This is a genomic window from Pseudomonas sp. NPDC089752, assembly GCF_044748725.1.
Taxonomy (GTDB): domain Bacteria; phylum Pseudomonadota; class Gammaproteobacteria; order Pseudomonadales; family Pseudomonadaceae; genus Aquipseudomonas.
In genome coordinates, this window is sequence record NZ_JBIVGP010000004.1 from 1 (window position 1) to 57671 (window position 57671).

48 protein-coding genes (1 of these 48 running past the window's edge) are annotated in these 57671 nt (G+C 63.2%); 29 read left to right on the forward strand and 19 right to left on the reverse strand.

The window, feature by feature from the left end; genetic code table 11:
• Window positions 1-236 precede the first annotated feature (236 nt).
• The 3 genes from xseA (at window position 237) to leuA (ending at window position 4542) form a co-directional block, all read left to right on the forward strand.
• The gene (gene xseA / locus ACIPZF_RS07455) at window positions 237-1616 is read left to right on the forward strand and encodes an exodeoxyribonuclease VII large subunit (protein ID WP_400797156.1); all 1380 of its coding nucleotides are present in this window, start codon (window positions 237-239) and stop codon (window positions 1614-1616) included.
• A gap of 3 nt (window positions 1617-1619) precedes the next feature.
• A complete protein-coding gene (locus tag ACIPZF_RS07460; protein WP_400797159.1) occupies window positions 1620-2447 on the forward strand; it encodes a peptidoglycan DD-metalloendopeptidase family protein in 828 nt (275 codons plus the stop codon).
• 421 nt (window positions 2448-2868) lie between these two features.
• Window positions 2869-4542, forward strand: coding sequence for a 2-isopropylmalate synthase (gene leuA / locus ACIPZF_RS07465; RefSeq protein WP_400797162.1), 1674 nt, complete (start codon window positions 2869-2871; stop codon window positions 4540-4542).
• Between the two features lie 232 nt (window positions 4543-4774).
• Here the strand turns inward: leuA and ACIPZF_RS07470 are convergent, their stop codons facing one another.
• The 3 genes from ACIPZF_RS07470 to zwf are packed head-to-tail and all read right to left on the reverse strand — an operon-like array spanning window position 4775 to window position 7636.
• The gene (locus ACIPZF_RS07470; RefSeq protein ID WP_400797165.1) at window positions 4775-5449 is read right to left on the reverse strand and encodes a bifunctional 4-hydroxy-2-oxoglutarate aldolase/2-dehydro-3-deoxy-phosphogluconate aldolase; all 675 of its coding nucleotides are present in this window, start codon (window positions 5447-5449) and stop codon (window positions 4775-4777) included.
• A gap of 17 nt (window positions 5450-5466) precedes the next feature.
• A complete protein-coding gene (pgl, locus tag ACIPZF_RS07475) occupies window positions 5467-6180 on the reverse strand; it encodes a 6-phosphogluconolactonase (RefSeq protein WP_400797167.1) in 714 nt (237 codons plus the stop codon).
• Window positions 6167-7636 (reverse strand): glucose-6-phosphate dehydrogenase, encoded by a 1470-nt coding sequence (gene zwf, locus ACIPZF_RS07480; protein ID WP_400797170.1) that lies wholly within the window; start codon window positions 7634-7636, stop codon window positions 6167-6169. Before zwf ends, pgl begins: the two co-directional genes overlap by 14 nt.
• Window positions 7637-7847: 211 nt before the next feature.
• Between zwf and hexR the strand changes: the two genes are divergently transcribed.
• Window positions 7848-8711: a DNA-binding transcriptional regulator HexR gene (gene hexR, locus ACIPZF_RS07485; RefSeq protein WP_400798063.1), complete on the forward strand. Its 864-nt coding sequence runs from the start codon at window positions 7848-7850 to the stop codon at window positions 8709-8711.
• Here hexR and ACIPZF_RS07490 read toward each other — a convergent pair.
• The 11 genes from ACIPZF_RS07490 to edd form a co-directional block, all read right to left on the reverse strand.
• Window positions 8704-9558 carry a D-hexose-6-phosphate mutarotase gene (locus ACIPZF_RS07490; protein ID WP_400797172.1) on the reverse strand — a complete coding sequence of 285 codons (855 nt, stop codon included), beginning with the start codon at window positions 9556-9558 and terminating at the stop codon, window positions 8704-8706. The two genes, hexR and ACIPZF_RS07490, sit on opposite strands and share 8 nt — an antisense overlap.
• A 117-nt stretch (window positions 9559-9675) precedes the next feature.
• Window positions 9676-11019 carry a carbohydrate porin gene (locus ACIPZF_RS07495; protein ID WP_400797175.1) on the reverse strand — a complete coding sequence of 448 codons (1344 nt, stop codon included), beginning with the start codon at window positions 11017-11019 and terminating at the stop codon, window positions 9676-9678.
• A 41-nt stretch (window positions 11020-11060) separates the two neighbouring features.
• Window positions 11061-12215: an ABC transporter ATP-binding protein gene (locus ACIPZF_RS07500; protein WP_400797178.1), complete on the reverse strand. Its 1155-nt coding sequence runs from the start codon at window positions 12213-12215 to the stop codon at window positions 11061-11063.
• Window positions 12216-12218: 3 nt separating this feature from the next.
• Window positions 12219-13064 carry a carbohydrate ABC transporter permease gene (locus tag ACIPZF_RS07505; protein ID WP_400797181.1) on the reverse strand — a complete coding sequence of 282 codons (846 nt, stop codon included), beginning with the start codon at window positions 13062-13064 and terminating at the stop codon, window positions 12219-12221.
• Window positions 13057-13965, reverse strand: coding sequence for a carbohydrate ABC transporter permease (locus ACIPZF_RS07510; protein WP_400797183.1), 909 nt, complete (start codon window positions 13963-13965; stop codon window positions 13057-13059). Before ACIPZF_RS07510 ends, ACIPZF_RS07505 begins: the two co-directional genes overlap by 8 nt.
• A 133-nt stretch (window positions 13966-14098) precedes the next feature.
• Window positions 14099-15385, reverse strand: coding sequence for an ABC transporter substrate-binding protein (locus tag ACIPZF_RS07515; protein WP_400797186.1), 1287 nt, complete (start codon window positions 15383-15385; stop codon window positions 14099-14101).
• A 104-nt stretch (window positions 15386-15489) separates the two neighbouring features.
• A complete protein-coding gene (locus ACIPZF_RS07520; RefSeq protein ID WP_400797188.1) occupies window positions 15490-16698 on the reverse strand; it encodes an AGE family epimerase/isomerase in 1209 nt (402 codons plus the stop codon).
• A 213-nt stretch (window positions 16699-16911) separates the two neighbouring features.
• On the reverse strand, window positions 16912-18366 hold the full coding sequence (locus ACIPZF_RS07525; protein WP_400797191.1) for an ATP-binding protein: 1455 nt from the start codon (window positions 18364-18366) through the stop codon (window positions 16912-16914).
• Complete coding sequence (gene gltR / locus ACIPZF_RS07530) at window positions 18347-19072, reverse strand: two-component system response regulator GltR (protein ID WP_400797193.1); 726 nt, start codon at window positions 19070-19072, stop codon at window positions 18347-18349. Before gltR ends, ACIPZF_RS07525 begins: the two co-directional genes overlap by 20 nt.
• 78 nt (window positions 19073-19150) lie before the next feature.
• Window positions 19151-20110, reverse strand: a complete 960-nt coding sequence (locus ACIPZF_RS07535) for a glucokinase (protein ID WP_400797196.1) — start codon at window positions 20108-20110, stop codon at window positions 19151-19153.
• Window positions 20107-21933 carry a phosphogluconate dehydratase gene (edd, locus tag ACIPZF_RS07540; RefSeq protein WP_400797198.1) on the reverse strand — a complete coding sequence of 609 codons (1827 nt, stop codon included), beginning with the start codon at window positions 21931-21933 and terminating at the stop codon, window positions 20107-20109. The genes ACIPZF_RS07535 and edd overlap by 4 nt, the downstream gene beginning before the upstream one ends.
• A 265-nt stretch (window positions 21934-22198) precedes the next feature.
• On the opposite strand from edd, the gene gap reads away from it, so the two are divergent.
• From gap to ACIPZF_RS07570, 6 genes are all read left to right on the forward strand, one after another.
• Window positions 22199-23200 carry a type I glyceraldehyde-3-phosphate dehydrogenase gene (gene gap, locus ACIPZF_RS07545; RefSeq protein ID WP_400797201.1) on the forward strand — a complete coding sequence of 334 codons (1002 nt, stop codon included), beginning with the start codon at window positions 22199-22201 and terminating at the stop codon, window positions 23198-23200.
• A gap of 383 nt (window positions 23201-23583) precedes the next feature.
• The gene (locus ACIPZF_RS07550; RefSeq protein ID WP_400797204.1) at window positions 23584-24096 is read left to right on the forward strand and encodes an RNA polymerase sigma factor; all 513 of its coding nucleotides are present in this window, start codon (window positions 23584-23586) and stop codon (window positions 24094-24096) included.
• A 90-nt stretch (window positions 24097-24186) separates the two neighbouring features.
• A complete protein-coding gene (locus tag ACIPZF_RS07555; RefSeq protein ID WP_400797207.1) occupies window positions 24187-25149 on the forward strand; it encodes a FecR family protein in 963 nt (320 codons plus the stop codon).
• A gap of 129 nt (window positions 25150-25278) precedes the next feature.
• Window positions 25279-27864, forward strand: coding sequence for a TonB-dependent receptor (locus ACIPZF_RS07560; RefSeq protein WP_400797210.1), 2586 nt, complete (start codon window positions 25279-25281; stop codon window positions 27862-27864).
• 362 nt (window positions 27865-28226) lie between these two features.
• The gene (locus ACIPZF_RS07565; RefSeq protein ID WP_400797213.1) at window positions 28227-28820 is read left to right on the forward strand and encodes a biliverdin-producing heme oxygenase; all 594 of its coding nucleotides are present in this window, start codon (window positions 28227-28229) and stop codon (window positions 28818-28820) included.
• Window positions 28821-28874: 54 nt separating this feature from the next.
• Window positions 28875-29288 carry a YbaN family protein gene (locus tag ACIPZF_RS07570; protein WP_400797215.1) on the forward strand — a complete coding sequence of 138 codons (414 nt, stop codon included), beginning with the start codon at window positions 28875-28877 and terminating at the stop codon, window positions 29286-29288.
• Here the strand turns inward: ACIPZF_RS07570 and arcD (ACIPZF_RS07575) are convergent.
• Window positions 29268-30695 carry an arginine-ornithine antiporter gene (gene arcD / locus ACIPZF_RS07575; protein ID WP_400797217.1) on the reverse strand — a complete coding sequence of 476 codons (1428 nt, stop codon included), beginning with the start codon at window positions 30693-30695 and terminating at the stop codon, window positions 29268-29270. The two genes, ACIPZF_RS07570 and arcD (ACIPZF_RS07575), sit on opposite strands and share 21 nt — an antisense overlap.
• Window positions 30696-31131: 436 nt before the next feature.
• On the opposite strand from arcD (ACIPZF_RS07575), the gene arcD (ACIPZF_RS07580) reads away from it, so the two are divergent.
• From arcD (ACIPZF_RS07580) to ACIPZF_RS07640, 13 genes are all read left to right on the forward strand, one after another.
• The gene (gene arcD / locus ACIPZF_RS07580) at window positions 31132-32559 is read left to right on the forward strand and encodes an arginine-ornithine antiporter (RefSeq protein WP_400797219.1); all 1428 of its coding nucleotides are present in this window, start codon (window positions 31132-31134) and stop codon (window positions 32557-32559) included.
• A 33-nt stretch (window positions 32560-32592) separates the two neighbouring features.
• The gene (gene arcA / locus ACIPZF_RS07585; RefSeq protein ID WP_400797222.1) at window positions 32593-33846 is read left to right on the forward strand and encodes an arginine deiminase; all 1254 of its coding nucleotides are present in this window, start codon (window positions 32593-32595) and stop codon (window positions 33844-33846) included.
• 68 nt (window positions 33847-33914) lie between these two features.
• Window positions 33915-34925, forward strand: a complete 1011-nt coding sequence (locus ACIPZF_RS07590) for an ornithine carbamoyltransferase (protein WP_400797224.1) — start codon at window positions 33915-33917, stop codon at window positions 34923-34925.
• A gap of 148 nt (window positions 34926-35073) precedes the next feature.
• Entirely contained in the window at window positions 35074-36003 is a 930-nt protein-coding gene (gene arcC, locus ACIPZF_RS07595) for a carbamate kinase (RefSeq protein ID WP_400797227.1), read from the forward strand.
• 56 nt (window positions 36004-36059) lie between these two features.
• Window positions 36060-36428 (forward strand): DUF5064 family protein, encoded by a 369-nt coding sequence (locus ACIPZF_RS07600; protein WP_400797230.1) that lies wholly within the window; start codon window positions 36060-36062, stop codon window positions 36426-36428.
• Window positions 36429-36594: 166 nt separating this feature from the next.
• A complete protein-coding gene (locus ACIPZF_RS07605; protein ID WP_400797232.1) occupies window positions 36595-38103 on the forward strand; it encodes a sigma-54-dependent transcriptional regulator in 1509 nt (502 codons plus the stop codon).
• 132 nt (window positions 38104-38235) lie between these two features.
• On the forward strand, window positions 38236-39441 hold the full coding sequence (gltS, locus tag ACIPZF_RS07610; RefSeq protein ID WP_400797235.1) for a sodium/glutamate symporter: 1206 nt from the start codon (window positions 38236-38238) through the stop codon (window positions 39439-39441).
• Between the two features lie 278 nt (window positions 39442-39719).
• Entirely contained in the window at window positions 39720-40103 is a 384-nt protein-coding gene (gcvH, locus tag ACIPZF_RS07615) for a glycine cleavage system protein GcvH (RefSeq protein ID WP_400797237.1), read from the forward strand.
• Window positions 40104-40114: 11 nt separating this feature from the next.
• Window positions 40115-42970, forward strand: a complete 2856-nt coding sequence (gcvP, locus tag ACIPZF_RS07620; protein ID WP_400797240.1) for an aminomethyl-transferring glycine dehydrogenase — start codon at window positions 40115-40117, stop codon at window positions 42968-42970.
• Window positions 42971-43120: 150 nt separating this feature from the next.
• The gene (locus ACIPZF_RS07625; RefSeq protein WP_400797243.1) at window positions 43121-44497 is read left to right on the forward strand and encodes an L-serine ammonia-lyase; all 1377 of its coding nucleotides are present in this window, start codon (window positions 43121-43123) and stop codon (window positions 44495-44497) included.
• Between the two features lie 27 nt (window positions 44498-44524).
• Complete coding sequence (gene gcvT / locus ACIPZF_RS07630) at window positions 44525-45646, forward strand: glycine cleavage system aminomethyltransferase GcvT (protein WP_400797245.1); 1122 nt, start codon at window positions 44525-44527, stop codon at window positions 45644-45646.
• Between the two features lie 356 nt (window positions 45647-46002).
• Window positions 46003-46215, forward strand: a complete 213-nt coding sequence (locus ACIPZF_RS07635) for a cold-shock protein (protein ID WP_400797248.1) — start codon at window positions 46003-46005, stop codon at window positions 46213-46215.
• Window positions 46216-46309: 94 nt separating this feature from the next.
• The gene (locus tag ACIPZF_RS07640) at window positions 46310-46798 is read left to right on the forward strand and encodes an RDD family protein (protein ID WP_400797251.1); all 489 of its coding nucleotides are present in this window, start codon (window positions 46310-46312) and stop codon (window positions 46796-46798) included.
• 52 nt (window positions 46799-46850) lie between these two features.
• On the opposite strand, the gene lptG is transcribed toward ACIPZF_RS07640, so the two are convergent.
• Both lptG and lptF read right to left on the reverse strand, forming a co-directional pair.
• Entirely contained in the window at window positions 46851-47912 is a 1062-nt protein-coding gene (gene lptG, locus ACIPZF_RS07645) for an LPS export ABC transporter permease LptG (protein WP_400797253.1), read from the reverse strand.
• The gene (lptF, locus tag ACIPZF_RS07650; protein ID WP_400797256.1) at window positions 47905-49020 is read right to left on the reverse strand and encodes an LPS export ABC transporter permease LptF; all 1116 of its coding nucleotides are present in this window, start codon (window positions 49018-49020) and stop codon (window positions 47905-47907) included. The genes lptG and lptF overlap by 8 nt, the downstream gene beginning before the upstream one ends.
• Before the next feature lie 289 nt (window positions 49021-49309).
• Between lptF and ACIPZF_RS07655 the strand changes: the two genes are divergently transcribed.
• From ACIPZF_RS07655 to rlmF, 5 genes are all read left to right on the forward strand, one after another.
• Window positions 49310-50803 (forward strand): leucyl aminopeptidase, encoded by a 1494-nt coding sequence (locus ACIPZF_RS07655; protein ID WP_400797258.1) that lies wholly within the window; start codon window positions 49310-49312, stop codon window positions 50801-50803.
• Window positions 50804-50853: 50 nt separating this feature from the next.
• On the forward strand, window positions 50854-51282 hold the full coding sequence (locus ACIPZF_RS07660) for a DNA polymerase III subunit chi (RefSeq protein ID WP_400797261.1): 429 nt from the start codon (window positions 50854-50856) through the stop codon (window positions 51280-51282).
• Between the two features lie 5 nt (window positions 51283-51287).
• Entirely contained in the window at window positions 51288-51647 is a 360-nt protein-coding gene (locus ACIPZF_RS07665; protein ID WP_400797264.1) for a DNA polymerase III subunit chi, read from the forward strand.
• 196 nt (window positions 51648-51843) lie between these two features.
• Window positions 51844-54690 (forward strand): valine--tRNA ligase, encoded by a 2847-nt coding sequence (locus ACIPZF_RS07670; protein ID WP_400797267.1) that lies wholly within the window; start codon window positions 51844-51846, stop codon window positions 54688-54690.
• A gap of 170 nt (window positions 54691-54860) precedes the next feature.
• Window positions 54861-55811 carry a 23S rRNA (adenine(1618)-N(6))-methyltransferase RlmF gene (gene rlmF / locus ACIPZF_RS07675; RefSeq protein WP_400797269.1) on the forward strand — a complete coding sequence of 317 codons (951 nt, stop codon included), beginning with the start codon at window positions 54861-54863 and terminating at the stop codon, window positions 55809-55811.
• Window positions 55812-55862: 51 nt separating this feature from the next.
• On the opposite strand, the gene ACIPZF_RS07680 is transcribed toward rlmF, so the two are convergent.
• The gene (locus ACIPZF_RS07680; protein WP_012316055.1) at window positions 55863-56144 is read right to left on the reverse strand and encodes an HU family DNA-binding protein; all 282 of its coding nucleotides are present in this window, start codon (window positions 56142-56144) and stop codon (window positions 55863-55865) included.
• Between the two features lie 393 nt (window positions 56145-56537).
• Here ACIPZF_RS07680 and yejK point away from each other — a divergent pair, with 393 nt between their 5' ends.
• On the forward strand, window positions 56538-57545 hold the full coding sequence (gene yejK, locus ACIPZF_RS07685) for a nucleoid-associated protein YejK (RefSeq protein WP_400797272.1): 1008 nt from the start codon (window positions 56538-56540) through the stop codon (window positions 57543-57545).
• Here the strand turns inward: yejK and ACIPZF_RS07690 are convergent, their stop codons facing one another.
• Window positions 57546-57671, reverse strand: the 3' portion of a protein-coding gene (locus ACIPZF_RS07690) for a GIY-YIG nuclease family protein (RefSeq protein ID WP_400797275.1). Its footprint extends 159 nt past the window's final position; the window shows 126 of its 285 coding nt (coding positions 160-285); its start codon lies off the right edge, out of view; the stop codon is at window positions 57546-57548.

Genomic DNA, 57671 nt, shown 5'->3' on the forward strand with positions numbered 1-57671 from the left:
TTGTGCTCCCACTCGTGCTCGTGGCACCTGCGGCACTCAGCTTGTCATTCACCGCTCTCACTCCAGATTCTAATCCCCCTTCAAGACACAAGCGGGCTTGCCCCGCGAAGCGCCGCGCGGGCGGCGCTTGATCTCACAGGCACTGAAGTTGTCATGGCATGCACTTGGCAGCCCTGCTGCAATCCCTTTAATACACAACCCTGGCACACCCCGCGTTGCCCCCTTATCATGCCCCCATGATCAAAGACCCCTTCGAACGACTCGGCCTGGACCGCGAGGTCCTCACCGTCAGCCAGCTCAACGGCCGCGCACGGGTGCTGCTGGAAGACGTATTCCGCAGCGTCTGGGTGGAAGGCGAAATCTCCAACCTCGCCCGCCCGGCCTCCGGCCACATGTACTTCACCCTCAAAGACAGCGGCGCCCAGGTACGCTGTGCGCTGTTCCGGCAGAACGCCACGCGGGTGCGCCAGGCCCTGCGTGACGGCCTGGCGGTGCGGGTGCGCGGCAAGGTATCGTTGTTCGAAGGACGCGGCGACTATCAGCTGATCCTCGACACCGTCGAACCGGCCGGTGACGGCGCCCTTCGCCTGGCTTTCGAGGCGCTGAAGGAAAAGCTCGGCGCCGAGGGCCTGTTCAGTGCCGAGCGCAAGCGGCCGCTGCCGGCCCACCCGCAACGCATCGGCATCATCACCTCGCCCACCGGCGCGGTGATCCGCGACATCATCAGCGTGTTCCGCCGCCGCGCGCCGCAGGTCGAGCTGAACCTGATACCCACCGCCGTGCAGGGCCGCGAGGCCATCAAGCAGATCGTCCGCGCCCTGCAACTGGCCGACAGCCGCGGCTTCGATGCGCTGATCCTGGCCCGCGGCGGCGGCTCGCTGGAAGATTTGTGGTGTTTCAACGAAGAAGCCGTGGCGCGCGCCGTGGCGGCCTGCGTCACGCCCATCGTCAGCGCCGTGGGCCATGAGACCGATGTGTCGATCAGCGACTTCGTCGCCGACGTGCGCGCCCCTACGCCATCGGCCGCCGCCGAACTGCTGGCCCCCGACAACAGCGGCCTGCAGCAGCGCCTCGACGGCCTGCAGCGGCGCCTGCTGTTGCGCATGCAAAACCGCCTGGCCCACGACCGCTTGCGCCTGGATTCGCTGACACGGCGCCTGCGACACCCCGGCGAACGGCTGCGCCAACAGGCCCAGCGCCTGGACGACCTGGACATGCGGCTGCGCCGAGCGTTCATGCTCAATCTCAACCAGCGCCGCGAACGCCTGGCTCGCCTGGACACGCGCCTGGCCGCGCAGCACCCGGGGCGCACCCTGAAACTGCTCGGCCATCGCCTGGACAGCCTCGCCGAACGCCTGCCAAAGGCCATGCGCGATGTGCTCAAGGACCGCCGCCAACGCTTCCAGGCCCAGCTGCAGACCTTGCAGGTAGTCAGCCCGCTGGCGACCCTGGCGCGCGGCTACAGCATCCTCCTCGACGAGCATGGCCAGGCCATCCGCAGCGCCGAGCAGACTCGCAACGGCCAGCGCCTGACCGCGCGCCTCAACGAAGGCGAGCTGCAGGTGCGGGTCGAGGACAACCACCTGACCCCGGTCACCCTTTCCCTACTGGACTGACACATGCCCCGCCTGTTCGCGCCCCTGCTTGCCCTTTCCCTGATGCTGCTGGCCGGCGCTGCCCAGGCCAGCTACATCACCCGCACCCTGAACAAACCGGTGCCCGGCGGCGTCGCTGTGGTCGACCTTGGCCCTGCGGCCACGGCGCCGAGCGCACGCTTCGATGGCAAGCCGGTGCTGGTAGTGAAAGAGCAGGACAACTGGTTGGCCATCGTCGGCATCCCGCTGACCCAGAAACCCGGCACTGCCACACTGACCCAAGGCAGTCGCAACCTGCCGTTCAGCGTGGGCAGCAAGAAATACCCCGAGCAGCACATCACCCTGAAGAACAAGCGCCAGGTCAACCCCGACCCGGCCGACCTCAAGCGCATCGACCGTGAGCTGGCCGAGCAGATCAAGGCCTACCGCAGCTTCAGCCCGAACCTGCCGAGCAACCTGGTGCTCGACAAGCCAGTCAGCGGCCCGCTGTCGAGCAAGTTCGGTGTGCGCCGTTTCTTCAACGGCGAGGAACGCAACCCGCATGCAGGTCTGGACTTCGCGGTGCCTGCCGGCACCCCGATCAAGACTCCGGCCAATGGCAAGGTGATCCTGGTCGGCGATTACTTCTTCAATGGCCGCACGGTGTTCGTCGACCACGGCCAGGGCTTTATCAGCATGTTCTGCCACATGTCGAAGATCGACGTGAATGTGGGGCAACAGCTGCGTCGTGGCGATGTGGTCGGGCGAGTGGGATCGACCGGGCGCGCGACGGGGCCGCACATGCACTGGAACGTCAGCCTCAATGACGCGCGGGTGGATCCAGCAATCTTTATCGGCGCGTTCCAGCCTTAGAATTGGTGCGGCCTCTTCGCGGGCAAGCCCGCTCCCACAGGGATCTGCAGCGCTGCCGAGCTTGTGGGAGCGGGCTTGCCCGCGAAGAGGCCGGCACATTCATCATCACTTCCCTTGTCTTGCGCCATCAAAAAAGTCAGCGCAAAAACCTCTAAGCCTTAAAAGATTAAGCGCTACAAAATCTCGCAATCTGGATTTTTTTAAGCATTTATCTCAATTTCTTTCGAACGCTTGCCATCCCTCACCTCTCTGGTTAGGGTTGAAGGCATGAAAACCTTCAGCACCCTCATCCTGCTCCGACAACATCGCAGCCTCTGCCTGGTCAGCGCCCGACTACCAGGTTGAATCGCGTCGCCTCGCCCTTTCATCTTGTTACAGCTCGGCAGGCCCGATCTCGGCCGCACACAAAAGGATTGCTTCCATGACCATGCTCAAAGACCCATCGAAGAAGTACCGCGCTTTCCCGACCATCGACCTGCCTGACCGTACCTGGCCGTCGAAGACCATCACCGAAGCGCCGATCTGGTGCAGCTCGGACCTGCGTGATGGCAACCAGTCGCTGATCGAGCCGATGGACTCGGAGAAGAAGCTGCGCTTCTGGAAGACCCTGGTGCAGGTTGGCGTGAAGGAAATCGAAGCCTCGTTCCCGTCCGCCTCGCAGACCGATTTCGACTTCGTGCGCAGCCTGATCGAAGACGGCCACATCCCGGACGACACCACCATCCAGGTGCTCACCCAGGCCCGTGAAGACCTGATCGCGCGCACCTTCGAATCGCTGCGCGGGGCCAAGAAGGCCATCGTCCACCTGTACAACGCCACCTGCCCGTCGTTCCGCCGCATCGTCTTCAATCAGGACAAGCAAGGCGTGAAGGACATCGCGGTGAACGCGGCCAAGCTGTTCGTCAAATATGCCGCACAGCAGCCGGAAACCCAGTGGACCTTCCAGTACTCGCCAGAAACCTTCAGCGCCACCGAACTGGAGTTCGCCAAGGAAGTCTGCGACGCGGTGATCGAGGTGTGGAACCCGACACCTGAGCACAAGGTCATCCTCAACCTGCCGGCCACCGTGGAAGTCGCCACGCCAAACATCTACGCCGACCAAATCGAGTGGTTCTGCCGCAACGTCAGCCGCCGGGACAGCGTGATCATCAGCCTGCACTGCCACAACGACCGCGGCACCGGCATCGCCGCCACCGAGCTGGGCCTGATGGCCGGCGCCGACCGCGCCGAAGGCTGCCTGTTCGGCAACGGCGAACGTACCGGCAACGTCGACCTGGTGACCCTGGCGCTGAACCTCTACACCCAGGGCATCGACCCAGGGCTGGACTTCTCCGACATCGACGGTGTGCGCAAGGTCGTCGAAGAGTGCAACCAGCTGCCCGTGCACCCGCGTCACCCGTATGTCGGTGACCTGGTTCACACTGCATTCTCCGGCTCGCACCAGGACGCCATCCGCAAGGGCTTCGCCAAGCAGCAGGACGGCGAACTGTGGGAAGTGCCGTACCTGCCGATCGACCCGGCCGACATCGGCCGCAGCTACGAGGCGGTGATCCGCGTCAACAGCCAGTCGGGCAAAGGCGGCATCACTTACCTGCTCGAACAGGAATACGGCATCAGCCTGCCGCGCCGCATGCAGATCGAATTCAGCCAGGTAGTGCAGGGCGAAACCGATCGCCTCGGCCTGGAAATGACCGCCCAGCAGATCTACAGCCTGCTGCACAAGGAATACCTCCAGGCCAACAGCCCGTACGCGCTGGTCAGCCACCGCCTGCAGGAAGAAAACGGCCACAGCGCGGTGGAAGTGGAAGTCGCTGGCGAAGGCGAAACCACCCTGCACTGGCGCGGCAAAGGCAACGGCGCGCTGGAAGCCTTGGTGGCCGGTTTGCCGATCGCCGTGGAGATCATGGACTACAACGAGCACGCCATCGGTGCCGGCACCAACGCCAAGGCGGCGGCCTATATCGAACTGCGCGTGGCCGGTGGTCGTCCAGTGCATGGTGTGGGTATCGATGAGAACATCACAACGGCCAGCTTCAAGGCACTGTTCAGTGCGCTGAATCGCTCGCTGAGCCAGCAGGAAGCCAAGGCGGCGTAAGCTTTGAAATGATGGTCAGAAGCCCGCATCCATGATGCGGGCTTTTTTATTGCCTGTGCGGGCCTCTTCGCGGGGCAAGCCCGCTCCCACAGGGGTGGATTGCAGTAAGCTCACTGTGGGAGCGGGCTTGCCCCGCGAAGAGGCCGGCACTGGCAACACAAAAATTACAGGCAAAAAAAATGGGCGCCGACCAAGCGCCCCATAAGCCGTAAAGCACACAACAAATTCAGTTTCAGTCCAGCAGCGCCATCGCCTCGGCGCTACACGCCTCGATCCGCGCCCAGTCGCCGTTCCTGATCCAGCTGCTGTCGAGCATCCAGGTCCCACCTACACACATCACATTGGGCAAGGCCATGTAGTTGCGCACGTTGGCCGGGTTGACCCCGCCAGTCGGGCAGAAGCGGATATCGCCAAACGGGCCGCCAAAGGCCTTTATCGCCGCAACGCCGCCGCTGATTTCTGCCGGAAACAGCTTGAACCGCCGATAACCCAGCGCATAACCCATCATGATTTCCGACGGCGTGCTGATCCCCGGCAGCAGCGGGATATCGCTGTCCACACCCGCTTCGAGAATGTCCTGGGTGATGCCCGGGGTTACCACGAACTGCGCGCCTGCGGCTTCGACCGCTGCATACATGCCACGATCGAGCACGGTACCGGCACCCACGCACAGCTCCGGGCGCTGCTCACGCAGCACCTGGATGGCCTTGAGGCCATGCTGCGAGCGCAAGGTCACTTCCAGGGTGCGGATGCCGCCAGCGGCCAGGGCGTCGGCCAGGGGCAGGATGTCTTCCTCACGGGCGATGGTGATCACCGGCAGGATGCGCGCCGCACCGCAGATGGCATCGATGCGGTCGGCTTTCTCGGCCATCGACAGCAGAGGCTGTGGGCGTTCAAGGGTGGTCATGACAGTGGATCCTTTGCTCATGGGCACCAGTAGATGCTCAAGGGGTCGTGAAGAAAGGCGCGAATCGGCATTTCGTTAAGGTCGTTGCCCGCCAAAGCAGCGCGCAGAGTAGCGAGTTTGCCTGGGCCCTGTACCGACAGTGCGATGAAGGCGGCGCTGGCCAGCAGCGAGCGGGACAGCGACAGGCGCTGGTGCGGCACGCTCGGCGCCAGCATCGGCAGGCAGCGGCGTTTGCTGTTCAGGTCGAGGCCTTCGGCCAGGTTCGGGCTGTTGGGGAACAGCGACGCGGTATGGCCATCGTCGCCCATGCCCAGCACCAGCACATCGATGGCCGGCAGCTCGGCCAAGGCCTGGTCCGCTTTCGCTGCGGCAGCGTCGAGGTTTTCCGCCTGCTGATACAGGCTGACAAAGCGCGCCTTGGCTGCTGCCCCCTGGAACAGGTGGCGGGCCAGCAGGCCGGCGTTACTGTCGGCGTGTTCCACCGGCACCCAGCGCTCGTCGGCCAGGCTGACGGTCACCTTCGACCAGTCCAGCACCTCAGTTGCCAGTTTTTCGAGGAACGGCACCGGGCTGCGGCCACCGGACAGCACCAGGCAGGCCTGGCCTTTCGCGGCAATGGCTGCACGCAAGCGCTCGGCCACATCAGCGGCCAGCTTTACCGAAAGCGCCTTGGCATCCACCAATGAATGCGCTGTAACGCTCTGCGGCAATTGAAGTTCAGATATCCCCATACCACGCCCTCCCATCACGTGTAATCAATGCAATCGAGCTCATTGGCCCCCAGGACCCGGCCGCATAAGGCTTGGGTGCATCACCCGCGCTCTGCCAGCCGGCGATCAGCTGGTCGCACCACTTCCAGGCATATTCGATTTCGTCCTTGCGCACGAACAGGTTCTGGTTGCCGCGCATCACTTCCAGCAGCAAGCGTTCGTAGGCATCCGGAATGCGCGCGGTGCGCCAGGTGTCGGAAAAATTCAGCTGCAACGGGCCGCTGCGCAGTTGCATGCCTTTATCCAGGCCCTGCTCCTTGGTCATCACCCGCAACGAAATACCCTCGCTCGGTTGCAGGCGAATGATCAGCTTGTTGCCGACCTGCAGGCGCTGCTCCGGGGCGAAGATGTAGTGCGGTGTTTCCTTGAAGTGGATGACGATCTGCGACAGTTTCTGCGGCATGCGCTTGCCGGTGCGCAGGTAGAACGGCACGCCCGACCAGCGCCAGTTGCGGATGTCGGCGCGCAGAGCGACGAAGGTTTCAGTGTCGCTCTGGGCGTTGGCGTTGTCTTCTTCCAGGTAGCCCGGCACCGGCTTGCCATCGCTGTAGCCGGCGATGTACTGGCCGCGCACTACGCGGGTGCTCAGCCCCTCGCCGGTGATCGGCGCAAGCGCCTTGAGCACCTTGACCTTCTCGTCCCGAATACTGTCGGCAGACAGCTCGCTTGGCGGGTCCATGGCGATCAGGCACAGCAGCTGCAGCAGGTGGTTCTGGATCATGTCGCGCAGCTGGCCGGCCTTGTCGAAATAGCCCCAGCGGCCTTCGATGCCGACCTTCTCGGCGACGGTGATCTCCACGTGGGAGATCGAGTTCTGGTTCCACTGGGTTTCGAACAGGCTGTTGGCGAAGCGCAGTGCGATCAGGTTCTGCACCGTCTCCTTACCCAGGTAATGGTCGATGCGATAAACCCGGCTTTCCGGGAAGAAGCGCGCCACGGCATCGTTGACCCGGCGCGACGACTCCAGGTCGTGGCCGATGGGTTTTTCCAGCACGACCCGAGTGCGTGAGGCCAGGCCAGCCTGGTCGAGGTTCTCGCAGATCGCGCCGTACACGGCCGCCGCTGTGGCGAAATAGGCAATCAACGGCAGTTCCGCAGGCGCCTGCTCGGCCAACGCCCGGTAGCCCTCCGGTTGCAGGAAATCCAGATGCTGATAACTCAGGCGTCCAAGAAATCGCCCCAGCGCCGCAGGCTCGATGTCGTCTTCAGCCACGTGCTTGCGCAGATGGGCCTCGATACTCTGCAAATGCTCCTGGGCGCTGCCCGGCTCGCGAGCCAGCGCCAACAGCCGGGTGTCCGCGTGCAACAAATTGGCGCGGTCGAGCTGGTAAAGCGCAGGAAACAGCTTGCGCAACGCCAGGTCGCCGAGGGCGCCAAACAGGGCAAAGGTGCAGGGTTCGACACTGATCGCTGCCATGATGTTGGTTCTTTCCTAAAGTTGGTCTAGGAATACCGCTTTCACTTACGGTTTTCAAGGAATAATGTAGTAAAAACCACAACATTACACACATGTGTTACAGACAAGTGGTGCGCCACCCGTACCGCCAGTACGATAGACGACCGTGCAAAAAGCCTGCTGCTGCGGCAGCCGGCTGTCTTCCCGACCCAAGGAAACACCCATGGACCGCGTGCGAAACCTCCTGGAACAGATCCAGGGACGCCTCGACGAGCTGAACAAGGCCGAACGCAAAGTCGCCGAAGTCATCCTGCTCAACCCGCAACAAGCCACCCGCTTCAGCATTGCCGCGCTGGCCCAGGCGGCCAAGGTCAGCGAGCCGACCGTCAACCGCTTCTGCCGCTCGTTCGGCGTCAGCGGCTACCCTGAGCTCAAGCTGCAACTGGCGCAGAGCCTGGCCAGCGGCGCCGCCTACGTCAGCCGCGCGGTGGAAGCCGACGACGACCCGGCGGCCTACACCCAGAAAATCTTCGCCAGTGCCATCGCCTCGCTCGACAGTGCCTGCCAGCAGCTCGACCCGCAACAGGTCAGCCGCGCCGTGGACATGATGATCCAGGCCCGGCAGATCCATTTCTTCGGCCTCGGCGCCTCGGCCCCGGTGGCCCTGGACGCGCAGCACAAGTTCTTCCGCTTCAACCTGGCGGTGTCGGCCCATGCCGATGTGCTGATGCAGCGCATGCTGGCCTCGGTGGCGCACACCGGCGACCTGTTCGTCATCATCTCCTACACCGGCCGCACCCGCGAACTGGTCGAGGTGGCGCGTCTGGCCCGCGAGAACGGCGCCTCGGTGCTCGGCCTGACCGCTGCCGGTTCGCCGCTGGCCCAGGCCTGCAGCCTGAGCCTGCACATTCCGCTGCCCGAAGACACCGACATCTACATGCCGATGACTTCGCGGATCATCCAGCTGACCGTGCTCGACGTCTTGGCCACCGGCATGACCCTGCGCCGGGGCGTGGACTTCCAGCCGCACCTGCGCAAGATCAAGGAGAGCCTGAACGCCAGCCGCTACCCGGTCGAGGACGACGAACTCAGCTGAGCCGATGCGCCTGCAGCCGCAAGTGGGCGCGCTGCCCCGGCGCCAGGCTCAGGCCCTCGCCACTGCCGCTGGCCGCCTCGACGCAGACGAAGCCCTGACTTTCACGCCCGCTCACGCCCATCAGCGGCCGGTTACCGGGGTGCCAGACCACGGTGTCGTCGCTGTCACCGGTGTCGATGCACAGCTCGCGCTGCCAAGCAGGATCCTGCAGCTGCACCCTTGGCGTGCCGGGGTAGACCTTCTGGCAGCCGCCCTTGACTGTCAAGGCACCATCCTGGCGGCAGGCCTGCCGGTTCAAGCGATCGTAACCCTCGATATCTTCAAGCCCAGACAGCGCTATCTCGGACACGTCACTGATTCGCCAATAGGCCAGCAGCGCATGACTCAACTGGCAGGGTTCGCTGTCCTGATGCTCGGTGCTCAGGCTCAGCTCCATGCGGCTGCCCAGCCGAGCGTGCAAGTCGACCTGCCAGTCGCACAGGTCCAGGCGCCACTTCAGGCTCACGCCCTCCTCGTCCTCGCGGCTGTCGACAAGCTTCCAGTCCAGCAAACGTGCCCAGCCGTGCGCCGGCCACAAGTCTTCGCTGGGATGACGGCCGTACCACGGCCAGCACACCGGCACGCCACCCCGGATCGCCCCCACCTGCGGCCACTGCTCGGCACACCACAGCCAGGGCCGCTCGCCGGTCGGCTGGAAGTGCAGCAACTGCGCGCCCTGGCGGCTGAACACCGCCTGGCATTGGGGGTGATCGATGATCAGTACATCGCGCTGCTGGTAACGCTCCCACTCGAATGTCGGCCTTGGCCTCTGTGCGGAAAAGAAGCGATGGAGCGGATGTTCAGGCATGGTTCAGAGCTCTTGTTGTTTGAGATAGCGCTGTCTCGACCTATCCCCGACAACCACTGCAAGCCAGTGGGTGCCGGGAGCCGATAGTGGATTGGCGTAAATTTACAACAATTGGCCTCAGAATGACGACTGAATCTTCAAGCCAGCGACCAGCGCGTTGTCCACCTCATCCACCCCGCCGGGGCTCTTGATGTATTGCAGGTTAGGGCGAACGGTCAGCCAGTTGGTGACGTGGAAGCCGTAGTACAGCTCGGCGTTGTACTCGGTGCGCTGCAGCGGCACGAAGCCTGGGTTGTCGTAATCGTTGATGCCACTCTGCGCATTGAGCTGTTCGGCGCGCTTCTTCACGTCGTCGTTCACGTGGATGCGGGCCACGCCGAAGCCGATGTCGTCCTTGGGCCGAGCATCGAATGCGCCCTTGTAGACCAGGCCGACCTGCTGGTAGTTGTCGACCACGTTGGTGGCCTTGTCATGCACGGTGAAGTTGGCGAACAGGCTGAGGCCGCGGCTGGCATCGCCACCATGAGCCGTCACCTGCTGCTGCGCGACCACCCACCAGCCGTGCTTGCTGGAGTGTGATTTGAAGCCGGCGCCGCTGATCCCTTGCGGGTTGCCATTGATGTCTTCGTAGACGTCTTCAGCGTCGGCAGTGCTGTAGTAATAACCCAGGCGGTACTCGCCCGGCAGGCCATTGACCTGCGGCGACCACACCGCCTCCACCGGCAGGATCGCGCCTTTGGTGCCGCTGCCGCTGAGCTTGAAGCCGTTGCCGGTTTCCAGGTTCGACGGGTTCTGCTCGAAAGCGCCGACCTGGACGAAGAATTCCGGCGTGATGTTGTACTTGACCCGCAGTGCCCATTGGCTGACGGGCCAGTTGTACCAGATGCCGCCGACCCAGTTGCCCACCTGCGAGCCGCAGAAGGCCAGGTTCTGGAAATCGCAGGGGAAGCTGTTGAAGTCCTCGCCCTCGCCGAAGCGGCCGAATTTCACATCCAGGGCACCGTCGAAGTACTTCTGCTTGATCCACATCTGGGTCAGCCGCCAGGTCTGGCCGCGCCCCCACACTTCCTGCACCGAACTGAACTGGCCGGCACGCGGGTCGCTGATGCGGTCGTTGGACAGGTTGCGGCCGCTGCGCTCGGTGATCGCCAATTTGAACTCGGCATCGTGCCAGCCGAAGATCTTCTGCAGGTCCAGGTGCGCGCCCAGGGCGAACTGGTCGCTGTAGCGCGCGGTCTTGTCGTCGTTGTAGCCGCCATTGAGGTTGCCGGCCACCTCGCCCACATAGTCGAGGGTGAAGTCATAGCCTTTTTCCAGCAGCTCGGTGCGGGCGCCGCCCCAGTCGCCGGTCATCCATTTCGACTCGCTGGAGAAGGCCTCGGCGGCCTGAGCCCCGCTGCTGCCGACCACGGCAAGCAAGGCCAGTGAGCCCAAGGTCTTGATGCGATTGCGCTGTTCCATCCCTTTGCGTCCTCTTTTTTCTTATTGATGGTGTAGACGATTCAACGGCCCTTGAGGCGGGTGACGTTGTCCTTCACTGAAGCGTTGGCAGTGTTGAGGTCCAGGCGCTCGCCGCTGGCGGCGTCGAACAGCAGCACCCGCGCCGGGTCGAATTGCAGGTTCAGGCTGTCGCCGACCCGACACGCCACGTCTGGCGCCAGGCGGCAGCACACCTTGGTCTGGTTGAGGGTGACGAATACCAGAAGGTCCGGCCCGGTCGGCTCGGTCACCTGTACCTCGGCGCGAATGCCCGGCAGGCCATTGCCCTCCCCCGTGCCCAGGGTGATTTGCTCGGGGCGGATGCCGAGGATGATCTCGCGCCCGTCCAGTTCGTCGCCGGCCACCCCCAACGGCAGCTCGCAACGCGCCTGGCCGCTGTCGAGCAGGGCCAGCAGGCAACCGTCCTGCTTGGCCAGGCGCACGGGAATGAAGTTCATTGGCGGCGAGCCGATGAAGCTGGCGACGAACTGGTTGGCCGGGTCGTTGTAGATCTGCTGCGGGGTGCCGAACTGCTGAATGATGCCGTCCTTCATCACCGCAACCTTGTCGCCCAGGGTCATGGCTTCGATCTGGTCGTGGGTGACGTACACCGTGGTGGTCTTCAGGCGCTGGTGCATCAGTTTCATTTCGGTGCGCATCTCGACCCGCAGCTTGGCGTCGAGGTTGGACAGCGGCTCGTCGAACAGGTAGATCTTCGGCCGCCGCGCCAACGCCCGGCCCATGGCCACGCGCTGCTGCTGGCCACCGGACAACTGCGCCGGCTTGCGCGCCAGCAGGTGCTCGATCTGCAGCAGTTTGGCCACCCTTGCGACTTCCTCCTCGATGGCCGCCTGCGGCATCTTGCGGATTTTCAGGCCAAACTCGATGTTCTCGCGCACCGTCATGGTCGGGTACAGCGCGTAGGACTGGAACACCATGGCGATGTCACGGTCCTTGGGGCTCATGCCGCTGACGTCCTGGTCATCGATCAGGATCGCGCCGCCGGTGATGTTCTCAAGGCCAGCGATACAGTTCATCAAGGTCGATTTGCCACAGCCCGAAGGGCCGACCAGGATCAGGAACTCGCCGTCCCTGATCGACAACTGGATGTCCTTGAGGGTGTCCGGCAGGCCGCTGCCATAGGTCTTGTTCACATTGCGAATTTCAAGCGTTGCCATGACTTACCCCTTGACGGCGCCGGCACTGAGGCCGCGGACGAAATACTTGCCTGCCACCACATAGACCAGCAGGGTTGGCAGGCCGGCGATCATCGCCGCCGCCATGTCGACGTTGTATTCCTTGGCCCCGGTGCTGGTGTTGACCAGGTTGTTCAGGGCCACGGTGATCGGTTGCGAATCGCCGCTGGAGAACACCACGCCAAACAGGAAGTCGTTCCAGATCTGGGTGAACTGCCAGATCAGGCAGACCATGATGATCGGCGTCGACATCGGCAGGATGATGCGGCGGAAGATGGTGAAGAACCCGGCACCGTCCAGGCGTGCGGCCTTGACCAGCGCATCGGGGATGCTCACGTAGAAGTTGCGGAAGAAAAGCGTGGTGAAGGCCAGGCCGTAGACCACATGCACCAGCACCAGGCCGGTGGTGGTGCTGGCCAGGCCCAGTTTGCCGAGGGTGAACGAGGCCGGCAGCAGGACGGTCTGGAACGGCAGGAAGCAGCCGAACAGCAGCAGCCCAAAAAACAGCTGCGAACCTCGGAACCGCCACATCGACAATACATAGCCGTTCAGCGCGCCAATGGCGGTGGAGATCAGCACCGCTGGCACGGTGATCATGATCGAGTTCCAGAAGTAGCCGCTCACCGTGCCCCAGGCTTTTACCCAGCCGATGCCGCTGACCACGGTCGGCCAGCTGAGCAGGTTGCCGGTGCTGATGTCCTCGGGGGTTTTGAAGCTGGTCAGCAGCATCACCACCAGCGGCACCAGGTACAGCAGCACGGCCAGCAGCAACACGGCATGGATGGCGATGCGGCTGAGGCTCAACGCCGGTTTGTCGGCAGGGCTATGCATGGCGTTTGCTCCTCAATTCCGAATACAGGTAAGGCACGAGGATCGCCAGAATCGCCCCGAGCATGAGGATGGCGCTGGCCGAGCCCATGCCCATCTGGCCGCGGCTGAAGGTGAATGAGTACATGAACATCGCCGGCAAGTCCGACGAATACCCTGGGCCACCGGCGGTCATCGCCGCCACCAGGTCGAAGCTTTTGATGGCGATGTGCGAGAGAATCATCAGCGAGCTGAAGAACACCGGGCGCAGGCTCGGCAGCACCACGGTCCAGTAGATGCGCGGCAGGCTGGCGCCATCCATTTGCGCAGCGCGGATGATCGACTGATCGACGCCGCGCAGGCCGGCGAGGAACATCGCCATGATGAAGCCCGAGGCCTGCCACACGGCGGCGATCACCAGGCAATACACCACCCGATCAGGGTCGATCAGCCAGTCCAGGCGAAAGCCTTCCCAGCCCCAGTCACGCAGCAGCTTGTCCAGGCCCATGCCGGGGTTGAGCAGCCACTTCCAGGCGGTGCCGGTGACGATCATCGACAATGCCATCGGGTAAAGGTAAATCGTGCGAATGAAGCCTTCGCGGCGGATGCGTTGATCGAGCAATACCGCCAGGAACACGCCGATGACCAGGCTGATGGCGATGAACAGGCCGCCGAATACCAGCAGGTTCTTGCTGGCGACCCACCAGCGGTCGTTGTCGAACAGCCGGGCGTACTGCGCCAGGCCGGCCCACTTGTAGGTCGGCAGGAAGGTCGAGGTGGTGAAGGAGAGGACGAAGGTCCACAGGATGTAGCCGTAGAAGCCCACCAGGACGATGAACATGCTCGGCGCCAGGACCAGCTTGGGTAGCCAGCGCTGCAGAGCGTCCAGGGGTGAGGCCCGCAGTTGGGCGGTGGTTGTGGTCATGGCGTAATCCAGAGAATGGGCGGTGCTGCGCACCGCTTCGCGGGTCAAGCCCGCTCCCACAGAATTCCCTACTCACCACAGGTTTCGGGCTAGACGCCGAACCTGTGGGAGCGGGCTTGCCCCGCGAAGAGGCCTACTTGGCCGACTTGATCGCCGCCGCCAGCTTCTTCGCCGCATCGGCAGGATCGGCCTTGGGGTCGTTGATGTAGTTGGTCACCACATCGAAGAATGCCCCCTGCACGGCCAGCGTAGTGGCCATGTTGTGCGCCATGCTCGGCTGCAGGCCACCGGTCTTGGCGTCGGCCATGAAGTCCTTGGCGGAAGCCTGGGCGCAGGCGTCGAAGCCATGGCTGTTCATGTCGGCGAGCATGTCGTTGCGCACCGGGATCGAACCCTTGTTGGTGCTGAAGACTTTCTGGAAGTCCTGGCCGAGCACCTTTCTGGCGATGTCCTGCTGGCCAGCGGCAGTGCCCTTGTCGTTCTGCTTGAACACCACCAGCGAGTCGATGTTGTACAGGAAGGCCTTTTCGGTACCGGGGAACGCGACACACTGGTAATCCTTGCCAGCGGTCTTCTTGGCCAGGGTCCATTCGCTCTTGGCCCAGTCGCCCATGATCTGCATGCCGGCCTTGCCGTTGATGACCTTGGCCGCTTCGAGGTTCCAGTCCTGGCCCTTGCCATCCGGGTCCATGTAGGTGGCGACCTTCTTCAGCTCGGTCAGCGACTTGACCATCTGCGGCCCGGTCAGGGCCGCCTCATCGAGGTCGACCAGCGCTTTCTTGTACCCATCCGCGCCCATCACCGACAGCACCACGCTTTCGAATACAGTGCTGTCCTGCCACGGCTGGCCGCCATGGGCGAGCGGTATGAAACCTGCGGCCTTGAGTTTGTCGGCAGCGGCGTAGAATTCGTCGAGGGTGGTCGGTGCCTTGTCGATGCCGGCCTTCTTGAAGACTTCGGGGTTGATCCACAGCCAGTTGATACGGTGGATGTTGACCGGCACGGCCACGTAGTCGCCTTCGTACTTCACGGTGTCGGCGACTTTCTTGTCGAGCAGCGTGTCCCACTTCTCTTCTTTGGCAACGTCCTTGAGCACCTCGGTATCGAGCAAGCCTGTAGACGCCCAATCCTGGATGTCCGGCCCTTTGATCTGAGCGACGCCTGGTGGGTTACCGGCCACAGCGCGGCTCTTGAGCACCGTCATGGCAGTGGCGCCACCGCCACCGGCAACGGCGCCGTCCTTCCAGGTGAAGCCGTCTTTCTCGACCTGGGCCTTGAGCACGTCGACAGCCGCTTTTTCGCCACCGGACGTCCACCAGTGCACCACCTCGACGCTGCCTTTGGAGTCGGCGGCGAAGGCACTGAGCGGGAACAGGGAAGCGAGAGATATCGCGGCAGCGAGGCGGAGAGTCGAATTCATCGGAATACCTTTCTTGTTGTTATGCCGGGCAAGTCGGTCGCTTGCATTGCATGGAGTCTAATCAGAGTGATCGCTGCGCCAGGTAACGAAGCGATGCGTGAATGTCATCGTTTGGTTACATTGCGCGCGAGCGCGGTGGCCAGGCTTGGCGCCAAGGGCAGCGTGGGCAGCAAAACGGCCTGGTAAGCGTGATAAAGGTCGGGCTTGCCAGCCCAGATCGTCGCGGCAGGTCGGTTGGCAGGGTCGAGTTCGTGGTGCCAACTGCCGGCTGCGCGGTCGATGAAGTGGGTGTCGATGAAATCCCAGAAGCAGCGGTACCAGCGCGCATACTCTGGCTCGCCGGTACGCCGCAACAGGGCAGCTGCGCTGGCGCAGGCTTCGGCGTGCACCCAGTGCAGGCGCTCGCGCACCTTCGGGTGGTTGTCCCAATCCAGGGTGTAGACGATGCCCTCGCCGCCGTCGACGTGCCAAGCCTGCTGACAGGCGCTGGCAAACAGACCACGGGCGCAGCCCAGCAGCCACTCCGGAGTATCCAGCCCGGCCAGGCGCCGCGCCGCCTCCAGGTGCAATACCAGCCGCGCCCATTCGAATGCATGCCCGGGTGTGGCGCCATAGGGCCGGAAGTGATCGGCGGGGTTATCCCGGTTGTAATCGAGCAAGGGTCGCCAGTGCACATCGAAATGCTCGACGACCCGGTAGTCATTGGCAGCGGCGTGGTCATGGATGATGCGCTCGACGATGCGCAGGGCGCGCTCCAGCCAGCACATATCGCCGGTGACATCCGCCAGGGCGAGGAACGCCTCGGTGGCGTGCATGTTGCTGTTGGCGCCACGGTACGCTTCAGGTCGCAACCAGTCGCTGGAGAAGGATTCGCGCAGCGCGCCCTCCTCCTCACTCCAGAAACGTTCCTCGATCACCCGGATCGCGTCCACCAGCAACCCTTGCGCACCCGATGCCCCCGCCACCACCGCGGAGCTGGCGGCCAGCGCGATGAAGGCGTGCAGGTAGGCTGCCTTGCCATCAATGCTGATCCAGCCACCGTGAATGGCGTCGTGCAAAGGCCCGCGCAGCGCCTGCACGCCATGCTCGACAAGCGTCAGGCAACCGGCTTCACCCTGAATATGCGCCAGGGCGAAGCTATGGGTCATGCGCGCGGTGATCAGGGTGTCGGCGACGGGCGACGGCGGCAACGCGCCCTGGACATCCAGGCCGGCGAAGCCGTCAGGGACTTGCGCGGCCTTGGCGAATGACAGCAGTCGTCTGCCTTCGGCGCTGAGCCAGGCGATATGTTCCGGGGAGTCGATGTAGTTCATGCACCCGCTACTTCCATGCCAGAGGTTTGCAGATTCTAGCCAGCCGTCCTGGCTGGGATGTCACGAAGGCCCGCGGGTATGTCACTGGTCAGTGACAAGTCAGGCCCTTTCGCGGGGCAGGCCCGCTCCCACAAATTCCCCACACACTTCAGGTTCAATGGCGATCCTGTGGGAGCGGGCTTGCCCCGCGAAAGGGCCTGCACTGACACACTGTCAATCCATGCCTCGCGGCAGATAGAGCGTTACCCGCAATCCACCCTCACGCAAGTTCAGCAAGCTCACCTCGCCACCGTGACTGTGGGCGATGTTTCGCGCAATCCCAAGCCCCAACCCGTACCCCTGCTGCTGCCCGGCTAACCTGAAATGGGGTTCGAACACCTGCTCCTGTTGCTGCTGCGGCACCCCCGGCCCCTGGTCATCGACCTGCAGAACGAACGCTTCGGGATTATCGATGACCCGCAAACGCGCCCGCTCGCCATACTTGATGGCATTGTCGATCAGGTTGCCGATGCAGCGCCGCAACGCCAGCGGCTTGCCCGGATACGGCGCCAGGACCTGGCCTTCGACAGTAATACGGCCGTCGCGCACGTAAGGTTCGGCGAGGATGTCCAGCACCTGGTTGAGGTCGACCGGCTCGATGTTCTCGTGAATGTCGGTGTCCTTCACACACTGCAAGGCGCCTTTGACCAATAGCTCCAGCTCATCCAGGTCCTGGCTGAACTTGGCCTGCATGCGCTCGTCTTCCAGCAGTTCCACACGCAGTCGCAAGCGCGTGATCGGCGTGCGCAGGTCGTGGGAAATGGCACTGAAGAGCTGGCTGCGCTCGGTGAGGTATCGGCTGATGCGCTCGCGCATGCTGTTGAATGCGCGCCCGACCTCGACCACTTCGCTGCCGCCGCCCTCGGCCACCGGCGCTACATCGGCGCCCAACGACAGTTCGCGCGCAGCCCGCGCCAGGCGCTTGAGCGGCCGGCTCTGCCAGTGCACCAGCAGGCCGATGAACAGCAGCAGCAAGGCGGTGGTCAGGAAGATGAAACCGATCTGCTGGCGCGGCAGGCGCTCGGCTTCGAGGCTGGTGTAGGGCTCTGGCAGCAGCGAGGCGATGTACAGCCATTCGCCCTCGCCCAGGCGAATCTGCGTGACCAGCACGGGCGGATTGAGGGGTTCCAGGGTCAGCGAGTAATGGGCCCAGGAGCGCGGCAGCTCATCGAGTTTCAATCCGCTGTTGAAGATGCGCAGGTCATCAGGTCCGACGAACTCCACGGATATTTCCATCTGCGCGCCGAGGCGCTCGTGCAGCACCTGCTGGAACACGTCTATGACCGCCTGCTTGCGGGGCGTGATGGGTAACACCGGCATGTCCAGCGGCTTGTCGTTGAGGGAAACGAAGAAACGCGTGCCGCCCATGCTGCGTAGCTGGTCGAGCACCATCGGCCGGTAGGCAACCGGCAATGAGCGAAAGTAACTGACACTGGCACTCATCGAATGCGCCAGGCTGCCGGCACTGGCGCGCAGGCCCTGGAGCTGGCTGGCGCGCAGCTGGGCGACCCAGATGATGCTCGACAGCCCCTGGGCCAGCAGCACCACCAACAGGGTCAGCAGCAGCATGCGCCCCAGCAGCGAACGTGGCAGCAGGCGCCAGCGCCGCTCAGGAAGCGCAGCAGACATTCGCAGCCAGCAGGTAACCACTGCCGCGCACGGTGCGGATCAGCCGTGGCGGCTTGTCGGTATCGCGCAGGCGCTGGCGCAGGCGGCTGACCGCCATGTCGACGATACGGTCCAGCGGCATCGGCTCACGGCCACGGGTGGCGTTGCCGATGGTGTCGCGGTCGAGGATCTGTTGAGGGTTATCGAGAAACAGCTTGAGCAAGGCGAAATCGGCACCGGACAGGATCACTTCTTCGCCGTCACGGTGGAACAGCCTGTGGCTCACCGTGTCCAGGCGCCAGTCGTCGAAGGCCAGTACCGAGCTGGCCGGTGCGGCCTGGCCGAACTCGGCGCGGCGCAGCAGGGCCTTGATCCGCGCCTGCAGCTCACGCGGGCTGAATGGCTTGCCCAGGTAGTCGTCTGCGCCCAGCTCCAGGCCGATGACCCGATCGGCCTCGTCGGAGCTGGCGGTCAGCATGATGATCGGCACCCGCGACTGGCGCGGGTGCTGACGCACCCAGCGGCACAGGCTGAAGCCATCCTCGTCGGGCAGCATCACATCGAGAATGACCAGGTCGCAGGCGGTGTTTTCCAGGGCATGGCGAAAGCCCTGGCCGTCGGCGGCGGCATGCACCTGGAAGCCGGCGCGGCTCAGGTAGGTCTGCAGCAGTTCGCGGATTTCCTGATCGTCGTCGACCATCAGGATCGATTTTCCGGCAGTGCTCAAGGTGTCCCGCCCTCTTGTTTTTGGTCGCAGGTCTTCGGTGCCTGCTGTGGAGGCCGCACATGCGGCCCCAGTCACACATCAATGATCCAGCGTCTGCTGTAATGCCACCCCCGCGCCCAGCAGTCCAGAGAATTCCGCTGTCACCAGCCATACCGGCACACCGGCGAAATATCCGCTCATGCAGCCTTTGTCGGCAAAGCTCGCAGCAAATCCGCTGGCGAGGAAAAGTTCGGCGAACCGTGGGATCACACCGCCGACAATATAAACCCCACCGCGCGCGCCCAGGGTCAGCACATTGTTACCAGCCACGCGCCCAAGGAAGCGGCAGAACTGCTCGACCACCGCCAACGCCCGTGGTTCGCCGCCCAGGGCGGCATCGGTGATCTGCGCTGGCGTTTTGTGTCGCGGTGTATCACCGTCCAGCGCGCAGATGGCCTGGTACAGGCGCACAAGGCCGCCGCCGCTGAGCACGGTCTCGGCACTGACATGGCCGATCTGGCTGTGAATCTGCTGATGGATCGCCGCCTCGCGGGCATTGCCCACCGGCAGGTCGACGTGGCCACCCTCGCCCGGCAATGCTTGCCAATGGCGCTCGCCAAGGCGCAGCAGGCTGCCGACGCCGAGGCCGGTGCCTGGCCCGATCACCAGCGCCGGGCGCAGCGGGTCGGCCTGGCCGGCGCAGACTTCGCGGTACTCGCCTTGTTGCAGGCGGGTCATGCCCAGGGCCATGGCCGAGAAGTCGTTGATCAGCAGCAGCCGCTCGACCTGCAAGGTCTTGCAGAACGCGCTGCGGCTGAGCCGCCAATGGTTGTTGGTGAAGCGAAACTCATCGCCGTCGACCGGCCCGGCGACGGCCAGGCACACCGCCGACAAACCGCCACGCGCGATGCCCTGATCGTGCAGGTAGGCCTCGATGGCCTGTTCAGGGCTGGTGTAATCGGCAGTGGCGAACACTTTCACCTGGTACAGCTGGTTGTCACGCCACAACGCAAAACGGGCATTGGTGCCACCGATGTCGCCAACCAGCAGGTCCTTCATTTGAGGTTCTCCAGAGCCGAAGTGAAGGCGCTCGCGCCCTGTTCGGCCGGGCTGAACGCCATGCGCATGAAGCCGAACAGCTCGCGCCCGCAGCCCAGGTCGTTGCCCTGGGGGGCGGGTGGCAGGTCACGGCTGGCCAGCTCCTCGGCCGACACCATCACCCGCAGCGTGCCTTCGACACCATCGACGCGCACGATATCACCATCGCGCACCCGCGCCAGCGGGCCACCGTCGAAAGCTTCGGGGCAGACGTGAATGGCGGCAGGGATCTTGCCCGAAGCACCGGACATACGCCCGTCGGTGACCAGTGCGACCTTGTAGCCACGGTCCTGCAGCACCCCGAGGAACGGCGTCAGCTTGTGCAGCTCGGGCATGCCATTGCAACGCGGGCCCTGGAAGCGCACCACAGCGACGAAGTCGCACTCCAGCTCGCCGGCCTTGAAGGCTTCGGCCAGCGAGTGCTGGTCCTGGAAAACCCGTGCCGGCGCTTCCACCACCTGATGCTCGGGGGCGACTGCGGACACCTTCATAACGCCGCGGCCGAGGTTGCCTTCCATCACCCGCAGGCCGCCTTCGGCCGAGAAGGGGCGCGCCACTGGGCGCAGGATATCTTCGTCCAGGCTGTGCTGCGGGCCATCGCGCCACACCAGCTTGCCATTGTCGAGGAAGGGTTCCTGGGTGTAGCGGCGCAGGCCGTGGCCGGCCACGGTGTTGACGTCTTCGTGCAGCAGGCCGGCGTCAAGCAGCTCGCGGATCAGGAACGCCATGCCACCGGCGGCCTGGAAGTGGTTGATGTCGGCTTTGCCGTTGGGGTAGACGTGGGACAGGGTCGGCACCACCTCGGACAGGTCGGCCATGTCCTGCCAGGTCAGCTGGATACCGGCGGCCTGGGCGATGGCCGGGATGTGCAAGGTGTGGTTGGTCGAGCCCCCGGTGGCATGCAGGGCGACGATCGAGTTGACCAAGGCCTTTTCATCGACGATCTCGCCCAGCGGCATGAAGCTGCCACTGGCCTTGGTCATGCGCGTCACTTGCTGCGCGGCCTCGGCGGTGAGCGCATCGCGCAGCGGCGTGTAGGGGTTGACGAACGAAGCACCGGGCAGGTGCAGGCCCATCACTTCCATCACCAGCTGGTTGGTGTTGGCAGTGCCATAGAAGGTGCAGGTGCCGGGGCTGTGGTAGGACTTCATCTCCGAGTCCAGCAGCTCTTCGCGGCTGGCCTTGCCTTCGGCGTAGCGTTGGCGCACGTCGGCCTTCTGCTTGTTGGAGATGCCAGAGACCATCGGGCCGCCTGGCACGAAAATGGTCGGCAGGTGACCGAAGCGCAGCGCGCCCATCATCAAACCAGGAACGATCTTGTCGCAGATGCCGAGCATCAGCGCGGCGTCGAACATGTTGTGCGACAGCGCCACCGCCGTGGACATGGCGATCACTTCGCGGCTGGCGATGGCCAGCTCCATGCCCGGCTCGCCTTGGGTCACGCCATCGCACATGGCTGGCACGCCACCAGCGAACTGGCCGACCGAGCCGACCTCGCGCAGGGCCTGCTTGATCTGTTCGGGGAAGTGTACGTACGGCTGGTGCGCCGAGAGCATGTCGTTGTAAGCCGAGACGATGGCTACGTTGGCGGCGTTCATCAACCGCAGGTTCTGCTTGTCGTCGGCGCCACACCCGGCCACGCCGTGGGCGAAGTTGGCGCACTGCAGGCTGGCCCGCATGGGTCCGTCACTGGCCGCGCCGCGAATCAGCTGCAGGTAGCGTTCACGGGTGGCACGGCTGCGTTCAACCAGCCGTTGGGTGACCTCAAGGATGCGCGGGTGCATGTACAGGACTCCAGGCTAACGGTAAGGGCGGTTTTCCGGGCATTTCCCCCTCCAAACGATTGCGGCCTAGGCTCCAGTGTATGGGACCAAGCGCATCGAGGAGGCGGCTCACCCGACCACTCGTTGTATATTTAAACAAAATACTGCCAGTAAAAAGGCTTGTTTTCTATCGCTCAGTGAATAATCTTGTAATTCCAACAACAAAACCGTTTCAGTGAAGCTTCTTTGTGCCACAGGTTTCACTCGGACTGCCAGAGGTACTGCCATGACCCTACGCATCGCCATCAACGGATTCGGCCGCATCGGGCGCAACGTCCTGCGCGCACTTTATACCCAAGGCTACCGCCAGGACCTGCAGGTCGTCGCCATCAACGACCTGGGCGACAGCGCGATGAACGCCCACCTGCTCAAGTACGACAGCGTGCACGGTATTTTCGATGCATCGGTCGAGGCCGATCACGAGAGCCTGACGGTCAATGGTGACCGCATTGCGGTCAGCGCCATCCGCAACCCGGTCGAGTTGCCCTGGAAGGCCGAAGCGATCGACGTGGTGTTCGAGTGCACCGGGCTGTTCACCGACCGCGCCAAGGCCGCCGCGCACCTGGCGGCAGGGGCTGGCAAGGTGATCGTCTCGGCGCCGGGCAAGGGGGTGGATGCAACGGTGGTGTATGGGGTCAACCATGACGTCCTGCGGTCTTCGCACCAGGTCATTTCCAGTGCCTCCTGCACCACCAACTGCCTGGCGCCGATCGCCCAGGTGCTGCACCGCGAGTTCGGCATCGAACAAGGGTTGATGACCACCATCCACGCGTATACAAATGACCAGGTGCTGACCGACGTCTATCACAGCGACCCATACCGCGCGCGTTCGGCCACCCAGTCGATGATCCCGAGCAAGACCGGTGCCGCCGAAGCCGTTGGCCTGGTTTTGCCGGAGCTGGCCGGCAAACTGACCGGCATGGCGGTGCGCGTGCCGGTGATCAACGTGTCGCTGGTCGACCTTACCGTCAACCTCAAGCGCGAAGCCACGGCCGAGCAGGTCAACCAGCTGTTCCTCGAAGCCAGCCGGCATTCCAAGGTGCTCGGCTACAACGCGCTGCCGCTGGTGTCGTGCGACTTCAACCACAATCCGCTGTCGTCGATCTTCGACGCCAATCACACCCGCGCCAACGGCAAGATGCTCAAGGTGCTGGCTTGGTATGACAACGAGTGGGGGTTCTCCAACCGCATGCTGGATAATTGCCTGGCGTTGTGTAGTGCCCGGTGAGCATGACGGGAGATTTGCGGTGTTTTTGAGATCGAGCGCCGCCCGCGCGGCGCATCGCGAGCAACGCTCGCTCCTACGTTTGTTTCCGGCCAATTATGCCTGCGGGTCAGGCGCGCGAACGCCTTGGTGCATGTCTCGATATCGAGGCGTACAAACAAGGCGGTCGCGCGCGGCTGGTACTGACGTTACTGGCCGGAAACAAACGTAGGAGCGAGCGTTGCTCGCGATGCGCCGCGCGGGCGGCGCTCGATCTCAATGGCGCAAAAACTCCAAAGACATACTCCTTCCCCACACAATCTTTACCTTTTCCTAACACTTCCGGGCTTGACCAATAGGCAAGATGATAAGCATTATCATTAACCTTTCGTCGGCCAGGTTCCCCCGTGAGTCAGTCCCGGTTCAACTCCATCTTCCTCATCCAGCGCCTTTCCTTGCTGCGCACTTTGCAGCGCATGGTCGGCAACCCCAGCACCGCTGAGGATCTGCTGCAGGAAACCTACCTGAGGGTATCGCGCGCGCTGGGCGAACGGCCTATCGAGCATCTCGAACCTTTCGTATTCCAGACTGCCCGCAACCTGGCCCTGGACCATCTGCGCACGCGCCGGGTGCAATCGCGCATGCTGGTCGACGACGTCCCTGACGAAATCCTCCACAACGTCGCTGCGCCACTGAGCAGCAGCGAAGATGCCGCCCACGCCGAACAGTTGCTCAAGCACCTGAGCGTCAGCCTCAACCAGCTGACCGAACGCCAGCAGCGTATTTTCATCCTCAGCCGCCTGCATGGTGCGAGTTACCTGGAAATCGCCGAGCAACTAGCTGTCTCGGCCAGCACGGTGCAGAAGGAACTGAAACTGATCATGGCCATCTGCATGGGTGTCGCCAATCGCCTCAAGTGAGACGACCGCTGGCCAGCCGAATGCGGCGAAGCGCTTGCCACGCTGCGCCATAGCCGTGATCATTCGGGAAAACCATTTCAAGGATTCACCGTGACCGACAGCCCCGCCCCTCGCCCGCCGACTGCCGGGCCTCACGCCCGCGCCCGTGCGATGGACGAGGCGCTGGATTGGCTGGTCCGCCTGCAGTGCGCGACCGAAGCCGATACCCTGGCCTTCGAGCAGTGGCTCAGCGCCGCGCCGGAAAACGCCGAGGCCTACGTCGAAGCCGAAGCGCTGTGGAACGGCACGCCGCTGCGCCAGGCCGCTACGCACATGCATCAAGGCCGGCGCCGCTCCGTGCGCGGGCGCTTGCGTAGCCACTGGAAACCCCTGGCAACCGCCGCCGTGCTGCTGGTTGGGTTGTTCACCGTGGGCAACCTGCCGATGCGCCTGCAAGCCGATCATCTGACGGTGGTGGGCGAGCGCCAGCGCCTCCAGCTCGATGACGGCGCCAAGGTGTTGCTCAACACCAACTCGGCCTTCGCCAGCGACCTGCGCGAAGGTCGCCAGGTGGCGCGTCTGCTGCAAGGCGAGGCCTACTTCCAGGTGCCAGGCGGTGCCCAGCCGCCCCTGGAAGTACAAGCCGGGCCGCTGCGAGCACAGGTACGCGACACCGACTTTGCCGTGCGCTACCTCGATGGCGAAGCACAGGTGCGCGTGCAGCGCGGCGATGTCGACCTGCAGGCCGCCAGCGACCAGCGTATTCGTCTGAGCGCCGGTGACAGCATCAGCGTCGGCCCGCAGGGCTTCGGCCAGCGCCAGCGCCCGGACATGCACAAGGACCTGGCCTGGATCGACGGCCGTCTGGTGTTCGAGAACTGCCCGCTGAGCCAGGTGCTGGCCGAAGTGCGCCGCTATTACCCGGGTTGGATCATCAACCGCAACGCCCAACTCGACGACATGGCGGTGACCGGCAACTACCGCCTCGACCAGCCGCTGGAGACCTTGCGCGCCCTGGCCCACATCACTTCGGCGCAACTGCACGAATACCCCGCTGTGGTCATCATCAACTGACCTGACAATTATTTTTACGCGATCGCGCTGCCCCGCCCGTCTCGTTATAGCCAATGCAACTGATTCTTGTTTGAAAACGAGAACAGTCATCACCTATAACAGTTCGCGCGACAGGGAGCGCTTTCGTCGATGTCCACAGGTCCAACTCGCCCGTCCACCCTTCCCCGCCGTACCGGCCAACTGTCTCTGCTGACCCTGGCCCTTCTCGCCAGCGGTGCCTGCAGCCTGCCGGCGCTGGCCGTGGAGCCGGCCCAGGCGAGCAGCCCGCGCATGGGCGACTACCGCTTCAGCATCGCGCAACAGCCCTTGGTCGAGGCGATCAATGCCTTCAGCCAGGTGACTGGCTGGCAGGTCGGCTTCAGCGCCGAGCTGGCCGATGGCGTGGCTTCGCCCGGTGTACGCGGCTCGCTGCCTGCGGAAGCCGCCTTGAAGCAACTGCTGCAAGGCACCGGCCTGGGCTATCGCAAGATCGGCAATGGCAATGTGGTGCTCGAACGCCAGTCGGCCGGCAACGCCATCGCCCTGCAGCAGATGACCGTCAGTGCTACCCGTAGCGCCCAGGATGTCAGCCAGGTGCCGAGCACCGTCAGCGTGCATACCCGCGAAGAACTGGACCGACAGAACGTCAGCAACATCCAGGAACTGGTACGTTACGAGCCGGGTGTATCGGTTGGCGGCACTGGCCAGCGCAGCGGCCTGAACGGCTACAACATTCGCGGTATCGACGGTGAGCGCATCCTGACGCAGATCGACGGCGTGTCGATTCCCGACAGTTTCTTCTACGGCCCGTACGCCCAGACTCAGCGCAATTACGTCGACCCCGAGATCGTCAAGCGCGTCGAGATCCTGCGTGGCCCTGCCTCGGTGCTGTACGGCAGCAACGCCATCGGCGGCGCGGTGAGCTACTTCACCCTCGACCCGGACGACATCATCAAGCCTGGCAAGGACGTTGGCGCCCGCCTGAAGACCGGCTACAGCTCGGCTGACGACAGCTGGTTGACCTCCGCCACCGTGGCCGGCCGCCAGGGCGATTTCGATGGCCTGTTGCACGTGAGCCAGCGCAACGGCCACGAAACCGAATCCTACGGCGAGCACGGCGGCACCGGCCTGTCGCGCACCGAAGCCAACCCGGAAGACGTGCGTACCACCAACGTGCTGGCCAAGCTCGGCTGGAACTACGCCGACGACGCGCGCCTGGGGTTCACCTACGAACGCTACAAGGATGACCGCGACCAGAACATTCTCAGCGCCGTGGGTGGGCCGTTCAGCAACGGCGCCGGTATGGGCATGTACCGCAGCCGCACCGGTAACGATACCGTGACCCGCGAGCGCTTCGGCATCAACCACGAATTCGGCCTGGATTCGCTGGTCGCCGACCACATCAAGTGGAGCCTCAATTACCAGATCGCCAAAACCGACCAGCGTACCGAAGAAGTCTACTTCCCGTTCAGCCGCACGGTCTATCGTACCCGCGACACCACCTACAAGGACCGCCAGTGGGTCTTCGACGCCCAGCTGGACAAAGCCTTCAGCATCGGCGCCACCGAGCACCTGCTGACCTACGGCACCACCCTCAAGCATGAGAAGGTCACCGGTTCGCGCAGCGGCACCGGCACCTGCCTGGCAGTCGGCGGCGCCTGCCGCGCCATCGGCCAGGTCAGCACCAGCGACGCCCAGGCCCTGGTCAGCGACTTCCCAGACCCGACCGTCAACACCTACAGCCTGTTCGTGCAGGATGAAATCCGCTGGAACAACTGGACCTTCCTGCCAGGCGCCCGCTACGACTACACGCGCATGGAACCGAAGTTCACCGACGAATTCCTGCGCGGCATCCAGGGCTCCGGCGCTGCCCCAGGCAGCCTCGACGACTCGGACAAGAAGTGGCACCGCGTATCGCCGAAATTCGGCCTGACCTACGCCTTCAACGACAACTACACCTGGTACGGCCAATACGCCGAAGGCTTCCGCACGCCGACCGCCAAGTCGATGTACGGCCGCTTCGAGAACCAGGCTGAGGGGTATGTGGTACAGGGCAACCCAGGCCTTGAGCCAGAGAAGAGCAAGAGCTACGAGACCGGCCTGCGCGGCAACTTCGATGCCGGTAACTTCAGTGCCGCCGTGTTCTACAACAAGTACCGCGACTTCATCGACGAAGATGCCGTGCAATCGGCCAACCTGGAAACCACCTTCCAGGCCAACAACATCAAGCACGCCACCATCAAGGGCGCCGAGGTCAAGGGCCGCCTCAACCTCGACCACTTCGGTGCGCCAGAGGGCCTGTACACCCAGGGCTCGATCGCTTACGCCCATGGTCGCAACGATGACAATGGCCAGCCGTTGAACAGCGTCAACCCGCTGACCGGCGTGTTCGGCCTGGGTTACGAGCAGCCGAACTACGGCGGCCTGTTGAGCTGGACCCTGGTCAAGCGCAAGACCCGCGTCGACGACACCACCTTCTTCGCCCCCGATGGCCAGAGCTCGCAGTTCCGCACTCCGGGCTACGGTGTGCTGGACCTGAGCGGCTTCTACAAGGTGACCGACGATGTGACGGTCAACGCTGGTCTGTACAACCTGACCGACAAGAAGTACTGGCAGTGGGATTCGGTGCGCGGCTACGACGGCCAGGGTGAAGCGGGTGTGACCCAACCGGCCAACCTCGACCGCCTGACCATGCCGGGGCGCAACTTTGCCATCAATGTGGTTTGGGATATCTGATAGCTGGGTGCGCTTGAGCACTGCAGCGCCTGCCAGATCGAGCGCCGCCCGCGCGGCGCATCGCGGATAAAATCCGCTCCTACGTTTGTTTCTGGCCAGTAACGTCAGTGACAGACGCGCGCGACCGCCTTGTTTGTACGACTCGGTATCGCGTGGGGCATCAAGGCGGCCGCGCACAAATCCCACTGACATAATTGGCCAGAAACAAACGTAGGAGCGGATTTTATCCGCGATGCGCCGCGCGGGCGGCGCTCGATCTCACAGTCACTACCGCATTCAAGTCGAAAAACCAGTTTTTTTACTCTCCCTCCCCCGCTGTTTCGTCTTGTCACTAGACGCCCTCATTTTCCAAGGACCCCCCCATGACCGACCGCCCAGCCCCGCGCTCGCAACGCCTGAACCAGGTCACCCACGCCCCGCACACCGAACTCGACGCCCTGGTCAAATCCCACGCGCCGTTCGACAGCCGCGAAAGCTTCGCCCGTTTCGTCGTCGCCCAATACCTATTCCAGTCCGAACTGCAGGCGCTGTACAACGACCCGCAATTGATCGCCATCGTCCCTGACCTGGCCGAGCGCTGCCGCGCCGAACAGGCCCGCCTGGACCTCGCCGACCTCGACACCGAAGTACCAGGCGCCGTCGCTGGGGCACTGCAGAACCCGAGCCTGGCCGAGGCATTGGGCTGGATCTTCGTCTCCGAAGGCTCCAAACTGGGCGCTGCGTTTCTGATCAAGCGTGCCGTGGCCCTGGAACTGTCCGACAGCTTCGGTGCCCGTCACCTGGGCGAGCCGGCCGGTGGCCGCGCCGAAGGCTGGAAGCAGTTCACTCGCATTCTCGATGGCCTGGAATTGACCGCCGAGCAGGACGCTGCCGCCGAACGTGGCGCCGTCGCCGCCTTCGAGCGTTTCACCGAACTGCTCAAGCATGCCTACGCTGCAGACAACGCGCTGGCCTGATACGCTTCACCCGGCCATCTCTCCGGTGGCCGGACCGTTTTTCGCAGTGAGCCCATGACCCGACCAGCCCGATCAAAACTAGCGCGCCTGCTGTATGGCATCCTGGCTTACGTGAGCTTGGGCGTTGGCCTGGTCGCCATCGTCATCCCCGGCCTGCCGACCACCGAATTCATCCTCCTGGCCGCCTGGGCCGCGACCCGCAGCTCACCGCGCCTGTCGGCCTGGCTGGAGAACCACCGGCTGTTCGGGCCGATCCTCTACAACTGGCGCAATGGCAAGGTGATCCAGCGACGGGCCAAGGTCAGCGCGACCATCAGCATGCTGGTGTGTGCCGGCGTAATGCTGACTTTCCTCGACCATCACTGGCCGGTGTTCCTGGCCATCGCCGGCATGACCCTGGGCAACCTGTGGATCTGGTCCCGGCCAGAGCATGCCTGCGCGCCGGCCTCACAAGCTCAGCAGCCCTGAATACAACCCGTAGGCTGCCAGCGCCGCACCCAGCAGCACCGCCGCGAAAATCACTTTCTCCCAGGTGGTGAACAGCGCCTGCCCTTGCTCGCGCTTGGCCCGGGCGAACAGAATCACCCCAGGCGCATACAGCAAGGCCGACAACAGCAAGTACTTGAGCCCCCCGGCATACAGCAGCCACACCGCATACAAAAGCGCCACCGCCGCCACCAGCAAATCCTTGCGCCGCAGTGCCTCCTCCCCGCCATAACTTTCCCCGCGCAGCGCCAGCAGCACCGCATAGGCAGCCGACCACAGATAGGGCACCAGGATCATCGACGACGCCAGGTAGATCAGGCTGGTGTAGGTGCCCGCCGAAAATAGCGTGATCAGCAGAAAGCCCTGGATCATGCAGTTGGTCAGCCACAGCGCATTGGCCGGCACATGGTTGGCATTTTCCTTGGCCAGAAAACGCGGCATGGTCTTGTCCCGCGCCGTGGCGAAGAGGATTTCGGCGCACAACAAGGCCCACGACAGCAACGCGCCGAGCAGCGAGATCGCGAGGCCCACGCTGATCAGCAATGCGCCCCACGGGCCGACGATATGCTCCAGCACCGACGCCAGCGACGGATTCTGCAGCCCGGCCAGTTCAGGCTGGGTCATCACCCCGAGCGACAGCACATTCACCAGCACCAGCAGCGCCAGCACGCCGAGAAAGCCGATCACCGTGGCCTTGCCGACATCCGAGCGGCGCTGCGCCCTGCCCGAATAAACGCTGGCACCTTCGATACCGATGAACACGAACACGGTGACCAGCATCATGTTGCGCACCTGGTCCAGCACGTTGCCGAACTGCGGGTTCCTCAGCCCCCAGATGTCGCGGGTAAAGATGTCAGCACGAAATGCGAACGCGGCGATGACGATGAAGATGAGCAACGGCACCACCTTGGCCACCGTGGTCACCTGGTTGATGAACGCCGCTTCCTTGATGCCGCGCAGCACCAAAAAATGCACCGCCCACAGCAGCAGCGAAGCACAGCCGATGGCGATCGGCGTATTGCCTTCGCCGAATACGGGAAAGTAGAAGCCAAGGGTACTGAAAAGCAGCACGAAGTAGCCGACGTTGCCCAGCCAGGCGCTGATCCAGTAGCCCCAGGCCGACGAGAAGCCCATGTAGTCGCCAAAGCCCGCCTTGGCGTAGGCGTACACCCCAGAGTCCAGCTCGGGCTTGCGGTTGGCCAGGGTCTGGAACACGAAGGCCAGCGCCAGCATGCCCACCGCGGTGATGCCCCAGCCGATCAGCACGGCACCGACATCGGCGCGCGCCGCCATGTTCTGCGGCAACGAGAAGATCCCGCCGCCGATCATCGAACCGACCACCAGTGCGATCAACGCGCCGAGGCGCAGTTTCTGTCCGGGTTCGCTCATGCAAATCCCCATCGTTTGTGTGCCATGTCACACGCCTGAAACAGCATTAAGTGCATATAAAAATGGCCAGCCATAAGAGGCAAAGCTATTAAAGCTATAGCACTCATAACTGCTTTGTCTATACCGACCTTCTGACAAAAACGCATGTGCACCAGGCAACTTTAACGAAACATCTTAACTATGACATTTGTTGAGAAATATTTGCGAAAACCTCAAAAGCGACTAGCTTCTAAGCTCGCAGGTTGAACAGAGCGTTTGCTCTGGATGTACATGGAGGTGCCAGCGCACGTGGCCTGCAGCAGAGCTGTCGGCACTCTCCAGGAGTCATGTGAAGGAAATTTCTTACTTCACTTGCCATGAACTGATCCAAGTCAGGTCATGGCTCGGGCGGCAGATTTATTCTGTTGTCAACTTTCTCCTGGTACGGAGTTGTTAAATGTCTGATTCCTCTGGAAAACTAAAACTGGGTGCATTAGTTGCCCTCGTCGTTGGTTCGATGATTGGCGGCGGCATCTTCTCCCTTCCACAAAACATGGCGGCCAGTGCGGGCGTCGGTGCCGTACTGATCGGTTGGGCAATCACTGCCGTCGGCATGCTCACCTTGGCGTTCGTGTTCCAGACCCTGGCCAACCGCAAACCTGACCTCGACGGCGGCGTGTACGCCTACGCCAAGGCCGGCTTCGGCGACTACATGGGCTTCTCGTCAGCCTGGGGCTACTGGATCAGTGCCTGGCTGGGCAACGTCGGTTACTTCGTGCTGCTGTTCAGCACCCTCGGCTACTTCTTCCCGATGTTCGGCGAAGGCAACACCCCGGCTGCCATCGTCGGCGCGTCGATCCTGCTGTGGGCGGTGCACTTCCTGGTGCTGCGTGGCATCAAGGAAGCGGCGTTCATCAACCTGGTCACCACCGTGGCCAAGGTCGTGCCGCTGGTGCTGTTCGCGCTGATCTGCCTGTTCGCCTTCAGGCTCGACATCTTTACCGCCGACATCTGGGGCACTGGCACGCCGGAACTGGGCAGCGTGATGAACCAGGTGCGCAACATGATGCTGGTCACTGTCTGGGTGTTCATCGGTATCGAGGGTGCGAGCATCTTCTCGTCCCGTGCGGAAAAACGTTCCGACGTCGGCAAGGCCACGGTCATCGGCTTCATCACCGTGCTGCTGTTCCTGGTGCTGGTGAACGTGCTGTCGCTGGGCATCATGACCCAACCAGAGCTGGCCAAGCTGCAGAACCCATCGATGGCCGCCGTGCTTGAACATGTGGTCGGCCACTGGGGCGCGGTGCTGATCAGCGTCGGCCTGATCATCTCGCTGCTGGGTGCCCTGCTGTCGTGGGTGCTGCTGTGCGCCGAGATCATGTTCGCCGCAGCCAAGGATCACACCATGCCGGAGTTTCTGCGCCGCGAGAACGCCAATCAGGTACCGGCCAATGCCCTGTGGCTGACCAACGCCATGGTGCAGATCTTCCTGGTGATTACGCTTTTCTCCGCCAGCACTTACCTGTCACTGATCTACCTCGCCACCTCGATGATCCTGGTGCCCTACCTGTGGTCGGCGGGCTATGGCTTCCTGCTGGCGCTGCGCGGTGAAACCTACGAGAACGCTGCCGGCGAGCGCAGCAAGGACCTGTTCATCGGCGCGGTTGCCCTGGTGTACGCCATCTGGCTGCTGTACGCCGGCGGCATGAAATACCTGCTGCTCTCGGCCCTGCTGTACGCCCCTGGCGTGATCCTGTTCGCCAAGGCCAAGCATGAAATTGGCCAACCGATCTTTACCAACGTGGAAAAACTGATCTTCGCAGCCGTGGTCATCGGCGCCCTGGTGGCGGCCTATGGTCTGTACGACGGCTTCCTGACCCTGTGACCCACGCTTTTGCATTAAATGGAGGATTGAACAATGTCCGCTGAAAAACAGAAGTACGGTGTCCATTCCGAAGCCGGCAAACTGCGCAAAGTGATGGTCTGCTCGCCGGGCCTGGCGCACAAGCGCCTGACGCCGAGCAACTGCGACGAGCTGCTGTTCGATGACGTGATCTGGGTGGACCAGGCCAAGCGTGACCATTTCGACTTCGTCACCAAGATGCGCGAGCGCGGCGTGGATGTGCTGGAGATGCACAACCTGCTGACCGACATCGTGCAGCAGCCTGAAGCACTGAAGTGGATCCTGGACCGCAAGATCACCCCGGACACCGTCGGTGTCGGCCTGACCAACGAAGTGCGCAGCTGGCTCGAAGGCCTGGAGCCTCGCCACCTGGCCGAGTTCCTCATCGGCGGTGTCGCCGGACAGGACCTGCCGCAAAGCGAAGGCGCCGATGTGGTCAAGATGTACAACGACTATCTCGGCCACTCCAGCTTCATCCTGCCGCCGCTGCCCAACACCCAGTTCACCCGTGACACCACCTGCTGGATCTACGGCGGCGTCACCCTGAACCCGATGTACTGGCCGGCGCGACGTCAGGAAACCCTGTTGACCACTGCCATCTACAAGTTCCACAAGGAGTTCACCAACGCCGACTTCCAGGTCTGGTACGGCGACCCGGACAAAGAGCATGGCAATGCCACGCTTGAGGGCGGTGACGTGATGCCGATCGGCAAAGGCATCGTCCTCATCGGCATGGGCGAGCGCACCTCGCGCCAGGCCATCGGCCAACTGGCGCAAAACCTGTTCGCCAAGGGTGCGGTGACGGAAGTCATCGTCGCCGGGCTGCCGAAGTCCCGTGCCGCCATGCACCTGGACACGGTCTTCAGCTTCTGCGACCGCGACCTGGTCACGGTCTTCCCTGAGGTGGTGAAAGAAATCGTGCCGTTCATCATCCGTCCTGACGAAAGCAAGCCTTATGGCATGGATGTTCGCCGCATCAACAAATCGTTCATCGAAGTGGTCGGCGAACAACTGGGTGTGGAGCTGCGTGTGGTCGAAACCGGCGGCAACAGCTTCGCCGCCGAGCGCGAACAATGGGATGACGGCAACAACGTGGTGGCGATGGAGCCTGGCGTGGTCATCGGCTACGACCGGAACACCTACACCAACACCCTGTTGCGCAAGGCCGGCATCGAGGTCATCACCATCAGCGCCGGCGAACTGGGCCGTGGACGCGGCGGCGGCCACTGCATGACCTGCCCGATCGTCCGTGACCCCATCGACTACTAACGACCATTCCCCCGGCCGCCCCCACAAGGCGGTGGCCGGGCCGATTACCGAACTCAAGGAGAATCACCATGGCGTTCAACATCCACAACCGCAACCTGCTCAGCCTCGAGCACCACACCACGCGCGAACTGCGCTACCTGCTGGACCTGTCTCGCGACCTCAAGCGCGCCAAGTACACCGGCACCGAGCAGCAACACCTGAAGGGCAACAATATCGCCCTGATCTTCGAGAAGACCTCGACCCGCACCCGCTGCGCCTTCGAAGTCGCCGCCTATGATCAGGGCGCCAACGTCACCTACATCGACCCCAATTCCTCGCAGATCGGCCACAAGGAGAGCATGAAAGACACCGCCCGCGTGCTCGGGCGCATGTACGATGCCATCGAGTACCGTGGCTTCAAGCAGGAGATCGTCGAAGAGCTGGCCAAATTCGCCGGCGTCCCGGTGTTCAACGGCCTGACCGACGAGTATCACCCGACCCAGATGATCGCCGACGTGCTGACCATGCGCGAGCACAGCGACAAGCCACTGCATGACATCAGCTACGCCTACCTGGGCGATGCCCGCAACAACATGGGCAATTCGCTGCTGCTGATCGGTGCCAAGCTGGGCATGGACGTGCGCATCGCTGCGCCAAAGGCGCTGTGGCCGCATGACGACCTGGTCGAACGCTGCCATAAATATGCCGAAGAAAGCGGCGCACGCATCACCCTCACTGAAGACCCGAAAGCTGCGGTCAAGGGCGTCGACTTCGTACACACCGACGTCTGGGTGTCGATGGGTGAGCCGATCGAAGCCTGGGGCGAGCGCATCAAGCTGCTCAAGCCCTATCAGGTGAATGCCGAGATGATGAAGGCCACCGGCAACCCACGGTCCAAGTTCATGCACTGCCTGCCGGCCTTCCACAACTCCGAGACCAAGGTCGGCAAGCAGATCGCCGAGCAGTACCCGGACATGGCCAATGGCATCGAAGTGACCGACGACGTGTTCGAGTCGCCGGCCTGCATCGCCTTCGAGCAGGCGGAAAACCGCATGCACACCATCAAGGCGATCCTGGTATCGACCCTGGCTGATCTGTAACGGCCACACCTAAATCCTGTGGGAGCGGGCTTGCCCCGCGAACAGGCCAGCCGCAACACCTTCGTTGCCCGAGCTGACGCCTTCGCGGGCAAGCCTGCTCCCACAGGGTCGGTGTCGACTTTCATCTATTCGTCAAAGGACATTCCCCATGCGTATCGTTGTTGCATTGGGCGGCAACGCCCTGCTGCGCCGCGGCGAGCCCATGACCGCTGACAACCAGCGCGCCAATATCCGCACCGCCACCGAACAGATCGCCAAGATTCACCCTGGCAACGAACTGGTCATCGCCCACGGCAACGGCCCACAAGTCGGCCTGCTGTCGCTTCAGGCGCTGTCCTACAAGCCCGACGAAGCCTACCCGCTGGATGTGCTCGGTGCCGAAACCGAAGGCATGATCGGCTACATGATCGAACAGGAACTGGGCAACCTGCTGGCGTTCGAAGTGCCGTTCGCTACCCTGCTGACCCAGGTCGAAGTCGACGCCAACGACCCCGCGTTCAAAGACCCGACCAAATTCATCGGCCCGGTCTATGGCAAAGAGGAAGCCGAGCGCCTGGCCAAGGAAAAGGGCTGGGTGGTCAAGGCCGACGGCGACAAGTACCGCCGCGTGGTGGCCAGCCCCAAACCCAAGCGCATCTTCGAGATTCGCCCGATCAAGTGGCTGTTGGAAAAGAGCAGCATCGTGATCTGCGCAGGCGGAGGCGGCATCCCCACCATGTACGATGAAAACCGCAAGCTCAAAGGGATCGAGGCGGTCATCGACAAGGATCTGTGCTCGGCGCTGCTGGCCGAGCAATTGGAAGCCGACCTTCTGATCATCGCCACTGACGTCGATGCGGCTTACATTGACTGGGGCAAGCCCACGCAGAAAGCCATCGCCCAGGCCCACCCCGACGAACTCGAACGCCTGGGCTTCGCCGCCGGCTCCATGGGGCCGAAGGTGCAGGCGGCCAGTGACTTTGCCCGCAACACCGGCAAAGTGGCGGTGATCAGCTCGCTGGAAAACATCGAGGACATCGTCAAAGGCACTGCCGGCACCCGCGTCTCCACGGCCAAGCCGGGGATCAGCTACCGTTGAATGCAGTAGGCGGGCGCAGGTCGCCCGCCGTTTTCGACCTTCCGGAGGATTCCGCCATGGCCCAGTACCAACCTGGTCACGTGCATATAGAGCGCACCGCGCTGAACGACAACGATCATAGTTACGACCTCAACATCAATTACCAAGCGTTTCAGGATCCCAAGGAAGGCCGAGGCATACAGTTCCACATGCATGGCAGCATCGAAGGCAAGACGGTGGACGAGAAGTTCTTTCTGGCTAAGGATCAGGTGTTGCCGAGTTTTCTGATGGTGCTGAGCCGCAAGGCGCAGGCTCACCTCGCACCGCCCAAGAAATTTGAAACCCTCAGCTCCCCGCACAAGATTTACGACGCGATGTTCGAAGACATTCGCGAGAAGCTGGATGTGAAGTCCGGCGACCCGATCAAGCCTGAACATCTGGAGTGATCCCCTTCGCGGGGCAAGCCCGCTCCCACAGGATCACCACAAACCTGAAATTTGTGGTGATCCTGTGGGAGCGGGCTTGCCCCGCGAAGGGATCACCGCTCAACTTGGGCCAGCCCCCCGTATCAGGGCATACTGACGCCCTCCCCGGCCACAACCCATCTCCCCCATGCGCATCCACGTCAGCTTCATCGACCGCGTCGGCATCACCCAGGAAGTCCTCGCCTTGCTCGGTGCCCGCAACCTCAACCTGGACGCCGTGGAAATGGTCCCGCCGAACGTCTACATCGACGCCCCAACGCTAAGCCCTGCCGTGCTCGAAGAATTGCACGATGCACTGTTCGAAGTGCGGGGCGTGCAGTCGGTGGACGTGGTCGACATCCTCCCCGGCCAGCGCCGCCACCTGCAGCTCGATGCCTTGCTGGCCGCCATGAGCGACCCGGTGCTGGCGGTGGACAGCGCCGGCCAGGTGCTGCTGGCCAACCCGGCGCTGATCGCGTTGTGCGGCCGTGAGTCGGCCGGGCGTTCGGTGGGCGAGCTGTTCGGTGACCCAGCACTGTTGCAAGCCCTGCTGGACAACAATTTCCACCTGCCGATGCGCGAAATGCAGCTCAACGGCCAGAGCCTGCTGCTCGATGCCACGCCCATCACCAACGCGGGTGGCCTGCTGACTCTGTACCCACCCAACCGCATGGGCGAGCGCCTTTCGGCCCTGCACCACGACCACGCCGAAGGCTTCGATGCGCTGCTCGGTGAATCGCCGGCAATCCGCACTCTCAAGGCCCGTGCCCTGCGTGTGGCAGCGCTCGACGCACCACTGCTGGTGCATGGCGAAACCGGCACCGGCAAGGAGCTGGTGGCCCGCGCCTGCCACGCGATCAGCAGCCGCCACGCCGCGCCGTTTCTCGCCCTCAACTGCGCCGCACTGCCCGAGAGCCTGGCCGAGAGCGAGTTGTTCGGCTACGCCCCCGGCGCCTTCACCGGCGCCCAGCGCGGTGGCAAGCCTGGGCTGATGGAGTTGGCCAACCAGGGCACGGTGTTTCTCGACGAGATCGGCGAAATGTCGCCGTACCTGCAGGCCAAACTCCTGCGCTTTCTCAGCGACGGCAGCTTCCGCCGCGTCGGTGGCGACCGTGAGGTGAAGGTCGATGTGCGCATCATCAGCGCCACCCACCGCGACCTCGAACGCATGGTCGCCGAAGGCACCTTCCGTGAGGACCTGTTCTACCGCCTCAACGTGCTCAACCTGCAGGTGCCCCCGCTGCGTGACCGTGGCCAGGACATCCTCATGCTCGCCCACTACTTCATGCAGCAGGCCTGCACGCAGATCCAGCGCCCGGCCTGCCGCCTGACCCCAGCCACCCACACGGCCCTGCTGGCCAACCCCTGGCCGGGCAATGTACGCCAACTGCAAAACGTGATTTTCCGCGCCGCGGCGATCTGTGAAAGCAATCTGGTGGACATCGGCGACCTGGACATCGCCGGCACCTCGGTGGCGCGCGGGCAGGATGGCGAGGTGGCAAGCCTGGAGCAGGCCGTGGGTGATTTCGAGCGCGAGCTGCTGCAGCGGTTGTATGCCAGTTACCCCTCCACTCGCCAGTTGGCCGGGCGGCTGCAGACCTCGCACACCGCAATCGCTCAACGGTTGCGCAAGTACGGCATTCCAGGCAAGGCCTAAAAGCCACAGCGTAAAATCCGAACGTTTATCAGTTTTTTCCTAGCCGTAAATTGCTCGCTTGCACCTACACTCGCTCCCCCCACAGGCGCACCAGGGACTGTTCGCCGGTAAACAGAGCGGAGAGTATTTGGCATGCTTGCACTCGATTTCTACGGCACATTGGTGGCCGCCTCCCTGGTGCTTCTACTGGGCCGCGGCCTGGTCACACGCGTTGGTTTTCTGCGCGCGTACAACATCCCCGAACCGGTAGCAGGCGGCCTGGTAGTAGCGCTGCTGCTTCTGGGCTTGCGCGCCCTCGACATTCACGTGCAATTCGACACTTCACTGCAAACACCTTTGATGCTGGCCTTCTTCGCCACAATCGGCCTGAGTGCCGACCTCGCCAGCCTGAAAAAAGGCGGGCGTATCGTCGGTGTGTTTCTGCTTGCGGTCACCGGGTTGCTGCTGGTGCAGAATGCCATGGGCATCGGCCTGGCCACGGCGCTGGGGCTCGACCCATTGATGGGCTTGCTGTCCGGTTCGATCTCCCTGTCGGGCGGCCACGGCACCGGCGCTGCCTGGGGCGCCACCTTCAGCGAGAAGTACGGCCTCACATCCGCCACCGAGCTGGCGCTGGCGGCTGCCACTTTTGGCCTGGTACTGGGTGGCTTGATTGGCGGGCCAGTTGCCCGCCTGCTCATCAAGCGCGTCCAGGCGCCTGGGCTCGAGCTGGACCAACCCCGAGCGCCAAGGGGCTTTGAACAGCCGAACAAAGAACGTCTGATCACGCCGTTTTCCATGATCGAAACCCTTGCGCTGATCGCCGTAAGCCTCATGGCAGGCACCTTGCTGAACAAGATGCTGCATGACACGGCATTCGAATTGCCGACATTCGTCTGCGTCCTGTTCGTGGGTGTCGTGCTGCGCAACGGGCTTTCGGCGTTTGGCCGATATCAGGTATTCGAGCGCGAAGTTTCGGTGCTGGGCAATGTCAGCTTGTCGCTGTTCCTGGCGATCGCGTTGATGTCGCTCAAACTGTGGGATCTGGCAGCACTGGCGTTGCCATTCTTCATCCTGCTGGCGGCGCAGACATTGCTCATGGCGCTGTTTGCGATATTCGTGACATTCCGCATCATGGGCAGCAACTACGATGCTGCCGTTCTGGCAGCAGGGCATTGCGGTTTTGGACTGGGCGCGACGCCAACGGCCATCGCCAACATGCAGGCGGTCACGCAACGCTTCGGGCCATCGCAAATAGCGTTTCTGGTGGTGCCGATGGTGGGGGCGTTCTTTATCGACATCATCAACGTCATCGTGATCAAGCTGTATCTGGCATTGCCGTTTTTCGCTGCGCTGTAACTATCACACAAACTATGTATCGAAATCAGTACACCGTATTGATTTCGATACGCAGCTATTCCAGACCCACTCTGCAAGGTTTTGATCCGGCAGATCTTTTACTGGCGGATCAAACTGTAGCGTTTTCATTCCACAATGATCGCTCGTGCGCCTAATAAAAATAGATAACCATATGATTTGATTAGCTTTTTTTTGAATGGCCCCATTATTGCTCAGGAATCTTCAACCCAAGAGCGCGGACCCACCGCGCCCAACGCCCTGCTTCCCGAGGATTCCCCATGAGCGAGTTGCGTTTCACCGAAGATCACGAATGGCTGCGCGCCGAAGCTGACGGCAGCGTCACCGTAGGCATCACCGCCTACGCCCAGAACGCCTTGGGCGATGTGGTCTATGTGCAACTGCCGGAACTGCAGCACTACGAGAAGGGGGCCGAAGCCTCCACCGTCGAATCGGTCAAGGCCGCCAGCGGTGTGTACATGCCCCTCACCGGTGAAGTGGTCGCCGTCAACGATGGCCTCAACGACAGCCCCGAACTGGTCAACGAAGACCCGCTGGGCGAAGGCTGGTTCTTCCGCTTCATCCCCGCCGACATGAACGAAGTCACCGCCCTGCTCGACCAGGACGCCTACGACCGCCTGATCAAAGCCAACGACGACGCCTGAGGAACCTGACCATGACCATCAACCTCGGCACCGCCAACGAATTCATCGCCCGCCACATCGGCCCACGCGCCGCTGACGAGCAGGCCATGCTGGCCACCCTGGGCTTCGACTCGCTGGAAGCGATGAGCGCCGCTGTCATCCCTGACAGCATCAAGGGCACCAGCGTGCTCGGCTCGGAAGACGGCCAGAGCGAAGCTGACGCCCTCGCGTCGCTCAAGGCCATCGCCGGCAAGAATGAGCTGTTCAAGAATTTCATTGGCCAGGGTTACTACAACACCCATACCCCGGCACCGATCCTGCGCAACCTGCTGGAAAACCCAGCCTGGTACACCGCCTACACCCCGTATCAACCCGAAATTTCCCAAGGCCGCCTGGAAGCCCTGCTGAACTTCCAGACCCTGATCAGCGACCTCACCGGCCTGCCGATCGCCAACGCCTCCCTGCTCGACGAAGCCACCGCTGCCGCCGAGGCCATGACCTTCTGCAAGCGCCTGTCGAAGAACAAGGCCAGCCATGCCTTCTTCGCTTCCGTGCACTGCCACCCACAAACTCTCGACGTGCTGCGCACGCGTGCCGAACCCCTGGGCATCGAGATCGTGGTCGGCGATGAGCGTGAACTGAGCGACGTCAGCCCCTTCTTCGGCGCATTGTTGCAGTACCCGGCCAGTAACGGTGAAGTGTTCGACTACCGTGAGCTGGTGCAGCGCCTGCACGCGGCCAACGCCCTGGTCGCGGTGGCTGCCGACCTGCTGGCCCTGACCCTGCTGACCCCGCCAGGCGAGTTCGAGGCCGACGTGGCCATCGGCAGCGCCCAGCGCTTTGGCGTGCCCCTGGGCTTTGGCGGCCCGCACGCGGCTTACTTCGCCACCCGTGATGCATTCAAGCGCGACATGCCGGGCCGCCTGGTCGGCGTGTCGATCGACCGCTTCGGCAAGACTGCCCTGCGCCTGGCCATGCAGACCCGCGAGCAGCACATCCGCCGCGAAAAGGCTACCAGCAACATCTGCACCGCCCAGGTGCTGCTGGCCAACATCGCCAGCATGTACGCCGTCTACCACGGCCCGGCTGGGCTCAAGCGCATCGCCGAGCGCACCCATGCGCTGACCGCGATCCTCGCCGCTGGCCTGACGGGGCTGGGCCTGGAAATCGTCGGCGAGACCGCCTTCGACACCCTGACCCTGGCCACCGGCAGCGCCACTGCAGCCCTGCACGATAAAGCCCGCAGCCAGCGCATCAACCTGCGCCAGATCGATGCCGATCACCTGGGCCTGTCGCTCGACGAAACCAGCACTCAGGCGGACGTCGAGGCACTGTGGCAATTGTTCGCTGGCGAGCAGCCGCAACCGGGCTTCGCCGCCCTGGCTGCCAGCACCGGCTCACGCCTGCCGGCCGCCCTGCTGCGCCAGTCGGCCATCCTCGAACACCCAGTGTTCAACCGCTACCACAGCGAAACCGAGCTGATGCGTTACCTGCGCCGCCTGGCCGACAAGGACCTGGCGCTGGACCGCAGCATGATCCCGCTGGGCTCGTGCACCATGAAACTCAACGCCGCCAGCGAAATGATCCCGGTGACCTGGGCCGAATTCGGCAGCCTGCACCCGTTCGCCCCGGCCGAGCAAAGCCAGGGCTACCAGCAGCTGACCCGCGAACTGGAAGCCATGCTCTGCGCCGCCACCGGCTATGATGCCGTGTCGCTGCAACCCAACGCCGGTTCCCAGGGCGAGTACGCGGGCCTTTTGGCCATCCGTGCCTACCACCGCAGCCGCGGCGAAAGCCATCGCGACATCTGCCTGATCCCCTCCTCGGCCCACGGCACCAACCCGGCGACCGCGCACATGGCCGGCATGCGTGTGGTGGTCACCGCCTGTGATGCCCGCGGCAACGTCGATGTCGAGGACCTGCGCGCCAAGGCCATCGAGCACCGCGAGCGCCTGGCCGCGATCATGATCACCTACCCGTCGACCCACGGCGTGTTCGAAGAAGCGATCGGCGAAATCTGCGCGATCATCCACGACAACGGCGGCCAGGTATACATCGATGGCGCCAACATGAACGCCATGGTCGGCCTGTGCGCCCCAGGCAAGTTCGGCGGCGACGTTTCGCACCTGAACCTGCACAAGACCTTCTGCATCCCGCACGGCGGTGGCGGCCCGGGCGTCGGCCCGATTGGCGTCAAATCGCACCTGGCGCCGTTCCTGCCTGGCCACGCCCAGCTGGAAAACCGCGAAGGCGCGGTGTGCGCAGCGCCGTTCGGCAGCGCCAGCATCCTGCCGATCACCTGGATGTACATCCGCATGATGGGTGGTGCCGGCCTCAAGCGCGCCTCGCAGATGGCGATCCTCAACGCCAACTACATCGCCCGTCGCCTGGAAGAGCACTATCCTGTTCTGTATACCGGCGGCAATGGCCTGGTCGCCCACGAGTGCATCCTCGACCTGCGCCCGCTCAAGGACACCAGCGGCATCAGCGTCGACGACGTGGCCAAGCGCCTGATCGATTTCGGCTTCCACGCCCCGACCATGTCGTTCCCGGTGGCCGGTACGCTGATGATCGAACCGACCGAAAGTGAGTCCAAGGAAGAGCTGGACCGCTTCTGCGATGCGATGATCCAGATCCGCGAAGAGATTCGCGCCGTGGAAAATGGCAGCCTGGACAAGGACGACAACCCGCTGAAAAACGCTCCGCACACCGCGGCCGAGCTGGTTGGCGAATGGGCCCACGGCTACAGCCGCGAGCAGGCGGTGTACCCGCTGCCGAACCTGGTTGAGAGCAAGTACTGGCCGCCGGTAGGCCGGGTCGACAACGTGTTCGGTGACCGCAACCTGGTCTGCGCCTGCCCGTCGATCGAGAGCTATCAGGACGCCTGAGAGCTTTCAGAGGCTGCTAGTTCACTGTGGGAGCGGCTTTAGCCGCGAAGCAAGCGACGCGGTGCATGGCACCGGCTTCGCCGGTGTTCGCGGCTGAAGCCGCTCCCACAGATCTATCCTCAAGCTGACCAGACTGGCAGGAGGTCCACCATGTCATTGAGCGTCTTCGACCTGTTCAAGATCGGCATCGGCCCCTCCAGTTCCCATACGGTCGGCCCGATGCGCGCCGCCGCACGTTTCGCCGAAGGCCTGCGCCGCGACGGCTTGCTGGCCAGCACGGCCAGCGTCAAGGCCGAGCTGTATGGCTCGCTGGGCGCCACCGGCAAGGGCCACGGCAGCGACAAGGCGGTGTTGCTCGGCCTCGAAGGCGAGCACCCCGACACCGTCGACACCGAAGCCATCCCCGCCCGCCTGCAGGCGATCCGCAGCAACGGCCACCTGCGCCTGCTCGGCGAACACGACATCGCCTTCGATGAAAAGCAGCACCTGGCGATGATTCGCAAGCCGTTGGCCTATCACCCCAACGGCATGATCTTCCGCGCCTTCGACGCCGCCGGATTACAGATCCGCAGCCGCGAGTACTACTCGGTCGGCGGCGGTTTCGTGGTCGATGAGGATGCCGCTGGGCAGGACCGTATCGTCGAGGACAGCACCGTTCTGGCCTATCCATTCACCACCGCCAAGCAGCTGCTCGCACATTGCACTACGGAACACCTGTCGGTGAGCCAAGTGATGCTGGCCAACGAGGCAGCCTGGCGGCCGGAGGCCGAGACGCGTGCCGGACTGCTGCGCATCTGGCAGGTGATGCAGGATTGCGTCGAGGCCGGCTACCGGCATGAAGGCATCTTGCCGGGTGGACTGAAGGTCAAGCGGCGCGCGCCGGCGCTGTACCGCCAACTCAGCCAGCACCCGGAAGCCAACCTGCGCGATGCACTGTCGGTACTCGACTGGGTCAACCTGTACGCCCTGGCGGTCAACGAAGAGAACGCCTATGGCGGGCGCGTGGTCACTGCGCCCACCAATGGCGCGGCCGGCATCGTCCCGGCGGTGCTGCACTACTACATGCGCTTCGTCCCGGGTGCCAGTGAAGACGGCGTGGTGCGCTTCCTGCTCACCGCCGCGGCCATCGGCATCCTGTACAAGGAAAACGCCTCGATCTCCGGTGCCGAGGTCGGTTGCCAGGGCGAGGTCGGCGTGGCCTGCTCGATGGCCGCCGGGGCCTTGTGCGAAGTGATGGGCGGCAGCGTGCAACAGGTCGAGAACGCCGCCGAGATCGGAATGGAACACAACCTGGGCCTGACCTGCGACCCGATTGGCGGGTTGGTCCAGGTGCCCTGCATCGAGCGCAACGCCATGGGCTCGGTGAAGGCCATCAACGCGGTGCGCATGGCCTTGCGCGGCGACGGGCAGCACTACGTGTCGCTCGACAAGGTCATCCGCACCATGCGCCAGACCGGCGCCGACATGAAAAGCAAATACAAGGAGACCGCCCGCGGCGGTCTGGCCGTCAACATCATCGAATGTTGACCCGACAACAAACCTGAGGAGCCATCGATGTCCGAAACACTGCACAAGACCCCGCTGCACGCCCTACACCTGGAACTGGGCGCGCGCATGGTGCCATTCGCCGGCTTCGACATGCCGGTGCAGTACCCGCTGGGCGTGATGAAGGAACACCTGCACACCCGCGAGCAGGCCGGCCTGTTCGACGTCTCGCACATGGGCCAGATCATCCTGCGCGGTGCCGATGCCGCCGCAGCGTTGGAAAGCCTGGTGCCGGTGGACATCATCGACCTGCCGGTGGGCATGCAGCGCTACGCCATGTTCACCAATGAGCAAGGCGGCATCCTCGACGATCTGATGGTCGCCAATCTGGGTGATGACACCCTGTTCCTGGTGGTCAACGCCGCCTGCAAGGACCAGGACCTGGCCCACCTGCAGCAGCACATAGGTGCCCGCTGCGAAATCCAGCCGCTGTTCGAGGAGCGTGCCCTGCTCGCCCTGCAAGGCCCTGCAGCGGTCAAGGTGCTGGAGCGCCTGGCCCCGGAAGTGGCCAGCATGACCTTCATGCAGTTCCGCCCGATGGTCCTGCTGGGCGAAGACTGCTTCGTCAGCCGTTCGGGCTACACCGGTGAAGATGGTTATGAAATCTCGGTGCCGACCAAGGCCGCCGAAGCCCTGGCCCGCCGCCTGCTGGCCGAGCCGGAAGTACAACCCATCGGCCTGGGCGCGCGCGACTCGCTGCGCCTGGAGGCTGGCCTGTGCCTGTACGGGCATGACATGGACACCAGAACCACGCCGGTCGAGGCCAGCCTGCTCTGGGCGGTGTCCAAAGTGCGACGTGCCGAGGGCGCCCGCGCAGGCGGCTTCCCTGGCGCCGAAGCGATCTTCGAACAGCAGCAATCGGGCGTGGCGCGCAAACGTGTGGGCCTGCTGCCGCAGGAACGCACCCCAGTGCGTGAAGGCGCAGAGATCGTCGACGCATCTGATAAACCGGTGGGCAAAGTCTGCAGCGGTGGTTTCGGCCCGACACTCGGCGCACCCGTCGCAATGGGTTATGTCGATATCGAACATGCCGCACTCGATACACCCTTGTTTGCGCTAGTGCGCGGTAAGAAGGTTGCCCTTAAAGTCAGCAAAATGCCTTTCGTGGCGCAACGTTACTATCGCGGTTGAAGACGGAACATGAGGTTTGCGAGCAGGTTCGACTTATTCGATTTCGAACCTGCCCAATAACTTTTGAACATGGCGCCAGCCCAGGCGCCATGCAGTTTCCAGGGAAACGTGCGGTTATCGAAAAAAGCGCCGTTTTCCATTCGACCAAGGGCTTGTTTTTTTCTTGAGAGTTGGCGTAGAGTCTCTGCACTGTGTTTGCATGGGTCGCAACAGTTCGTGACCTGGGCCAGTAGCCGCAATCTGCTACAACCCGTTCGACGTGACTTACTTTCCAGCAACCCAGCCCAGTAATCTTTCACTTTTAATAACGTGAAAGTAACTGTCACCAAAATTTAAGATTTTTAGGAAATAAGACAATGGCTGAGCGTCAGAACGGTACCGTCAAGTGGTTCAATGACGAGAAAGGTTACGGCTTCATCACTCCAGAAAGCGGCCCGGACCTGTTCGTGCACTTCCGCGCTATTCAGGGCAATGGTTTCAAGAGCCTGAAAGAAGGCCAGAAAGTGACCTTCGTGGCAGTGCAGGGCCAAAAAGGCATGCAGGCAGACGAAGTTCAGCCAGAATCCTGATAATCGTAAAAAAAGCCCCTGCGTTGACGCGCAGGGGCTTTTTTGTGCCCGCAATTCCATAGAATGGGCTTTTGCCACATGGAGCTGTCGAGCGATGTCCACGCGCCCCCTCTTTCCCCAGGGTGATTTCCCACCGGTTGGCCTCGGCCGTCGCCTGGCGGCGATGTTCTATGACTTCCTGCTCTGCACGGCGCTGCTGATCGTCACCGCAGGCGCCTACAAGATGATCCAGATGGCGGTCATCGGCGAGGCGCGCATGCGTGAACTGACCGACGCTGGCGCGCTGGATGGCGACCCACTGCTGTCTACGATCCTGCTGTTCGCGCTGTTCGGGTTCTTTGCCAAGTTCTGGACCCACGGCGGGCAGACCCTGGGCATGCAGGTGTGGGGCGTGCGCGTGCAGAATGCCGATGGCAGTGCGATCAGCCTGTGGCAGGCGCTGTTGCGCTTTGTAGTATCGATCGCTTCGTGGCTGTGCCTGGGCCTGGGATTCTTCTGGTCGTTGATGGACAAGCGCAAACGCGGCTGGCACGACATCTATTCAGAAACGCAGCTTGTACGGGTGCCGAAACAGAAGAAATGACACGCAAAAAAAAGCCGACCTCAAGGTCGGCTTTTTTATAGCGCTCAGGCGGTCATCCCGCCCTGCGCATCAACCACAAGCCTGCCAGGGCGCAAATACCTGCCGGGATCACCACCGCCAGCAGCGGTGGGAAGCCAAACACCTGGCTCGAAGGGCCAAGCAGGTCGCCGGCAATGCGGAACACGAAGCCCACCAGCACACCGGTGAACACCCGTTGCCCGAGGGTTACCGAACGCAGCGGGCCAAAGATGAAGGAAATCGCCATCAGCACCAGTGCGGCGGTCACTGCCGGTTGCAGCACCTTGGTCCAGAACGCCAGCCAGTAGCGGGCATTGTTCAGGCCCTGGTCGGACAGGTAGTGGATGTAGTCCCACAGGCCGGTGATCGATAGCGACTCCGGCGCCAGCACCACGGTGTTGAGCAACTGTGGCGTCACGGAAACGTCCCACTGCTCTTCCGCGCTTTTGACCACCTCGGTGTGATCGCCACGGAAATAGGTGGTGCTGACATCGCTGAGCACCCAGTGATCGTCCTGGTAACGCGCCCGACGGGCGAAGCTCGAGGTGACGATCTTGCGCTCGTCGTCGAAACGGTAGCGGGTCACGCCCAGCAGCAGGCCGTTGGGCTGCACCGAGTTGATGTGCACGAACTCATCGCCCTGGCGGTGCCACATGCCGCGCTTGGAACTCTGCGCTTCGCCTCCGCCCTGGGCCAGGGAACGGTCGGCCTGGGCCTTGTTCTCGCTGACAGGGGCTACGTATTCGCCGATCAGCAGGCCGACCAGCATCAGCACCAGCATCGGTTTCATCACGGCCCAGACGATGCGGCCGATGGAAACCCCGGCGGCACGCATGATGGTCAGTTCGCTGCTGCTGGCGAGGCTGCCCAAGCCGATCAGGCAGCCGATCAATGCAGCCATCGGCAGCATGTCATAGAGCCGGCGCGGCGCAGTCAGCAGCGTGAACCAGCCAGCATCGAGGACCGTGTAGGTATCGCTCAGGTCGCCCATCTCGTCGATGAAGGCGAACAGCGAAGCCAGGCCGAGGATGATGCCCAGCACCGCGAGGATGGCCAGCAGCACGCTCATGCCGATGTAACGGTCGAGCTTAGCCATGGGCCACCTCCGCACGACGGGCAGCGCGTTTGAGGCGCAGCGGCTCCCAGTACATCAGCCCCAGGCCGATGAGCAGGAACAGCCCATGGACCCACCACATGCCCAGGGCGATCGGCAATTTGCCTTTCTCCAGGGCGCCACGTACGGAAATCAGCATCGTCAGGTAGGCCATGTACAGAAGAATCGCCGGCAGCAGCTTGAGGAAGCGGCCCTGGCGCGGGTTGACCCGGGCCAGCGGCACCGCAAGCAGGGTCACGATGAACACCAGGATCGGCAGCGAGATGCGCCATTGCAGCTCGGCGCGTTCGCGCAGGCCGTCCTGCCCGATCAGTTGCGATGTTGGAATGGCCTCGCGCTCGGTCACTTCCTCGCTGACTTCAGGCTTGGGCAGCAGCACGCCATAGGTGTCGTACTTGATCGCGCGGTAGTCGGCCTGGCCGGGGTTGCCGTCATAGCGGTAGCCGTTCTGCAGCACCAGGTAGCGGTTGCCATCGGCCTGCACTTCCTGGTGGCCTTTTTCGGCAACCAGTACCGACGGTGCACGGTCCTTGGTCTTGTCCTGGTTGAAGCGTTTCTCGGAGATGAACACGCCGGTAAGGTTGCTGCGGTCATCGGTCAGCTCTTCGGTGTAGGTCACCCGCGAGCCGTCGCGCAGGGTCTGGAAGCGGCCCGGCACCAGGGTGTCGAACTCGGTCAGGGCATCCTGCTGGCCAATGATCTGCTGCACCTGGGCAACGCCCAGCGGCGCCAGGCTCAGGCTCAGCCAGGCCACCAGCAGCGCGACCAGCGCCGCCGGCGCCATGGTCATGCCGAGCAGGCGCTGCTGGCTCATGCCGGTGGCCGAGAGCACGGTCATTTCACTTTCCAGGTACAGCCGGCCGTAGGCCAGCAGAATACCGAGGAACAGCCCCAATGGCAGAATCAGCTGCAAGAAACCCGGCAGGCGGAAGCCCATGATCAGGAACAGCACGCTCGGGTCGAGCACGCCCTGGGCCGCCTGGGCCAGGTACTTGATGAAGCGCCCGCTCATGATGATCACCAGCAGCACGGCGCTGACGGCGCTCAAGGTCACGAGGACCTCGCGGGACAGATAACGAAAGACGATCAAACCAGACACTCCTGGGTTGTCAGGGGCGGACTGCCAAACAAAGGCTTACGACAGCCAAGACCAATGCCGGTTCGCCGGGGGCGAACCTCCTTGTAAAGTGCGCGCATTATCCTGTGATTGCCCTCGCCTGTCACTTGGCCGCGCATGAAGGCGGACAACGGGGTTGTCAGCACGCTTGCCAGAGGCTCAAACTGGCAGCTTTTCCACTGGCCCGCGAGCACGCGGCCAGGCCCGCCAAGAGCGCGAGCGTTCAACGCGCCACCTGCACAGATCATTCGGGGACCCTGACATGGAACTGGTTGTAAAAAGCGTAGCTGCTGCATCGGTAAAAACTGCCACTCTGGTCGTGGCGGTGGGTGAAGGGCGCAAGCTCGGCGCCGTTGCCAAGGCCATCGACCTGGCGGCAGACGGTGCCATCAGCGCCGTGCTCAAGCGTGGCGACCTGGCCGGCAAGCCTGGCCAGACCTTGCTGCTGCAGAGCTTGCCCGGTCTCAAGGCCGAGCGTGTGCTGCTGGTCGGCAGTGGCAAGGACGAAGCACTGGGTGACCGCGCCTGGCGCAAGCTGGTGGCCAGCGTCGCCGGCGTGCTCAAGGGCCTGAACGGCAGCGATGCGGTGTTGGCGCTGGATGACATCGCCGTCAACAACCGCGATGCCCATTACGGCAAATACCGCTTGCTGGCCGAAACCCTGCTCGACGGCGAATACGTGTTCGACCGTTTCAAGAGCCAGAAGGCCGAGCCCCGCACCCTGAAAAAGGTCACCCTGCTGGCTGAAAAAGCCGGCCTGGCCGAGGTCGAGCGTGCGGTCAAGCACGCCAGCGCCATCGCCACCGGCATGGCCTTCACCCGCGACCTGGGCAACCTGCCGCCCAACCTCTGCCACCCAAGCTTCCTTGCCGAGCAGGCCAAGGACCTGGGCAAGGCCCACAAAGGCCTCAAGGTCGAAGTGCTGGACGACAAGAAGATCAAGGACCTGGGCATGGGCGCGTTCTACGCCGTGGGCCAGGGCAGCGACCAGCCGCCACGCCTGATCGTGCTCAACTATCAGGGCGGCAAGAAGGCCGACAAGCCGTTCGTGCTGGTCGGCAAGGGCATCACCTTCGACACCGGCGGCATCAGCCTCAAGCCAGGCGCCGGCATGGATGAAATGAAGTACGACATGTGCGGCGCCGCCAGCGTGTTCGGCACCCTGCGCGCTGTGCTCGAACTGCAGCTGCCAATCAATCTGGTGTGCCTGCTGGCCTGCGCCGAAAACATGCCAAGCGGCGGCGCCACCCGCCCAGGCGACATCGTCACGACCATGAGCGGGCAAACCGTCGAGATCCTCAACACCGACGCCGAAGGCCGCCTGGTGCTGTGCGATACCCTGACCTACGCCGAGCGCTTCAAGCCGCAGGCGGTCATCGACATCGCCACCCTGACCGGCGCCTGCATCGTCGCCCTGGGCAGCCACACCTCGGGCCTGATGGGCAACAATGACGATCTGGTCAGCCAACTGCTCGACGCCGGCAAACGCGCCGACGACCGTGCCTGGCAGCTGCCGCTGTTCGACGAGTACCAGGAACAGCTGGACAGCCCGTTCGCCGACATGGGCAACATCGGTGGCCCGAAAGCCGGCACCATCACCGCAGGCTGCTTCCTGTCGCGCTTTGCCAAGGCCTACAACTGGGCACACCTGGACATCGCCGGCACCGCCTGGATCAGCGGCGGCAAGGACAAGGGCGCCACTGGCCGCCCAGTGCCCCTGCTGACCCAGTACCTGCTCGATCGCGCCAGCGCCTGATGCCATGAGGCCGGCGGCGCCCTTGGCGCCACCGGTCGGCAGAGCCAGCCATGAGTAAAGTCGACTTCTACATTCTGCCCTCCGACTCGCTGTCGGCGCGGCTGGATTTCGCCTGCAAGCTGTGCGAGAAGGCCTGGCGCCTCGGGCACCGGGTCTACCTCCATTGCCAGGACGCCGAGCAGCGCAGTGAGCTGGATCAGCGCCTGTGGCGGTTCAAGGGCGAAGCTTTCGTGCCACATGACCTGGCCGAGGCGCATGCCGACGCCACCGTGGCCTTGGGCCTGGGCGACAGTGCCGGCGAGCACCGCGACTTGCTGATCAACCTGGGCGCCGATGTGCCGGGGTTCGTCGGGCAGTTCGAGCGGGTCGCCGAGATCGTTGTCGAAGAGGCCACTATCCGCCAATCCGCCCGCGAACGATTCCGTTTCTACCGCGAACAGGGCTATGCTCTGCAAGACCACCGCTTACAGCGACTTTGACGACGATGGACAAGCCTTCCGCCCTACCCGATTCCGCCCACCTGCTCGACGACCTGGAGTCGATTCGCCAGCTGTTGGGCGATGCTGACCTGCAACCACCGCTACTTACCGAGACGGTGGAGCAGATTCCACTGTTGCTCGACACCCCGGCCGGCAATCCTGCGCCAGTGCCTGCCGAGCCTGAGCTTGAAGACGATCCGCAAACCCGCCGGCAGGACACCCTGCTGCACCTGGAGAGCGAGCTGCGCGCTGCGGCGCAGTTGATCATGCAGGACGTGATCAACGACTTCACCCCGCATATCGAGACCGAGATCAAGCGCCGGCTCGATGCCCGCATCGAGCGGTTGATCAAGCGTTCGGAATAAAATCCTGGGGCCGCCCTGCGGCCCATTCGCGGGGCAAGCCCGCTCCCACATGCTCCACTAATGCCTGCATTCCTCTTTGGGAGCGGGCTTGTCCCGCGAATGGGCTGTAAAGCAGCCCCAGCGGCTGTCGCCTCAACCCCCCACCTCCGTTATACTTCCCGGCTTTCCCGAATAAATGCACAGGGTCCCGCCGCGCATGGATAAGACCTACCAGCCGCACGCCATCGAAACTTCCTGGTACAACACCTGGGAGTCCGAGAACTATTTCGCTCCACAAGGTGCAGGCGAGTCCTACACCATCATGATCCCGCCACCGAACGTGACGGGCAGCCTGCACATGGGCCACGGTTTCAACAACGCCATCATGGACGCGTTGATCCGTTTCCGCCGCATGCAAGGCCGCGACACCCTGTGGCAGCCGGGTACCGACCACGCCGGTATCGCCACCCAGATGCTGGTCGAGCGCCAGCTCGAAGCCAAGGGCCAGAATCGCCACGACCTGGGCCGTGAAGCCTTCCTGGACAAGGTCTGGGAATGGAAAGAACAGTCCGGTGGCAACATCAGCCGTCAGATTCGTCGCCTGGGTTCGTCCGTGGACTGGAGCCGCGAGCGCTTCACCATGGACGACGGCCTGTCCGAAGCGGTCAAGGAAGCCTTCGTGCGCCTGCATGAAGACGGCCTGATCTACCGCGGCAAGCGCCTGGTCAACTGGGACACCAAGCTGCACACGGCGATTTCCGACCTCGAAGTGGAAAACCACGACGAGAAGGGCCACCTGTGGAACCTGCGCTACCCGCTGGCCGACGGCGCCAAGACTGCCGATGGCAAGGACCACCTGGTGGTTGCCACCACCCGTCCGGAAACCCTGCTGGGTGACGCCGCCGTCGCGGTCAACCCGAATGACGAGCGCTATCAGGCACTGATCGGCAAGTTCGTCGAGCTGCCGCTGGTCGGCCGCCGCATCCCGATCATCGCCGATGATTACTGCGACCCCGAGTTCGGCACTGGCTGCGTGAAGATCACCCCGGCCCATGACTTCAACGACTACGAAGTCGGCAAGCGCCACAACCTGCCGCTGCTCAACATCTTCGACAAGAACGCCCTGGTGCTGTCCGCCGCCCAGGCCTTCAACCTTGACGGCAGCGTTAACGAGCAGGCCGACACCGCCCTGCCCGCCCAATATGCCGGCCTCGACCGCTTCGTCGCACGCAAGCAGATCGTCGCCGACCTGGACGCCCAGGGCTTGCTGGTCAGCATCGACGACCACGCGCTGAAAGTGCCGAAGGGCGACCGCTCCGGCACCATCATCGAGCCGTGGCTGACCGACCAGTGGTACGTCTCCACCAAGCCGCTGGCAGAGCCTGCCATCGCCGCCGTGGAAGATGGCCGCATCCAGTTCGTGCCCAAGCAGTACGAAAACATGTACTTCTCGTGGATGCGTGACATCCAGGACTGGTGCATCAGCCGTCAGCTGTGGTGGGGCCACCGCATCCCGGCCTGGTACGACGAGGCCGGCCAGGTCTATGTCGGCCGCAACGAGCAAGAAGTGCGCGCCAAGCACAACCTCGGTGCCGACGTGGTGCTGCGCCAGGACGACGACGTGCTCGACACCTGGTTCAGCTCGGGGCTGTGGACCTTCTCCACCCTCGGCTGGCCGGAGCAGACCGAATTCCTCAAGAAATTCCACTCCACCGACGTACTGGTCACGGGCTTCGACATCATTTTCTTCTGGGTTGCCCGGATGATCATGCTGACCATGCACCTGATCAAGAACGAGGATGGCACCCCGCAGGTGCCGTTCAAGACCGTGTACGTGCACGGCCTGGTGCGTGATGGCCAGGGCCAGAAAATGTCCAAGTCCAAGGGCAACGTCCTGGACCCGCTGGACATCGTCGACGGCATCACCCTCGACGCCCTGCTGGAAAAACGCACCAGCGGCATGATGCAGCCAAAACTTGCCGAGAAGATCGCCAAGCAGACCAAGGCCGAATTCCCGGAAGGCATCGCCAGCTACGGCACCGACGCCCTGCGCTTCACCTTCTGCTCGCTGGCCTCCACCGGCCGCGACATCAAGTTCGACATGGGCCGCGTCGAAGGCTACCGCAACTTCTGCAACAAGATCTGGAACGCTGCTCGTTACGTGCTGGACAAGGGCGAGGATTGCGGCCAGAACGGCGAGGCCTACGAGCTGTCGCTGGCCGACCGCTGGATCATCTCGCAGCTGCAGCGCACCGAAGCCGAAGTGACCCGCCAGCTCGAGCAGTTCCGCTTCGACCTGGCCAGCCAGGCGCTGTACGAGTTCATCTGGAACCAATATTGCGACTGGTACCTGGAGCTGTCCAAGCCGGTGCTGTGGGACGAAAACGCCCCGGTCGAGCGCGCCCGCGGCACCCGTCGCACGCTGGTGCGCGTGCTGGAAGTGGCGCTGCGCCTGGCCCATCCGTTCATGCCGTTCATCACCGAAGAAATCTGGCAGCGCATCGCGCCGCTGGCCGGCATCGACGGCAAGACCATCATGCTGCAGCCGTGGCCGGTGGCTAACGAAGCACGCATCGACGCCGCCGCCGAAGGCGACATCGAATGGCTCAAGGAACTGATGGTCGGCCTGCGCAACATCCGCGCCGAGATGAACATCGGCCCAGGCAAGCCGCTGCCGCTGTTCCTGAAGAACGCCAACGCCGATGACCAGCGTCGCCTGCAGGAAAACGAAGCCCTGCTGAAGAAGCTGGCCAAGGTCGAGTCGTTCACCGTGCTCGGCGAAGCCGACGAAGCGCCGTTGTCGGCTACCGCACTGGTAGGCGATCTGCAGGTGCTGGTGCCGATGGCCGGGCTGATCGACAAGGACGCCGAGCTGGCGCGCCTGAACAAGGAAATCCAGCGCCTGCAAGGTGAAGTGCAACGTGTCGGCGGCAAGCTGTCCAACGCCGCCTTCGTCGACAAGGCCCCCCCTGCGGTGATCGAGAAGGAGCGCGCCAAGCTGGCCGAGTCCGAGCAGGCCCTGGCCAACTTCACCGAGCAGCATGCGCGGATTGCTGCGCTGTAACCTGACAGCGCTGATCTGACCGGCGAGGGCTTCGCCCTCGTTCGCGGCACAAGGCCGCTCCCACAGGAGAAAGTAGCCAGTGATGGCTCCACTATCCTGTGGGAGCGGCCTTGTGCCGCGAATGGGCCGCACAGCGGCCCCAGGCCAGCGATGCCCAATTGGATTCAAGAATGACCCAGAAACCCACGCTTCACCCGCGCAACCGCCACCAGGGCCGCTACGACTTCCCAAGCCTGATCAAGGCCCACCCTGACCTGGCTCGCTTCACCATCACCAACCCCCACGGCAAACCCAGCATCGACTTCGCCAACCCCGAAGCCGTGCGGGTGTTCAACCGTGCGCTGCTCAAGGCCCAGTACGGCATCCAGCACTGGGACATCCCGGCCGACTACCTGTGCCCGCCCATCCCCGGCCGCGCCGACTACCTGCATGTGGCCGCCGACCTGCTGGCCGAAGACAATGGCGGTGAAGTGCCCAGCGGCGCCCAGGTGCGTGCGCTGGACATCGGCGTCGGCGCCAACTGCATCTACCCTCTGCTCGGCCACAGCGACTACCGCTGGCGCTTCCTCGGTTCGGACATCGACCCGGTGGCACTGGCATCGGCCAAGGCCATCGTCCAGGCCAACGGCCTGAGCAAAGGCATTGCCCTGCGCCAGCAAGCCAATGCCAAACACATCCTCACTGGCCTGCTGCAGGCGGACGAGCGCTTCGACCTGACCCTGTGCAACCCGCCCTTCCACGCCTCACGCGAGGAAGCCACCCGTGGCAGCCAGCGCAAGTGGAAAAACCTCGGCAAGCAGGACCCCAAGCGCAAGCTACCCGTGCTCAACTTCGGCGGGCAGAACAATGAGCTGTGGTGCGAGGGGGGCGAGATTCGCTTCGTCAGCCAGTTGGTCGGCGAAAGCGTGCAATACGCACAGCAGGTGCTGTGGTTCACCAGCCTGGTGTCCAAGGCCAGCAACCTGCCCGGTATCGAAGCGACGCTGAAAAAGGCCGGCGCCAAGGCCGTGCGCATTGTCGAGATGGGCCAAGGCCAAAAGCAGAGCCGCATGGTCGCCTGGAGCTTCCATGACGACACCGCACGCCAGGCCTGGCACGCTTCGCGCAAATCGCAGGCATGAAAAAACCGCGCCCGGGCAAGCCGGGCGCGGTTTCGTCAAAGCGTCAACAAATTACTTGTTGATGGCGTCGGTCAGCGACTTGGCTGGAACGAACTTGACGACCTTCTTGGCAGCGATTTCGATGGCTGCGCCAGTCGAAGGGTTGCGGCCGGTACGGGCAGGACGCTCGGAGACTTTCAGCTTGCCGATGCCTGGCAGAGTGATTTCAGCGCCGTTTTCCAGTTGGTCGGCAACGATCTGGCCCAGTTGCTCCAGAGCGTTCTTGGCGGTGGCTTTTGGCTGAGCGATCGACTCGGCGATATCGGCAATCAGTTGGTCTTTGGTCAATGCCATGGTGGTGTTCCTTCCCTATCAAATTCAGTGGTTATGCAGCGCGCTATGACGTTATCGGGCCAGCCCCTGAATGCTGGAGGGCCGCGCCAATCGGGCATGTAGATGCGTAAATCGGCGTTTGGTTCGACACGCCGCAAGCGCGCTGCCAGCAATGCGCCACCCGAGGTGCGCAAGACCGCGCAAAGCTACCACAGGAAAGGATAAATATCCGCTGCCCGCTTCAATTTAGTGCAGGTTTTTCGGGGGTTTCAGCCGAAAACGCAAAAAATTGAACAAAAAATCAACAACCGGCATTTCTGCCAACATCCGGCCACTGCATCACCTGTGGTCTGCGGTAAACTGGCCCACTTTTACGCGCGGCGCCTGACCGCGCCCCGACCCACCGAGAATTCCATGCCAATCCGTCATTGCATCGTTCACCTGATCGACAAGAAGCCCGATGGCAGCCCCGCCGTGCTCCATGCTCGGGATACCGAGCTGGGCGCATCGGACGCGATCGAAAACCTGCTGGCCGACCTCAACGACAGCTACAACGCCAAGCAAGGCAAAGCCTGGGGCTTCTTCCACGGCGAATCCGGCGCTTACCCGCTGAGCGGCTGGCTGAAGCAGTATCTGGAAGACGAGAAGGACTTCGCCGCCTTCAGCCGGGTGGCCGTCGAACACCTGCAAAAGCTGATGGAAGAATCCAATCTCTCCACCGGCGGCCACATCCTGTTCGCCCACTACCAACAAGGCATGACCGACTACCTGGCCATCGCCCTGCTGCACCATAGTGAAGGAGTGGCAGTGAACGCCGAGCTGGATGTGACGCCGTCACGCCATCTGGACCTGGGCCAGTTGCACCTGGCAGCGCGCATCAACCTGTCGGAATGGAAGAACAACCAGAACTCCAAGCAATACATCTCGTTCATCAAGGGCAAGAACGGCAAGAAAGTCTCGGACTACTTCCGCGACTTCATCGGCTGCCAGGAAGGCGTCGACGGCCCGGGTGAAACCCGCACCCTGCTCAAGGCCTTCAGCGATTTCGTCGAAAGCGAGGACCTGCCCGAGGAGTCTGCTCGGGAGAAGACCCAGACCCTGGTCGAGTACGCCACCACCCAGACCAAGCTGGGCGAGCCGGTGACCTTGGAAGAGCTGTCGAGCCTGATCGACGAAGACCGCCCGAAAGCGTTTTACGACCACATCCGCAACAAGGATTACGGCCTGTCACCGGAGATTCCGGCGGATAAACGCACCCTCAATCAGTTCCGCCGCTTCACCGGGCGCGCCGAAGGCTTGTCGATCAGCTTCGAAGCGCACCTGCTGGGGGATAAGGTGGAGTATGACGAGGTGGCCGGCACGCTGATCATCAAGGGCCTGCCGACCCAGCTGGTGGATCAGCTCAAGCGCCGCAAGGACTGATCAGCCGCCTGCATAGGAGGCGACCAACGCCTCCTTCGCCGACTTGCGCAACTTCTTCACCAGGCGCTCCTGACGCAACGCCTCGCCCTTGTCCGGCCACTGTTCGACATAGACCAGCGCCTGCGC

Coding starts and splice junctions, on each gene's coding strand:
- xseA (WP_400797156.1), top strand. CDS start 237: ATGATCAAAGACCCCTTCGAACGACTCGGCCTGGACCGCGAGGTCCTC.
- ACIPZF_RS07460 (WP_400797159.1), top strand. CDS start 1,620: ATGCCCCGCCTGTTCGCGCCCCTGCTTGCCCTTTCCCTGATGCTGCTG.
- leuA (WP_400797162.1), top strand. CDS start 2,869: ATGACCATGCTCAAAGACCCATCGAAGAAGTACCGCGCTTTCCCGACC.
- ACIPZF_RS07470 (WP_400797165.1), bottom strand. CDS start 5,449: ATGACCACCCTTGAACGCCCACAGCCTCTGCTGTCGATGGCCGAGAAA.
- pgl (WP_400797167.1), bottom strand. CDS start 6,180: ATGGGGATATCTGAACTTCAATTGCCGCAGAGCGTTACAGCGCATTCA.
- zwf (WP_400797170.1), bottom strand. CDS start 7,636: ATGGCAGCGATCAGTGTCGAACCCTGCACCTTTGCCCTGTTTGGCGCC.
- ACIPZF_RS07490 (WP_400797172.1), bottom strand. CDS start 9,558: ATGCCTGAACATCCGCTCCATCGCTTCTTTTCCGCACAGAGGCCAAGG.
- ACIPZF_RS07495 (WP_400797175.1), bottom strand. CDS start 11,019: ATGGAACAGCGCAATCGCATCAAGACCTTGGGCTCACTGGCCTTGCTT.
- ACIPZF_RS07500 (WP_400797178.1), bottom strand. CDS start 12,215: ATGGCAACGCTTGAAATTCGCAATGTGAACAAGACCTATGGCAGCGGC.
- ACIPZF_RS07505 (WP_400797181.1), bottom strand. CDS start 13,064: ATGCATAGCCCTGCCGACAAACCGGCGTTGAGCCTCAGCCGCATCGCC.
- ACIPZF_RS07510 (WP_400797183.1), bottom strand. CDS start 13,965: ATGACCACAACCACCGCCCAACTGCGGGCCTCACCCCTGGACGCTCTG.
- ACIPZF_RS07515 (WP_400797186.1), bottom strand. CDS start 15,385: ATGAATTCGACTCTCCGCCTCGCTGCCGCGATATCTCTCGCTTCCCTG.
- ACIPZF_RS07520 (WP_400797188.1), bottom strand. CDS start 16,698: ATGAACTACATCGACTCCCCGGAACATATCGCCTGGCTCAGCGCCGAA.
- ACIPZF_RS07525 (WP_400797191.1), bottom strand. CDS start 18,366: ATGTCTGCTGCGCTTCCTGAGCGGCGCTGGCGCCTGCTGCCACGTTCG.
- ACIPZF_RS07535 (WP_400797196.1), bottom strand. CDS start 20,110: ATGAAGGACCTGCTGGTTGGCGACATCGGTGGCACCAATGCCCGTTTT.
- edd (WP_400797198.1), bottom strand. CDS start 21,933: ATGCACCCGCGCATCCTTGAGGTCACCCAACGGCTGGTTGAACGCAGC.
- gap (WP_400797201.1), top strand. CDS start 22,199: ATGACCCTACGCATCGCCATCAACGGATTCGGCCGCATCGGGCGCAAC.
- ACIPZF_RS07560 (WP_400797210.1), top strand. CDS start 25,279: ATGTCCACAGGTCCAACTCGCCCGTCCACCCTTCCCCGCCGTACCGGC.
- ACIPZF_RS07565 (WP_400797213.1), top strand. CDS start 28,227: ATGACCGACCGCCCAGCCCCGCGCTCGCAACGCCTGAACCAGGTCACC.
- ACIPZF_RS07570 (WP_400797215.1), top strand. CDS start 28,875: ATGACCCGACCAGCCCGATCAAAACTAGCGCGCCTGCTGTATGGCATC.
- arcD (WP_400797217.1), bottom strand. CDS start 30,695: ATGAGCGAACCCGGACAGAAACTGCGCCTCGGCGCGTTGATCGCACTG.
- arcD (WP_400797219.1), top strand. CDS start 31,132: ATGTCTGATTCCTCTGGAAAACTAAAACTGGGTGCATTAGTTGCCCTC.
- arcA (WP_400797222.1), top strand. CDS start 32,593: ATGTCCGCTGAAAAACAGAAGTACGGTGTCCATTCCGAAGCCGGCAAA.
- ACIPZF_RS07590 (WP_400797224.1), top strand. CDS start 33,915: ATGGCGTTCAACATCCACAACCGCAACCTGCTCAGCCTCGAGCACCAC.
- arcC (WP_400797227.1), top strand. CDS start 35,074: ATGCGTATCGTTGTTGCATTGGGCGGCAACGCCCTGCTGCGCCGCGGC.
- ACIPZF_RS07600 (WP_400797230.1), top strand. CDS start 36,060: ATGGCCCAGTACCAACCTGGTCACGTGCATATAGAGCGCACCGCGCTG.
- ACIPZF_RS07605 (WP_400797232.1), top strand. CDS start 36,595: ATGCGCATCCACGTCAGCTTCATCGACCGCGTCGGCATCACCCAGGAA.
- gltS (WP_400797235.1), top strand. CDS start 38,236: ATGCTTGCACTCGATTTCTACGGCACATTGGTGGCCGCCTCCCTGGTG.
- gcvH (WP_400797237.1), top strand. CDS start 39,720: ATGAGCGAGTTGCGTTTCACCGAAGATCACGAATGGCTGCGCGCCGAA.
- gcvP (WP_400797240.1), top strand. CDS start 40,115: ATGACCATCAACCTCGGCACCGCCAACGAATTCATCGCCCGCCACATC.
- ACIPZF_RS07625 (WP_400797243.1), top strand. CDS start 43,121: ATGTCATTGAGCGTCTTCGACCTGTTCAAGATCGGCATCGGCCCCTCC.
- gcvT (WP_400797245.1), top strand. CDS start 44,525: ATGTCCGAAACACTGCACAAGACCCCGCTGCACGCCCTACACCTGGAA.
- ACIPZF_RS07635 (WP_400797248.1), top strand. CDS start 46,003: ATGGCTGAGCGTCAGAACGGTACCGTCAAGTGGTTCAATGACGAGAAA.
- ACIPZF_RS07640 (WP_400797251.1), top strand. CDS start 46,310: ATGTCCACGCGCCCCCTCTTTCCCCAGGGTGATTTCCCACCGGTTGGC.
- lptG (WP_400797253.1), bottom strand. CDS start 47,912: ATGGCTAAGCTCGACCGTTACATCGGCATGAGCGTGCTGCTGGCCATC.
- ACIPZF_RS07655 (WP_400797258.1), top strand. CDS start 49,310: ATGGAACTGGTTGTAAAAAGCGTAGCTGCTGCATCGGTAAAAACTGCC.
- ACIPZF_RS07660 (WP_400797261.1), top strand. CDS start 50,854: ATGAGTAAAGTCGACTTCTACATTCTGCCCTCCGACTCGCTGTCGGCG.
- ACIPZF_RS07665 (WP_400797264.1), top strand. CDS start 51,288: ATGGACAAGCCTTCCGCCCTACCCGATTCCGCCCACCTGCTCGACGAC.
- ACIPZF_RS07670 (WP_400797267.1), top strand. CDS start 51,844: ATGGATAAGACCTACCAGCCGCACGCCATCGAAACTTCCTGGTACAAC.
- rlmF (WP_400797269.1), top strand. CDS start 54,861: ATGACCCAGAAACCCACGCTTCACCCGCGCAACCGCCACCAGGGCCGC.
- ACIPZF_RS07680 (WP_012316055.1), bottom strand. CDS start 56,144: ATGGCATTGACCAAAGACCAACTGATTGCCGATATCGCCGAGTCGATC.
- yejK (WP_400797272.1), top strand. CDS start 56,538: ATGCCAATCCGTCATTGCATCGTTCACCTGATCGACAAGAAGCCCGAT.